The organism is Aquimarina litoralis (assembly GCF_019295435.1).
GTDB classification, from domain to species: Bacteria; Bacteroidota; Bacteroidia; order Flavobacteriales; family Flavobacteriaceae; genus Aquimarina; species Aquimarina litoralis_A.
In genome coordinates, this window is sequence record NZ_WEKL01000054.1 from 1 (window position 1) to 57671 (window position 57671).

Below are 57671 nucleotides of genomic sequence, written 5' to 3' on the forward strand. Positions count from 1 at the left end.
CCATCTGGTTTCTTACGGCTTTGGCATTTTTATAAGCACTCGGCAATTCAGAAATATCAATCTCATTGGAGAAAAAACGGACATCTAGTCCAGCTGTTTCGATTTCAAAGATTTCTTCTCTTGTTTGTCCTTCTTTACTTCTTTTATGCTGTGTTCTACTCAAATTTCTACCAGCACCATGTGGAGCAAATCCAAGATTTGTATCCGTTGTGGTTCCTTCTACAATCAATACAGGTTCTGCCATATTTAAAGGAATCAATCTTGGTCCTGTTATATCTGGCATAAACTTAGCATCTAGCGGCGTAGCACCTTTAGCATGGTAGAACAAATCTCCATCTTTAAAGACAAAGTTATGCTCGTTCCAGAATCTGTTTTCAGCTTCCATACCTAATGCGTTTAACGTAGCATCATGAATCACCTCATGATTAAGTTTTGTCCATTTTCTAATCGTTTGCAAAGCGGACCAATAGCTTTTCCCTTCTTCAGTGTCAAACGGAATCCATGCATTTTGCTTCAAAGTATCTGGAGAAATATCTCTTCTAAATTTATTCGCAACGTGCATCCCTTTTTTATACAATCGAGCACCCACACCTCTGGAACCGTGATGCGTAATCATCATCGTATTACCCGTTTTTGAAGAAGTACCAATAAATAAGAAATGATTTCCATCTCCTTGAGTTCCCAGATGTTCTCTCGCCATGCTGATGTCTTTATCTTCTTTCAAAAAGAAGTTGTTTTTAAACTCAGCTAGTAATTCATCTGTTAACTGGTATTGTTTTCCTCTCGGTCTTCCTCCAGGTCCAAAATGTGTGCTTGCATGCGCAGCATCTAATACTTTTTTAGGATCTGTTTTACCAAAATCCGTTAACATCACCGAACAACAAATATCAGCACTATGCATTCCTGGATGAATTGCATTTTTAGCAACCACCACACCACCAACCGGAATGGTTCCGCTAGGACCTGCTGGGCAAGCATCTGGCATCACCGCACCGTCAACAACAGTAGGCGTTTTCATTAATATTTTCATGGAATTTAGCACAGCAGTAACATTGTCTTCTTCTTGTTCATTCTCTGCTTTGATATTGATGTTAAAATCCACTGGATCTATATGTAATTCTTGTAATGGAGGTAGTTTGTATTGTTCTAAATAGGCAAACATCGCTTCATCTTCCAGCTGATTTGTATTGATATATTCGATGGCTTCTGGAAACCACTTTCCAGATCTAAAACCTAAATCGATTAATGTTTTTCCTGTAATGTTTACTTTTCTTTCCATTGTTTTTCTAATTAATGAAGCAAAGGTGAGATGATATTGCGCAATAGTTTTGCGTATTAAAAATTAATTTAATTTTTTAATTAAATCTTCCATATGTAGCTTGTAACCTTTTAAAAGTTTAAACAATTCTTTTCCAACAATAAACATATTATAAGAATAGTCAACTTTTTTTGCAATCGGTATTTCTGTAATTTCAGAAAGCCTTATTTTCAAAACAAAATTTTGATCATCTATAGTTTTATCACTGCTAAAATTGATATGTTCTTTTGAAAAATGTATAAAACCACTAGTATTCTCATATAACAATCTAAATCCTGGAAATAATTTGTCCAACTTATTAGATAGATAAAAGTCAGTCATCTTATTACCTTCAGCATCTTCGATGTTTTTTAAATATTCACCATTTATGATTCTATCATATAAAGAAGCACGATCCTTAACTAAACTTAGTGCATATAATCTAATACAATTATCGCATTGTAATCTTATTAAATTTGTTGCTGTTATCCAATTATTAGTTGATGTCAACGAAATAAATCCTCTGTTAAGCTCAATCGCACGATGTATTATTGAGAAAACATAATGACTAGAAGTACTTAAGACGTTTTTATTTGTTTCATTATTAAAAATCTTCAAACCTAAATCATTAAGTTCTTTACTTAATTTCACAATAGACTCATTAATTAAGTTTAAGTCTTGCTCATTTACATTTTTATTTATCTTTTCCTTATTCATAGTTTTACTTTCAAAGTTTCACAAAATTTATCTCTAATCTTTTCCTCTTTTTATCTCTAATTTCGGATTATGTTTTCTACACCAAATACTTTTTGTTTGAGGATGTGTCTTTTGTAAATCATCCACCAACAGGATGTTACATTGCATTTGGTTATGAGCTATTTTTCCTAATGATAATGGGATCGTATTTGGGAAGCTAGTTAAAGCAATTTTAGCTTCTGTTAAATTACAGTTTTTTAAACCTTTTCTTTTCATTTGATTGAATAGCTTTTTGGAAAAAAACTGGATCATGTTCTCAAACTCCTTATCAGCAGGTAAGATGGTTTTGTTGATAAGGTCAATTTCAACTTCATATTCATTTTTCTTCAACAATAAGCTATATAATTTTCCAATACCCCAATAACCTTCCACATCATTATTACGACTAATGAATGATTGTAAAACTCCATTAGCGATGTTTTTAAATTCTTTTCTTTTCACCATAATATGGTATTTTGTCTCTCTTCCCAGATTCGAACTGAGACTTTCGCCTTGGCGAACAGATTGGCTCTAAATGCGCTTCCCTATTTTACATCCTGTGTATTTCGGTGCTTCTGCAAAACCTATTCATTAGCGGGCACGCCACTAACAACATCATCCAATCACTCCACGGTTACGTAAAAGGTCTTTTTCCGCAGCACTTCCTTTTATGCTAAAGAGAGTTTTGATTTATAACAAGGCAAAGATGAAGTTGTATTACGCAGTGATTTTGCGTAATGAAATTTTATTGTGATTTTAAATAAAAACTACATAAAGTTTTCAATCGAAGGATCAATTCCTGATGTATAAATTCGCCTTTTTTATTTTGCTGCTGTAGATAATTTCTGAACCCTTCCTTTTGAATTTGTTCGTTGGCATCTATAAAATCATCACTATTCTTTAGTAATACTCGAATACAACTATGTAAATCATTTGTGACTAGCAATCCAACACGATCCGCAGATATTTCCATAATTCTAGAGGTTGCCAACAGTTCACTTTCTTTAGATGATGAGGTAAACTTATCTGTGATTTTTTCACCATATGAAACTGCTGTCTGTCCTTTTTCGACCACATTGGTTATTTTATCTACGCCTGTTAGTAGATTCGTGTATTTAGAAATATTAATAAATTTTCCAGCAATATTCCCTACAGAACTAAGAATTGGTAATGCAACTAATAAAACGCCTGCCAGATCCATACTTTTACTTTTTGCACCTCTCCATACATCTTTAGATGTAATACGTGTATGTTCAAAAAGAATATGTGTTAACTCTAATGCCAAGTTAAATTTTAATTCTTGTGGAGTAAAATAGTGGGCAGTATTAGCTTGCAGATGATCTTTTCCTAAAATAATAAAGCTAGGGGTTCCTTCTACACCAATAATACCTTTTGCATAGTCTCCGTTTCCGATATAACATTCTAAGGATGGAATCTGCAATTGTTTCATCAGATCTTTCAATATCGTGTGGGCTACAGGAAAGTTATTGGCGTCTAATTTCTCTGAAAACTGAATGACTTGCCCATAATCTGGAGGATTTACCTGCGCAATAAGGTTATTAAAAGAATCCATAAAACTCTGTGCATTCTTAAAACAATCAGGAACTACTTTCTTAAATAAAGTTTCTTTGTCATATATGGTACTTGGAGCATTTTGTTCCACGCTGTTTTCTGCTGTCATACATCCTTCTTCTATAAAAAGGGATAGGATGGTATTGGCTTTTTCAGTACAAATCCCAGCTGCAACCAACTGTGTTAATCGATCTAATACTAAAGGCTGTAATTGTGCTAGTGCTAATAACTCTTTCGCATTTGATACATTTTCTCTGGTTTTGATAAATGATAAATCATCTAATAACTGAATCCGAAGTGGGTTACAATCTTCGCCATCTAGAATATTTGTATTGGTATCGGAGATTAGTTCCAAAATACTGTCATCAGGAAGATGTTCTAATACAAATTCATAAAAAGGGATGGCTTTTTGGTATTGCTTGGTTTCCTTTAGGAAATTCAAATGTTTTATACGATACTCCAAAATTTCTTTAGGAGGTTTTTTCTGGTTAGCAATTCCAGCCAAGGCAGCATCATAAAAAACGGCTAAGTGTTTCAGTTTGTAATGCTCCTTATCGGCCACTAACAATTCTAAAAACAAGTATTGTTCTTTTGCTTCGATTTTCCATTCGGATAGAATTTGATACAACCATAAGCCAAAATCCTCTTGCTCATATAACTGCTCCATAAAATCTTCTGAAACTAAAAGACTTTTGGCGCATTGTTTTTTAGAAAACTGAAATAGAAGTTGTGATTTTACATTGCTTTTGGGTTGATCCGTCTGATTACCTACTGATTCATATAACTTTTTGATGTAGTTAAGATGCGTTTCTTTGGTATTATATTTTGAGAAAACAATATCTGCATACTTTTCGATCTGATCAGAATGATTAGAATCCTTATAGAGAGGATATAGCATTGCGAAAAGCATGTCATTAAATAATTCGGTATCAAAGGAAATACGTTCATTAGATATGGTGTCTTTTCCTGTTTTTTCTTTTAATTGCAGTGGTTGTGAAGAAATATCTTGTATACTGATTTCTTGTCCTCGGATTCCGATGATTAATTTTCTTTGAGATGTAATGGCAAAATGATAATTCATCTTTTCAGAAACCTCAAACAGTTCGCTTTTTAAATTTGTAATGCCCAAATAAGCGAGATATTTTTCATTCTCTTTTAGCTGTGCTAATACGTAATTTTTTTCTTCAGAAGATGTATCTGCAATAAATTCCATTTTATTGGTACGATGCGCCAAGAAAAAACCATCGTCTAGTGTAGTATTACAATAGTCACGCAACGTATCTACCAATTTATCTCTTTTTTGATAGAGATTGATATCGGTAATGGTTTGTTCATTGGTATCTGTATGTACTATGATTTGTTGTGCTTGAATACGTAATGAAGTGTGTTCTTTCCAGATCTCATAATAGTCGTACTGCTTTTTCTTGTTTTTAGAGCTTTCAGTAATATTAGTTTGGATGCTGATTCGATCCTTCTCGAAATTTATTAAAGTTTCTTTTCTATTTTTCTCAAAAAAGGAATCAATCAGTTCTTTCAGTTCTTGTGCATCCTGATCTTCATTACACCAGATTCGGTAAGGTTCTATAACTACTGGTTTTTCTTCTTTTTTTCCCTTAAAAAAATTACGCATTACAATCTATTTTCCTTATTTGTGTCTAAAATAGGAAGTTTTGTAAGTAAAGTAGTTATAAAGATTCGAATATTTTTTATGTGAATTATTCCCTTAGTTCTGTGTTTGGAATATTGATCTTTTTGATAGGGTTTAGAAGCGTTAGTTTTTAGAAGTTTGTCTTGTCATCCAGATGTTTTGTTTTGGACCAATGGTTGTGGTGCGTTTAGCAACATCTTTAATTTCCTGATAACGTATCCAGAAGGTGAGGATGACTCCAATTCCGATGCAGCCAATACCTAATAAAATAATACGATAAGGATCTCCTACAAGCGATGGATTTAGCATGATACCCATGATCATTACTGTTGATAAAGGAAATGATATAGCCAATACATTGATGGCTAATCCATTGCGAAATGTTTTTTTGCCGTCAAGCTCTTCTTTTTCCTTTTCACTAATACTGGCGATATGTGCATATGGCCAAAAACTACATGCGCTTAATGTAAAGGATACCAACCATAAGATTTCTTCTCGTATAGTAATTCCCATTACACCAACGATTCCAGCAGAAATTAATAAAACGATTCCAGCGCGTAGTATCAAAACAGATACTATCTTAATGAATTGATCTTTACGAATTTTTACAGATAATCCAATGAAAATCATCACAAGAGGAGTCATTAGCAAACTTAATTTCTGTAATACATCTTGAGCTATATTTGGTAAATTCTGAAAAGAAAAACCAAATGATAACAATCCGATAGCTACTAATATTAATACAGTTACCGGTTCAGAAAGTAAGGTAGTGATCAGAGATTTTAGTTTTCCACTTTGTTTTTCACCAGTGTTACTTGATATTTTCATAAACCAATGTACAGCTACACAATATAGAATGATGAGTACAAATATTTTGTTACCTAGATCTGCCATAGCTGCTTTGGCGAGATACGTTGGTCCTAATATTTCTGCAATAAAAGGAAAACATGATAATCCTGGAGCCAACGAAGGTAGTAGTAACCGTAACGTTCTATATTCTGGAGTATTTTTTTTGAAACCTACCATGGGTAATACAAAAGGGAAAATCCAAAATAGGAGACCATTTATTACTAAAGCTAGGAAGGGAAGCGTTAACAAACTTGGATCAACGTCTACTCCCATTAGTGCTATGAAGATAGTAGCAGGAAGCGCAAGGTTTAGAATTATTTTTTTCAATCCTTGCGTTTCTGCTTTGGATGTGAATTTACGTTTTAACAAAAATCCAATTAGTATAAAAACCCCAAATACAATGGTTTTCTGAATGGTGGTTTCCATATGATTATGCTAAGATTTGGGAGATTGTTTTTGTGAAAATTTTCATTTCTTCCATAGTGCCGATACTTACTCTACACCAATTTTGATCCCAAAATCGAAATGCTCTAGCAACTACTTTTTCAGCATATATTTTTTCCAAAAATTCATTCCCATCTAGTTGGATAGGAAACATTAAAAAATTTGTTTGAGAAGGCATGCATTCAATCCCCATATTTTTGAGGAAATTGGTCGTGTAGGTTCTTCCTTCTGCTATTTTTTGTTTGCAGGAATCTAGGAACTCAATATCATCCATACTTGCACTTGCTGCAGCAATGGTTGGTCCCGAAATACCCATTCCACCTCTGGTAATTTTCTGTATTTGCTCTAACAAAGGTTCTGACGCCATCATATATCCGATTCGTAATCCAGCCATTCCATGAATTTTAGAAAATGTTCTGGCAACCATAACATTTTTACCTTCAGCAACAAGCGATACCATACTGTTTTCATGACCCGCATCACTAAGTTCAATATAGGCTTCATCCACAAAAACAGGTATTCTTTCTGATACTCTTGAGCAGAAATCTTTTAGTTTTTTAGCATCAGTAATGGTAGCGGTTGGATTGTTGGGATTTGTGATGTATACTAGTTTTGTTTGCTCATCGATTGCCGCTTCCATTGCATCCAGATCATGCTGATAATCTTTAGTTAGTTTAATTGATTTCCAGTTTCCACCACATGCTTTTGCGACATGTACTAAAGACATATAGCTTGGATCTGCACTAACTACATTTCCGCCTTCTTCTTTAAATAATACTAAAGCAGTTTTTTCTAGAAGATCAGATGATCCTGGTCCCATCATAATTTGGCTGGGCTTTACCTGTTCTCTAGTAGCAATTTTTTCCACAAGCTGATATAAAGCTTTCCAAGAATAGTGATTTCCGTCAAAAACACGTTCTTGAAAAGCTTTTGCAGCTTTTTTCGAAGGCCCATAAGGGTTTTCGTTCCAAATTAAGCGCGCTTTTACCGTGCTTAAATCTGGGAGTTCTGGAGGCGTAAACTCATCAAAGACGGAATTTTGGTATAAAAACTTTTGGTTATGTCCTTGTGCTTTTATTACCGTTTCTGCCCAAATATCAGAAGGAACAAGAGCTAAAGACCCTAAAGTTAATATTCCTTTTTTTAACCATTCACGTCTGTTGATTTGTGTGTTTGTCATCACGCCTTTTTTATAAAGTTTCGGATTTCAAATTACTAATAACTATGGATAAAACAGGTTTTAAACAACTAAAAATCAGATCATTATTTTTAAGGTTTTATAAAAATTAACTTAAATTTTGATGGAGAAATGAATGGGGAATTAGTGCTTAAAAAATTAACCGTAAAAATGACTTTACTTCAAAAAAATGAAGCTTATTTTACGATATATTCAATTTGTCTAAAAGTCTAAATATTACTTTAATGCTATTGTCTTACATAGATTTTTAAGTCATCACTTTTTTTCATTGCATACGACAATGATTTATTACTAAAAGATTTTTCGGGTTTATAATTAGAAAGGGAAAGCACATTTGGTAACTTCATATCCCAAGATCCAGATTTTTTAGTATCACCAGGAACAATCATTACTACATGACCATATGTTTCTGCAGTATCAATGATTAAAGATAAACCTCCTCTGTTTGTATGTGCTAATGCCTGATCGATACTTTCTTGGTTAATAGTACCTAATTGCAACCAATTTTTAGAACGCTCGGCAATAGGTCGGATACTATCGTATATGACGTATCCAAGTTTTGGATCACTAAACTCAGTAAGATCAAAAGCTTTGGTAATTGTTTTAGTAATGCTATTTCTACAATCATTTCTTTTGGTAGCAGTTTTTTTGCAGATAATAAAGTTATCTACTTCCATTGCTAAGTCCAAGCTGGATAGGCTTGTTGTTGTATTTGCAGTATTACTTTCATTTTTTATTTCCTGATCAGGAGTGGAAGAATTTTTTTCGTCATCGTATTCTTTCTTTTCATTGTTTTTACAAGATAGGATACAAATAATAAATACGAATAGGGGTAAAGTCTTTTTCATGTTGATTTGGTTAGTGTTAGGTAAATAGGTTTTCCTATAAATTCCCTCAAAAGATAGTGCCTTTTGTCGAGTAAAACCAGCACTTAGAAGATAAAGATAACTTTTTTTATTTTTTTTTTAGGGTTTCTGGAGGTAAGCCTGTTTATGTTAGTAAAAGCTATAAAAAGATAATACCTCAATTCATAATCGACCAGTCAGTCGTCAGTGGATGTTTTTTTAATCGAGAAAACCAGGCTCAAACCTGGTTTTCTTTTTTATAATAATATTACAGAATGGCGACATCTTTGTAATCCATCTAAATCGATGGGATTCGAACCCATATAAACCTATCCAAAAAGCGAAGTAAGATTACATTACGGCACATTCTGATATTCTTTCATAAAAAAAGAGGTAACTAATTGAAAAGTGAAAATTGTTCAAACTATCTGGTGCGAAGTAACACTTTTCTACGACACTCTTTACTTTTTGATTTTTAATTTTAAAAACAAGGCAAAAAACGACAAAAGACAAATACGTGCTCTACCAATTGAGCTACTCTCCCTACTTAATGTTCTCTCGATAATCGAGAGTATATCCTCCTAGATTTACCTAGTAGTTTATTTGTGGAAGAGACGGGACTCGAACCCGCAACACCGGCATTAAAAGTGCGAAGTAACTTTTGTCTACGGCACTTGTTCTATTTTTTTATTTTTTAAAAAGAGGTAATGATCAAAAAACGACTATACGGCGTCCTACTATTAGACGACCTCTTGCGAGGGTAGGAGTTGCACCTACATTACCGGAACCTGAATCGAAGTAACGTTTTTCTACGACACTCTTTATAGTAATATGGTATTCTCTTTTTGATAAAGGTAAAAAGCGATTAGTGAATCTTGCTCACCAAAATTGAGCGCAATTCCCCCATGATATTTGTTGTGTTTATGGTTTTTTTGTGGAGGAATTCGGAATCGAACCTACGAAGTAACACTAGTCTACGACACTTTATTTTCTAGAGAATATATTTTAAAAAGTAAGGTAAAAAGCAAAAAGTCTGTTATGTATTGTGCTCTAACCTTTCTGAGCTACCTGCCTAAGCAGAATGGGACTCGAACCCATGACCCCAATAGTTCGACAACGAAGTAAAACTTTTTTACGACACTTACTTTACGTATTCTTTATTGTAGTAAGGTGAAAAACAATAAGAGACTGTTGCGCGCTCTATCCAACTGAGCTACCTGCCTAAGACAGAGTGGGACTCGAACCCACGACCACGGCGTTATCAATGCGAAGTAACTCTTATTTACGACACTTACTTTTAATATTTTTATGTTAAACAAGGCAAAAAGCAAAAAGAGAGATGCTCTTTGAAGAGCGCCGTTCTTATCCGCCGTAGGCGGACAGTGAACCGGTGATTCGAAATCTCAGAGAGACGTACACATATACATGCATTTCACCTTGCTGGTTTTTAACCCAGCTTCGCTCACACAATCGCTTGTGCTACGCTACCTTAGGACCGTTATAGTTACGAAGTAACTCTTTTTTACGGCACTTGTTTTTCAATTTTTTCTATGTTTCAATGAACTTATACCATTTCATATAAGAACTGGTATTATTTGAGAAGCTCACACCATCCATGGATGTGAGCTTACTTCTGTTATAAGGATTGCTCCTTAATATATTGGATTACTGAGTTTCCATTTTCTAAAGCATCTAGCACTTCAAAAACTTTATCACTCCACCCACCAATTAGGTATACATCATTTTTTTCTACTTGTAATGGAGCACTATTGTATCCCATTAAGTCGAAGATGTACAATTTAGCATTTGGAACTAATATTTTGTATGCTTTCCACTCAGTTTCAATATGTGTATCCGAATTGTAATGACCACTATTCCAAAGTTGACAATCCGTAAAGATCATCACCTTATCTACTTTGGTTCTGTTGTTATTCAAACTTTGAATTACTTTGTAACCATTTGTAGAATATCCAACTTCACCTTCAATTCTTTTTAGCTTCATCACATTGGATAATACATTACCCTTTGGTAATACATATTGTTTCCAACGATCTCCGAAAAGACCGGTAATCACATTTTTACACTTGTTTTGCAATAACATACCTAGTACCAATCCGATATCGTAAGCTTGTATCTTACTCTTTCTGGAAATAGGTTGCATCATCGATCCAGATACATCGCATGCTACTACCACTTTTGTATCTAGTTCAAATCCTTTCATATTGATTACACTAATTTGGATCGCTTTTTCCAAAGCATCTAAAATGTATGATGTGTAAGAGGATTTTACAACACTTAATTCTTGGTACGCTGCCATGAATCTAAATGGTAATTGCTTTGATCGTTTTACATTACTTTCATTGGTAAGTGTAGTCACAATCTTGGCGATATGTGCATGACTCACATCTGCTTCAAGGATATTCCTTAAATTACGCATTAGTGCCATGTATCCAAGTTTGTTGCTATCGATTAGTTCTTCCCACTTTGCAGTGAAAGCTTTTTGCTTTTCGATATCGTTTGTAAACTTTTGCTGACCTAAAGTTGATAATTCAACCTCCCAAGTGTAAGGAACTTCTAAACTATCACTGATCACCTTATCAAAGATGGATTGTTGTATATCATCCTTTGGTTTAGGGTGTGTTAAAAAGATAGCATCTTTAAAAGTTACCTCAGTTTTTCTATTATATTTTGCAAATTGGTATGCATCAAATTTATTTAAAGCCATCACGATACCTTTTTGAATTTGCTTAGAAAGCTTGTTCAATTTTTTGGTTCCAGCTCTTTGATTGGATACTTGGTAGTATGCCAAAAGCTCTGTGATTTCATCTGCTCTTTGGATCACTCCATTTACAGTTTTGCGCACCAAATTATCACCACTATGAATCTTAGATAACTCTACTGCTAATACAATAGGGATAGATCTTAGATACATTTTTTGTCTTGCATACACTGCTAGTTGTGCCACAAAGTAAGGATCGTTTTTTTGAACAAGTTCAATAATCCTTTTCAATCGATCATTCGTAGCTTCATAATTGGTTTTTTCTAAAGTGGAATTAACAACAGCTGTGTACAATTCCATTTCAGGAGATAATCTAAATGCTTTTGCACCTTGATAATTTCTCACCTCATTTTTTGATTTTGTAAATACATTAAATTTCATACGTTTAAATTTTAATAATTATTTCGTAAATAGTTAATTATAAAATTGAGAACGTATGTTACCACTTCGTTCTCTCATTAAGAATTTTAAACAAGTACTTTAAAAAGTAATTTTTAAATTTCTTAATGTTCGTTTCATCTTATTCACATTTTGTTATTAATTACAATGCAAATGTTTTATGTTACTACGCATTGTTTTTGCGTAGTAAAAAATAAAATGATTTTTTTTATTTTTTTTGGTAAAAAAGATGCGTTTTGAATGTAATTGGAACCTCAATTGAGGATTAAAATATTTATTTGATCAGATAAATTTTAACCGTTCAAAATTTCTCGAAACTAATTGCTAAAGCCAGATCACTCTGAGTGATCTGGCTTTGGTGTTATAGTTATCTATAATTGTTATTCTTGGTAAAAATTGAAGTTTACGCAGGAATTCTAAGTTCTTGAAACATGGGATCTTGTTCGATCATTGTCAACAACTCTTTTTTTACATCAAACTTCTTTTTTCTGGTATATCCTGGAGTGTATCCTGTGATTTTAGAAATTTCCTTTACCGATTTTCCTTCAAAATAAAGTAGCATTAAGCTTCTGTTACTTGTGCTTAGTTTTTGGAAATGTTTTCGGTATAAATGCTCACGCTCATCATTTTCGATCGAATTCATAAGAGAGTCTGTTGTTTCTCTTTTTATATCGATCATAGTTTCATCAAAAATGATTTGATGTTTTTTACGTAGTCGCGTTCTCCAGGTATTTTTGCAGATACCATAGAAATAAGTACTTAACGGCACATGAATTTCGAAAGTTCCAGATTTTATTTTTTGATAGAGTACAACCATTGCGTCTTGAAAGATATCTTCTACATCTTGTATGGTGCCACTATGTCGAAGAATATACCCTTGAATATAGTTAATGTTATCTCTGTAAAAAACATTTAGTATTTTTTGATCCCCATCTAAAATACCTTTGATAACCTTTTGATCTGTATTCCTTTTTCCCATTACTTTTTTGTTTAGACGCTTCGTTTTTTGATATGAATACTGTACAGTATGTATTTCCTTTTTTTGACAATACAAACTTAAATCTACTCGAGCTTAAGTCCTTACGGATTTCCGTAATCGCAGGGAATTTTTTGTTAAAAGTTGCATTTTAGCATGTAAGCGTAAGGAAAATCAGGATAATAGAAATGCTTGATAAGAATATTTTGTCTATTTTGATTTGATACAACTTCTTTTCGTTTTTTCATTGCCAACACTTCGACAAGCTCAGTGTGACAAAACAAAAAAGCCTAGGCTTACTAAAAACTTGTTTAAATTTTTTGTTCTATTCCTAAATTTTAGAAACTCGCTATGCTCAAACAGTCTAAAATTTCACGGAATCTTCACTTCAAATTTCACAACAATTTTTCGATATGCCGGTTGCCATTACTGATTTATATTTTAGTATCAGTACTTGAATTGATGGTCTTATTTTTTTGGTTGAAAAACATCTCCCTAAATCCCTCTTCGAAGAGGGACTTTTTTACAATAAAATTTAGATAGTAAAGATTAGTAGATGAGTTGATAAAATTATTGTTCCTATAGCAATCCCAGATCTTTTACAATCGCGACTAAATGTGTAGTGTTTTTAGCCTTAAAGTCATCAAAAAGTTTGCTTAACTTTTTATCAATCGTACTTTCGCTATTTGGTGTGATTTTTAGCTTTTTTAGTTTTTGTACGATCTCCTTTTTCGTAAGTCCTTGCGACAGTTCTTCTAATAACATGATATCGAAATCGTCTAGGTTGACGATGTTATCAGTACTGGCTTCGGTAACTTCTGGAGGCAAAACAGTATCTCCACGAAATACACCTTGTACACAGTTTACTAATTCTTTTACTGCGTGTTGCCCTTTGCATACATAGCCGTTGATATCTAGTTTTTGGAATAACATATTTATTTTATCTGGTCTGCTTTCTTGCGAGTATACGATTACCTTAATATTGGGCTGTATTTTTCGAATGTCTTGAACGAGTTCGATTCCAGAAGTTCTGATTTGTACTTTGTGATCTTCTTTAAATGATAGATCGGTAATCAGTAATTCAAAGGGTTCGTTATCCTGAAATGCCTTTCTAAATTTGAGATATGCATCGTCGCAATACTTAGATTCGTGAATATTTTGAATCCCTAATCCTTCTTCAATTACTTTTATAATACCTTGATTGGCGATTTCATAATCTTCTGCTACCAATACTTTCGTAAACATCGTATACGCTTTAATTCTATTTATGGATCAAAGATACTTGTTCCAAGAATAGGTTGATTACGCTTTTCCGTATTCTTTTGATTTTATTGAGAGAAAGGTCTTTTTATAGCCGTTTTTAATTTTATACTTACAGGATCTATGTTTTTTATTTTCTTTTTTTCATTGCCAAAAAAAGAAACAAAAAAGTCTAGGCTTACGAAAAATTGTTTAAATTTTTTGTTCTGTTCCTAAATTTTAGAAACTCGCTACGCTCAAACAGTCTAAAATTTTACGGAATCTTCACTTCAAATTTTACAACAATTTTTCGATAGGCCGTTTATTATTTGGTAGATGTGTTTTTATTATAGTATGCGAATTGACGGTTTTGTTTTTTTGGTTGAAAAACATCTCCCTAAATCCCTCTTCAAAGAGGGACTTTTAATCAAAACCTATTCTTGATTGTTCTGTTGAGCTTGTCGAAGTACTCAAATAGATGATGTTGATATTACACAGGAATTTTGATCTCAGCTTTGAAACCTTTGTCTTTTGCAGAATCAAACGTAATGTTTCCTTGGATGGCTTGAACACGTTTTTCAGTGTTGCGCAGTCCATTTTTAGATTTGATATCTTCTTGTTCGATACCCACACCATTATCAGAATATTTGATCAAGAGTTTTTTCTTTTCATTTTTGAAAACAATAGCTACCAAATCTGCTTGACTGTGCTTTTGCATATTGGTCATCAATTCTTGTAATACTCTATAGATGGTGATTTTTAGGTTTTTATCTACATCATTCCAACTAATCTTATCAATACCTCTCAAAATCAGTTTGCTATGATTTTCGGTATAGTTGGTGAGCATATCCGTAAGTTCTTCGGTATAGGTTTCATCGACTTCGAACTCACTATTTTCTCTGGAAATATCTCTAGCTTTATTATAGGCAGTATTTAGTTTTTTGGTGATCTGCGGATCGTGAGGATCGTTTTGATATTGCATCATTACCTGAAAAATATCATTCCCTAACTCATCGTGTAAGCGTTTAGAAATACGGGTTTCGGTTTCATAGGCTGCCTGAAACTCTACAATTTTATTTTGCTGTGCGAGATATCGGGTACGCTGACGCGAAAAGTAGATAATAAACGCAATAAAGGTAACGAGTAGGAGCATCCCAAGTAGGTAGATGGTATTTTGATTTTGTACTTCCTCGATTTCTTTATTTTTCTGTTCATTTTCTTTTTGAAGGTTATCACTTTCGAATCGAATACGGGCGAATTTATCTCTAAACAGATTATCTCGTTTCGTTAAACTATCACTTAGTTTGATATATTTCATGGCATACTGTCTGCCTTCTTCTGGAGGAGATACCTGAGCTAAAAGATCATAAGCTTGGAGGAGTTCTGTGTTGTCCTTAATACTAGTAGCCCATTGTATTGCTTTTTTAGCAAACTCTTTTGATAATTCCAGATTACCTTTAAATCTGTAATATTCCGCTAAATGGAAAGAATTGGTAGAGAGACCATCTACATCATTAATACTATCTCTTATTTGATATGCTTTATTCAATAAATAGAAAACACTGTCATTACCTTTATTACTAAGAAATTTTGTATACCCCAGATTATCAATATAACGAGCATATCTTTTAGGTTTAGTAGATAAGAACCGTTTGTAAGATAGTGCTTTGTCGAAATATTCAATAGCCTTATCATATTTTTTTTTCGATTTATAAACTGTTCCGATGTTATGATGAGATATAGCCCTATATAAGGTGTCTTTCGAAGTGTTATTAGCATATTTCATTGCCTTTAGATAGTAATTAATGGCATCATTATATCTTCCTGATGCCTTAGAAATAAGGCCTAAGTTGTTATAGGATAAAGGTATATAGGTTACATCCTTAGATAATTCAAATTTTTTAATAGCATTAATTGTTTGAGCTTCACTTTCACTGTAGTCTTGTACCTTTCTAGATAACTTAGCAAGATCTAATAATGTGCGCCCATGATCAAATGCATAACTGGAAGGATCAATATTGTTATTTTTATCAAGTTTATTGTAAATCTTGGATGCCTTGTAAAAATATTTGTAAGCACTGTCTAATTTTTTATTTCTATATGGAATAGCTTTATAGCCATATGATCGAGCCATTCCAATGGAATCTTTTAAAAAGACCGATAGTTTTAAAGCTCTTTCGTTTACATGTTTTAATTGTTCATAATTGTTAAGATAATAATATGATTTAGCTATTTCTAATAGCATATTTACCTTAATAGAAGAATCATCAATTTTATCAACATTATTTAAGGCATTTGATAAATTTAAAGCTCTTTCTCCTTTAGATAATTCTTTTTTATTAGAGTTTTCAATTAGATTATATATCAGTTGAGAACTAGTTTCCTCATTCTGTAATTTATTGTTACTGGTATTACAACTTATGAAAATAAATAAAAGACATATTCTTAAAATCTTTCGATTTAAAAGTTTCATACTTAAAATTAATTAAGTATCTAAATTAAAAATTATCTTTTAGAAGAGTAAAAAAAGGAGAACCTATTTAAAAAAGATTCTCCTGTTGGTAATTTTATTGTTTTATCTCGCACCTACTTCTTCTTCATCTTCTTCCTCAGGCGCAAGACTAGTAGTCTCTACTTCTTCGACTCCGATTTCATCCTGAATGGTTGGAGGCTCGCAAGAGACAAGGTTAACACCTAATAATATAGCTAATAGTAAAAATCTTAAAGTTTTCATGTTGTTAGTTGTATAATGATTGATATTCCAATTGTTTGGGGTACGCCCATAAGTGATAGCCCCAGCTAGTATGCGGATACATACATTTCACCTATGGGAAATGATCCTTTGGTTTGGGAAAGTGATCCTCGTGCTGTCGCATTACCCTACTTTCCCCTTTTGGGTAGTAGCGAGCTGCACTTGGATGGTACTTTGACAGACTTTGTGTGATGCTTTCGCATTAACACTTCGAAAGTCTAAGTATGATCATTGGTTTTGTAGCGTTGTGTAACGGCTCAATGTTACATTTTTAATGACCAATGCTTTTTATGCAATTGTTAGAAATTTGTTACTGGATATACTCGATATCTTGGTATTCTCATCTTAGGATAAGCAACTGATTACGTTTGTTTTGTGTTTCGTTAGCGAATCTTTGGGTGACAAAAATCTATTTGGCTTTTAGCACGTATCGATAGTTCGATAGGTCTCCGGTTGTTACCGGAAGTATGCTATTCCTTTTTAGATTTTCGACCTTTTGGATCGATTTTACACTTTTCGTGAATCAGTACTTATAAAAAGCTTATGAAATTCCAACTATATGCGAAGTATAGCTGTCTGTTATGAACACTTTGCGAAAGCTGATGCTCATTAGATCTAGTGCTTTTTCCAGTGTTTTGTTACTGTCTGCACTTGGCATTTTTTGTGGAGTAGTATTTACAACTGAAGCGTGTAATCCTATCCCAACGAAGCCAGTGAATGCATCGGCTAACAGATAATTTCTGATCTCCTGCTCCTTTTTTGATAATTGATTAAACTTCATTGTACTATATATTAATTGTTACTTGATTGAAACACTATTAATGTATTAGTTGTGCTTCTTGTTTCATTATTTATAGTACAAATATCTGGTGGCAGTACGCATTCTTTTTGCGTAGTAAAAAGATAATTCATATTTTTCTTAAAATTTTTAACATGGCGTCGAATAAAAATGCTCTGATTCGTTATAAAACCATTGATCAGTGTCTGCGTAATACCTTTAGAACCTGGACGTTGGATGATCTGATCGAAGCCTGTTCTGATGCTTTGTACGAATACGAAGGAAAAGATGTATACGTAAGTAAAAGAACCGTTCAGTTGGATATACAGATGATGCGTAGTGATAAATTGGGATATAATGCACCGATTGAAGTGTATCAGCGCAAATATTATCGATATGCAGAAGAGGACTATAGTATTATGAATATTCCGGTTACCGATCATGATATTAAGATTATGAATGAGTCCATACAGATATTACGACAGTTTAAAGATTTCTCACTTTTTAAAGAGATGAACGGTGTGTTAGAACGATTAGAAGATTCTGTATATGCTACGCAAAAGAATAACAAGCCAATTATTCATCTCGAAAAAAATGAGCAACTCAAAGGGTTACACCATATTGATATTTTATACCATGCTATTTTAGATAAGAAAGTCCTGAAAATAACCTATCGTTCTTTTAAAGCCAGACAACCTAGTGAGATTGAAATCCATCCGCAATTATTAAAAGAGTTTAATAATCGATGGTTCCTATTGGCAGTTGGTCATAATAGACGGTCACTAACGACCTTTGCTTTGGATCGAATTATCGGCATTGCTACCTCAGATAAAGACATAGCTTATGTAGACCATCATATTGATGGCGATCATTATTACAAAGATGTGATAGGCGTGACGGTCTCAGAAAATGTTCGACCAGAACGGATTAGTTTTCGTGTTGATCATCGCAATGCTCCATATGTGACGACAAAACCTTTTCATAGTTCTCAAAAAACAGTTCTAGAAGATGATCGTGGGGTAACCTTTAGCATCGAAGTACAAATGAATTTTGAGCTGGAACGATTAATTCTCGGTTTTGGTGATAGTATAGAGGTGTTGCAACCAGAAAAACTACGTAATAGGATTCAGGAAAAATTAAAAAGAGCAGTTAAAAAATATACTTAGGGTATCCTTATATATTGCAATTCTATTTATTTCCTAACATTAATAATTCGTGACATACGACTTCGGTGATGTATCTTTTATTACCATCATTATCATCATAACTGCGAGAAGTTAATTTACCTTCGATGGCTATTTCTTGTCCTTTACTTACATACTTTTCGATAATATCTGCAGTTTTTCCCCAAGCAACAATATTGTGCCATTGCGTGTCTGTAATCTTGTCTCCAGCTTTGTTATAATAATAGTCATTAGTGGCAATAGAAAATTTAGCCAATTTTCGACCAGAATCTAAAGAAATGATTTCTGGTTCTTGTCCTAAATTTCCGATTAATTGTACTTTGTTTTTTAATGTATTCATGACATTGTTTTTTTATTACCTGCATAGCGCAGATAGATTAGATAAAGATTATCGAGTTCTTATGTTTCGACAGGGCAAACATAGGATAGGAAGCAAGTTACACGCGGTTAGGAAGTGTTTATTTTCGGTTGTAAACGTTTGTAGTCGTTTGTATCAAGTGTAATAACCTATGTATATTAGTTCTAAGCGTAATTTTAGGAAATATGGAAAATCATTATTTTTTACAATTATTTTTCCGAACAATCATTTATGTATTTATCGGTATAGTTTTTTGACCAATTTTCCGATACTTAATCCTTGTATAAGAATGGAAAAGAAAACTACTACATAGGTGATATATAAGATGACTTCTGCAGATGGATTATCGGCTAAACTTAATGCTAACGCTAGTGAAATTCCACCACGTAAACCACCCCAAGTTAATATGGTAACTGTTTTAATCGGGCTTGTTTCTGTGTGCTTTAATAAAGAATAGGGAAGTAGTACCGAAATAAATCTTGAAAATAATACGATGAATATGGCTATGATTCCTAAAGTTAGATGTCCGGCATCAAATTTTAATAAATGAATTGCCAATCCTATAAGGACAAATAAAATACCATTAAAGATATCATCTAGAACCTCCCAGATGTCATTCATTAGTTTTCTGGTTGGTCCTTTATTGGTGGCTACGTTTAATTTGTTACCAATGATCATTCCCGCAACTACCATCGCCAATGGTCCAGAAACGTGAATCAGCGATGCTAGCGAATATCCACCCATCACAATTGCTAAACTGATCATTACGGATAATTGTGGGTTTTCTTCTACAGATTTTATGCTGTGGTATCCTATAAACCCTAAAATGATTCCATATACAATTCCGCCGATTGCTTCTTCTAGAAATAGCTTTCCAATTTCGGCACCCACAGATCCTTCTAGATTCCCTTCCATACCGATAAGAATTAATATTCCAGAAAATACAACAACTCCAATACCATCATTAAACAAAGATTCTCCTTCGATTTTAATTCCTAAGCTTTTGGCAATATTGGCTTTTTTCAGAATTGCCATTACCGCAATCGGATCTGTTGGAGAAATAAGCGCTCCAAACAATAGCGCATGTAACAAAGGTAATTCTAGCTGAAGTAATTTTGCTGCTCCAAAGGTTAATCCACCGACTAAAAAAGTGGAAATGAGAACTCCCAATGTGGCAAACAAGATAACTGACCATTTTTCTTTGGAGAGTTCTTCGATATTTACGTGTAATGCACCTGCAAAAAGAAGAAAACTTAAAATACCATCTAGTAATAAGGTTTTAAAATCAGAATTGGCGACCATGTTACAAAAGAATTCATAAAAATCCGGAACAATACTTTTGCTAAGTGTAATGATGATTACGGTACATAAACTCATAATCATCAGACCAATGGTAGCTGGCATTTTAAGCCATTTATAGTTGATGAAACTAAAAAAAGCTGCTATTGAAAAAATAATACTGAAGGATTGTAGCATCTTCTTACACTTTTACAATTAAATAAGATTTACATCTGTAATGATTTCTAATAAAGCTGGACCTTGATGATCTCTTAATTTTTCCATAGCTGGAATAAGATCTTCTAGTTTTTCAACTTTAATTCCTAAAGCTCCACAGTTGTTGGCAAATGCAGCAAAACTTGGATTCTTTAGTGAAGTTTGCCAAACATCCAATTCTGCAGCCCTTTGTTCCTTAGATATTTTACCTAATTCAGAATTGTTTAATACCACATGTTTAATATGCATATTGTATTTTACTAAGGTGGTAATTTCAGCCAGATATTGTCCTAAACCACCATCTCCAGATACCGACCAAATAGGTCTTTCATGTCCTTGTGCTGCCCAAGCTCCCATTGCTGCTGGTAATGAAAAACCAATAGAGCCTAAATATCCAGACATTAATATGGATTGATGCTGAGGTTCAAAATACCTTCCAAAAGAATAGGTGTTGTTTCCAACATCAACAGCAATTACCGCATTATCGGGAGTTACTTTATTCATAGCATCAAAAACGGCAATAGAACTGATTCCTTTAGCGCTGGAATCTTCTAACCTACTTTGTTTTTCTTCTCTCCAGATTTTCCAACGAGTTGCAATTTCATCTCTATGATCTATACTTTGCGTAGCACCTTCTGTTTCTTTTCGAATTACTTTTAGAGTTTCTGAAATCTCTCCCCACAATGCACAATCGATTTTATGAAACTTACTCAACGCCATTGGATCGAAATCAACTTGTATGATCGGTTTTTTTGGAGTGATACCTGTATGATTCGAAAATGAAGCTCCAAAAACTAATAATAAATCACTTTCGTTCATAAACCAAGAAGCAATTGGAGTTCCACTTCTTCCTAAAACACCACAACCTAACTCATGTGTATCGGGTATTAATCCTTTCCCTTTAAAAGTGGTAATAACCGGACAGTTTAATGTCTTGGCATACTCGATAATGCTATTCATTTCGAAACGAGCTCCATGACCTACTACGATAGCGGGTCTTTCTGCTTTTTTGATCATCTCAATTGCCTTATCTAACATTTCTTTTGGAGGAGAAATATTAAAAGGAGTAATTCTATTTTCAGGAGTCTGAGCTTTTTCTTTTGCAGGTTTAGCGGTAAAAGCGACTTCATCAGGGAAGGTAAGATGTGAAACATCTCTTTTTATCAAAGCGTGTTTTAACGCCAATGCCATAAGTTCGCTATGATTGGAATTCAAATGAACTGCATGATTAAATTCGGCAACTGTATTAAAAGCTTTTACCAAATCTACTTCTTGAAAAGCTCCTGTTCCTACTACTTGAGTATGTACTTGACCAGAAAGTGCTAATAAGGGTACTCGATCGACTTTTGCATCCCACATTCCGGTAAACATATTCGTAGCTCCTGGTCCTGCAATTCCAAAACAAGTTGCTGGTTTTCCTGTGAGTTTGGCATATCCAGAAGCGGCAAAAGCTGCGGCTCCTTCGTGTCTGATTCCAAAAAATCGAAGCTTCCCTAGTTTTTCCTGTCTTCTCATAGCATCTGCAACACCTAAGTTACTATGACCCACCATTCCAAAAACAGTATCCACACCCCAGTTTACCATAGTTTCTATCATTACATCAGAAATTGTTTCCTGATGTTCTTCTTCTTTAGGAATGCCTACATAAATTGCATTATCTTCTTCTTTGACGTCAAAAGTTTGTATCCCATCATCATAACCTCCAGGAGGTAATCCTGTACAAGGATGAAAATCCCAACCATGCCAAGGACAGCGAAGCATTCCGTTTTCAATAGATCCTTCTCCCAATGGACCTCCTTGATGTGGACAACGATTATCCAATGCAGAATACTTACCTTCGAAATGTGTTAAACAGATTCCTTGATGTCCAGCAGTTACTGTTTGTACTCTACCTTCCGGAAGTCTGTCTTTATTGTCTAATACTTTATACCAGACGGTTTCTTTTTTTTGAGTCATGATTGTGTTTTTAAGCGGTTAGCATTTGTTATGAAATTGATCTTGTCTGATTTTTACAGCCTTGAAAGAATATACGATGAGTGCAAAAAGCCCTAATAATGCGCTAATAATTCCTGTAATAGTAATGTAAATTGCAGAGTCGAAATTACTTTCAACACTTTTATAAATTCCAGAGACTAATGCTGCGATCACAAAACATGCTACTGCTATGTATAAAAATACCATAGCACTGTTTAATAATTTAAGCTGTTTTAGCTTTCGCTGAATCAGTATTGGACTAATTCCCTCCTGATCTATCATCCCTTTGATCTCTGATGAGAGATTTACCAAAAGATTGGAAGTAGATAAGATTAAAAGTCCTATACCTGGAATAATGGTTGCAGGAATATACCAATGTTCCATAGTTATTAACTTTTGTAGGCAGCAAGTGCTTCGTTAAAGAAATAGACACCTTGTTTTTCGTCAATTCCAGTAATTGGTAATACAGCTCCTTTAAACCCATCATTTTTCCAAGTACCTATTGATAACTCTTTAAAAGAAGAAGTATTCATACCATCATGTCCGTGATATCCACTGATATAGAAATAATAATCGTCTATCATCGTATCTGGAATTGCCATTCCCAGACCAATTGATATTCCTGATGAATCCTCAATAGGAGCGAAAGCACCTGTATCAAAATGATGTGGCCAAATCCTAATTTCTGAATCCAGATGATTAGTTTTCAGAAACTCTTCTAAAACAGTATTTGCTAAGATTCTTTGCTCTTTTAGTTTTTGTAATGTTGAAGTATCTTCTAAGTTGAAGATATACTCATCTGTTATTTGATAAGGTAATTCATAATGAAGATCATATGTATAGGGTTTGGATAAGTTACTTTTTGAAGCCAAGTTATTGACCCATTCCAAAACTTCCTTATGAGTTTTGCCATTTAATAGAAGTGTTGTGATGGAGTTATTATCATTCCATTCTAGTCCAAAGGTTTTATAATTAAGGGAAAGGACAATAGGTTTTTGATCTAAATTTCTTGTAAATAAGCTTTCCTTTTCGATAGAAAAACCAAGATTTGTATGACTGTCATCTTCTTTTTTATCTACAAAGGAGATTCCAGCAGCAGCAAGATATTGAGCAGCTAAGTGCAATTGAGTTGTCATAGTTTTGTTTTATGAGTTTGTAAAGTGTAGGTTTTATAAAACACCTGCATAATTGATTCCTGTTAATTGATGCATGTCTCGATCAAAAGTTGATAAATCATTATGATTGAATTTTGAAATATCATCATATCCACAGGCTCTTGCTACTACTTTAATAAGGTCATTAGTAGCTTCAAAATAGTTGCACAATTGTTTCGCTGAAGATTCAATGATTAATCTACTTCTTAAGGATTCTTTTTGAGTGGCAATACCTACCGGACAATTATTACTTCCGCAAGCTCTCATTCCTAAACATCCAATTGCTTGCAGTGCCGAGTTAGAAACAGCAATAGCATCAGCTCCTAACATCATGGCTTTGGCAAAATCTTCAGCGATTCTCAATCCACCAGTAATGATAAGGGTCACATCGGTTGCACCTACTTTATCCAAATATTTTCTGGCTCTTGCCAAAGCTGGAATTGTAGGAACATTAATATTATCTCTTAAAATGGTAGGCGCAGAACCAGTTCCACCACCGCGACCATCTAAAATAATATAGTCTACACCTACATCTAGGGCGAATTGAATGTCTTTTTCTATATGACTTGCAGCGATCTTAAAACCAACAGGAATGCCTCCTGTTTTTTCTCTAACTTGCTCTGCAAAATCTTTAAAATCCTGTACTCCATGAAAATCAGGAAATGTAGCTGGAGAAATTGCAGTTTGCCCTTCTTGTAATCCTCGAACTTCGGCAATTTCCTTACTCACCTTAGTTCCTGGAAGATGTCCACCAGTTCCTGTTTTTGCACCTTGTCCTCCTTTAAAATGAAAGGCTTGTACTTTTTCTAATTTATCCCAAGAAAACCCAAATTGCGCAGAAGCCAGTTCATAAAAATATTTGGTATTACTTTCCTGTTCTTGTGGTAGCATACCACCTTCTCCTGAACAAATACCAGTTCCTGCCATTTCTGCACCTCTTGATAATGAGATTTTAGCTTCTCTGGATAATGCGCCAAAGCTCATGTCACTAACAAATAAAGGAATGTCTATGCTTAACGGTTTTTTAGCCTTTGGGCCTATAATTACTTTAGTTGCTACATTTTCATGATCTAGTAATGGTCTGCTGGCTAATTGTGCTGGTAAAAATTGTATATCACTCCATTTGGGAAGCGTATTTCGATCTACTCCCATTGATGAAGAAAAACCATGATGGCCTAGATTTTTTAACCCATTTTTTGCAAGTTCTTTGATATATCCTGTATACGGTTCTGTATCTTCAGGATGTGTATCTGCATACGCACCTAGGTATTCATCTCGATTAAAAGGTTGTGGATGTTCTTCCAGGTAGGTATTGATTTCTATTTCATCTACGTATAAAGTTCCTCCTTCAATGTTAGTGCTAAATTTATGTAGTACTTCGTTATTATTATATTCAGAAACACCAGTGTCATATCTATAATCCCAGCCGTGTACGCCACAGATGAGATTATGACCATCGATATGGCCATCGGCCATGAGTGCTCCTCTATGCAAGCATCTTCCGTATAATACAGATATTTCTTCATCAAACTTGATAATTACGAGATCAAGTCCGTTGACTAATGCATGTAAGGGTTTTTTGTTTTCTAAATCATTAATTTGAGCAATTGCTACTGGTTTTTTCATGTTTAAAGTTAATTATGTATGAATTGTGTGTTGTTTCTTATGAATTAAAGTGATCGTTTGAGTATCATAATCGATAATACCTTCTTTTCTTAACTTACTTAATGTGTTGCTTACCGTTTGCCTGGAAGTATTTGTTAGATTGGCAATATCCTTATGGGTTAGTAGGTTTTTGGCGACTAAACTTTCATTCTTCCGCTCTCCAAATTCGTTTATGTAGTCAATAATGAATTCTTTAATTCGGGTAGTACTATCCTTATATAACAGATCTTGTAATCGTCTTTCTAACTTTTTAATGCGAAGACCATAAACTTTTAGAACTCCATTTTTTAGAGATGTATGTTTCTCCATAATAGTTTTCATTCTCGCTGATTCTATATAACATACAATGCAATCTTCTATCGCAATTGCCTCTTCTTCAGAAGCTTTTTCTTGATCATATAGCGATAATTCTCCAAAGATGTTTCCTTTTTTTACGATGTACTTTACCGTTTTACTATTACTGTCAATAATCTTAACAGTACCTTTTTTTAAGAAAAAGATGCTTTTACGATCGTCTTTGAGAAGTTCTATAACAGATCCTTTATTAATGTTTTCCATCTCTAGAATCTCGCACATGCGCATCATGGTAATTCTTCCTAGTTTGTTGAATAAATTAAAACCTTCGAGAAACCAATATTTGGTGTAAGTGTTCAATATGTGCACGGGTTATGTTAGTACTGTTAAATTTAAGGAATTTTAGCTGTACTTGATTTTACTAAATTATCAGAAGTTACTTTAGACGACAATTTGCAATATTTTAATATGTCTACACTGTTCTCATTTTTTAATTAAAGTCAACTTTTATTCATTTAACAAAGCCGTTTTAGTCTTTATTTAGAATTTCATATTAGTAAAGCAAGCAACATTTTTTCGGTTTGTATTTTTAATATATTTGAGCAATAGTTTTTTATATGACTTTCGATAATCCTATTTTATTTCTTTTATCCTCATTAGGTGTTTTTAATGGTTTTCTGATTAGTCTTTACTTTCTTTTTTTTAGTAGGCAAAAGAGAGTTCAAAATTTCTTTTTAGGATTATTACTATTAATGTTGAGTATCCGCATCGGTAAATCGGTTTATGTTCTTTTTGGAGGTGAAAGGGATCGATTAATACTACAGGTCGGACTATCTGCCTGTTTTCTGATAGGAGTATCCTTATATCACTATATAAAGGCCTGTATCGAGAATCGTAAGACAATTCCGCGTTCTTGGATCATTCATATAGGGTTACTTTTTGTAATTGTTACAGTAATAGGAATTATTCGGCCATATACGAAGTATATAGATTTCTGGAATTCGTATTTCGTAAAGTTTATATATGGTACTTGGGGTATTTATTTGTTACTATCAGGCTTTTTGTTGAAAGATGTTATCAAAAAGATTTTTCATAAAAATGTAACCACTTTAACTTCTGAGTTATGGCTTTTTGCAGTATTCATGGCAAATGTTCTGATTTTTGCAGCCTATATGATTGGTTACTTCTATTTTTATTTGATAGGAACCATCACTTTTTCTGCAGTATTTTATGGATTGATTATATTTTTATTATTTAAGAAAAACAGAGATAATATTTTTCAGGATATTCCCGAAAAATATGCCGCTAAAAAGATTGAAGATAAAGAAGCTTCCGATTTAATTGCACAATTAACGAGTTTGGCTAGAGATAAACAATTGTATAAAAATCCAAACGTAAAGCTCAAAGATTTTTCTTCAGAAATCCATATTTCTTCTCATAAACTATCACAATTGCTCAATGATAATTTAGGTAAAAGCTTTGCTTTTTTTATCAATGAGTATCGTATCGAAGAATCACAACGATTATTACGAGAAAATAATAATTACACATTAGAAGCCATTGGTTTTGAGGCAGGATTCTCTTCTAAGTCCAGTTTTTATGCAACTTTCAAAAAAATGGTAGGCGTAACTCCAGCACAATATAAAAAGCAATTTTCGGAATAAATTCCTCCAAGTTTATAATTCTGTACAATTGAATTATAACTGAAGAATGGATTTTTAGAGGAACATATGATGTTTACAAAAATTTAAACGTCATATTATGAAAACACCCATTTTTATTTGCATTGCATTTTTTTCTTTGCAATGCATCTTTTCACAAACTGATAAAGAACTTGTAGAAAAAACCATCCAGAATTATATAGATGGTAGTTCTTATAATCGGCTTGATACATTAAAAGATGCATTTGCGGATAATGCTACTTTATATCTTACGGCCAGAGATACTTTTAAGATTTTTACTCCATCTGAATATGTCGGTTTTTTTAAAAATAGAAAAGTAGGAGAGTTTAATGGAAGGATAGGGAAAATCCTTTCGTGCGAAGTCTATAAAGATATTGCTACTGCCAAAGCAGAAATTTCTAATCCAGAACAAAAATGGGTTTATATAGATCTTTTTCTTTTAAAGAAGCTAAATGGAGCCTGGAAAATTATTAGTAAAACTGCAACTCGATTACAATGAAAATGATGCGATTATTCTTTTGTGTAATTATTGTTTTTGTGATTTTTAAAGGTTGGTCTCAAGAGCGTAAAATTGTATTTAAGGAAACTAAGATTACTATTGATGGAATTTTCGATGAACCCATATGGAATGAACTGCAGGAGCATACTAATTTTTATAATTATCTGCCTACTGATGAGGGAATAGCAGACAATCAAACAGTAGTTAAACTATTTCATGATCAAACCAACTTATACATGAGTATTGTTTACAAAGATACTGTAGAAAGAACTCAGGTAAGTACCTTAAAAAGAGATGTTCCACTTGGGTTGAGTGATGGTTTTGTAGTGGTTGTCGATGCTCAAAACAAAAAACAAAATGCATTTTTCTTTGCCATTAATTCATTAGGAAATCAAGGAGATGGTCTTATTGGTCGAACTAATGATGGATATGGTATGAATTTTAATTGGAATGCTGTTTGGCAGTCAAAAACAATCTTAAATGGAACCGATAAGCAATATGAATTGGCTATTCCCTTAAAGTCCTTAAATTTTGATCCTAATAACCCTGTTTTTGGAATGCAATTTTATACCAGAGATATTAAGAATAATTCCTGGACGATTCTTAAAAATGTAAAACGAAATTATCTGAATTTTGATCTGCGATTTACAGAGGAGTTTTTGGTAGAAGCGTTACCGAATACTTCAAATTCACGTTTTGCTATCACTCCTTCAATAGCATTAAATTATGTAGAAAATGTTGTTTCAGAAGAAGATGAGGTTGTTTTTAAACCTAGTTTAGATTTGCAATATAATTTAACGTCTTCTTTAAAAGTTGATGCTACTATCAATCCTGATTTTTCACAGATTGATGTGGATCAGCAAGTAACCAATTTAACTCGTTTTGCGATTAATTTTCCGGAACGAAGAAATTTCTTTTTAGAAAATGGTGATTTGTTTTCGAATTTAGGAGTGCCTGGCGTGAATCCTTTTTATTCCAGAATTGTAGGGTTGGAATCTGATATACAATTTGGGTTAAAATTATCTGGAAATGTAACGCCTTCCACCAGAATTGGTGTCTTGGATGCACAAACAGAAAATGATGGAGAAATTAGATCACAGAATTATGGTGTTCTGGCAGCCGAACAACAGCTCTCTAAGAACTTTACAGCTACTGGTTTTTGGATTAATAGGCAAGAAACAGATCGATTAGAGTTTACAGATGATTACAATCGCGTTGTAGGATTGAATCTGAATTATAAATCGGATAATAATAAATGGATAGGACTGGCCAATTATGGAAAAAGTTTTACATCAGACATATCAGGAAAAAATAACTTTTATAATGTAGGACTATGGTTTAACAAAAGAGGGTTTGCTTGGAATGCAGGAGTTCGAAATTTGGGAAGAAATTATATTACCGAAGTAGGCTTTACGCCTAGATTATTCAATTTTGATGCTATTAATAATGTTACCATTAGAGAAGGGTATACCCAAACCACTGCAGGAGTGGAATATCAGAAGTTTTATGAGAACTCGAAAGTATTAAATAACATACGATACTTGAATTTTAGAAATAACACTTATTTCGATGAGAATGGAGATATCAATCAATCTTCCTTCTTTCTGAATTCAGCGGTGTTTTTCAAAGATCTATCTGCGGTTTACTACGTAATTAATTATGATAGTGTTGACCTAAAATATGGATTTGATCCTTTGGGTAATGGAAATTCTGTAGTTCCTGGATTGTATAAATTCGGAATATTAAAAATAGGATATAACTCTGCCAATAATCAGAAATTCAGATATCGATTTAATGTGCAAAAAGGTACTTTTTATGGAGGAGATAGAGAAGTAGCGGGTGCGTATGTAAATTATCAATTATTGCCTTTTGCTAACATAGAAGCTTCTTATGATGTAAACAGAATAGATCTAGATGAATTAGGAGAAGAGACATTTCATTTAGCTCGATTTACCGGAGAGATTTTCTTTAATAATAGATTAAACTGGACAACTTATGTGCAATACAATACTCAAGGGGAAAATCTAAATATTAATAGTCGATTACAATGGGAATATCAACCACTATCTTACATATATCTGGTAGTAACTGATAATTATAATGAACAGATTTCCAGAAAAGATTGGGGAGTTTCTTTTAAAATAAATTATCGATTGGATATTTAGAATTCCATTATGTTTTCTAAAGTGAACTTTTAACAAGGTTCTATGATTTTTATCTGTCATTTTTTTAGCAAAAAAACTATTTTTAGCTATCATTAATTTTGTTTTATATCGTGATGAGAACAAAGCAGATTGCAAATCGATTTAGAGAAGTAGTATTGAATGGTCGTTGGATTGCGAATACCAATTATAAAGATCAATTATCTAAAATTAGTTGGGAACAAGCGAATCAGAAAGTAAGTGATTTAAATACCATTGGGTTACTTACATTCCATATCAATTATTATATAGAAGGTGTTCTGAATGTATTGAAAGGAGGAGCTTTGGAAATTCGGGATAAGTACAGTTTTGATGCTCCGCCAATTACTTCCGATACGGATTGGCAGGCTTTACAACAGAGACTATATGATAATTCTGAAAGTTTTGCTGACTTAATAGAGCAAATGTCAGACGCACAATTAGATGAAGTTTTTGTAGATGAGAAGTATGGGACCTATCAAAGAAATATTGATGCAATGATTGAGCATGCCTATTATCATTTAGGACAAATAACATTAATAAATAAAATGATATCCAATGAATGATTCTATTATCGACATATTAAAAACAATCTTCGATCGCGATCTAACTAAGTTAAAAGCAGAAATTAACGCCTATTCTAAAGAAGAAAATTTGTGGATAGAAACGAAAGAAATTAGTAATTCTGCAGGAAACCTTTGTTTACATTTGATCGGAAACCTGAATACGTATATTGGAGCAGAATTCGGAAATACCGGATACATAAGACAAAGGGATCTCGAATTTTCTTTAAAAGATGTACCCAGATCAGAAATGATTGCTAGTATTGATGAAGTAAAAGAAATCGTAGACACCGCATTGGATGAGATTACACCCGAAGATCTTCAAAAAGAATACCCTAGAATACTCATGGATAAAAATCCGAGTACGCAACGATTTTTGGTACACCTTACTACGCATTTAACGTATCATTTAGGGCAAATCAATTATCATAGAAGGATATTAGACGTTTAAAGACTGAACTGTTAAATAAAATAAATATAGTATCTTCATAATAAATCCCCGTTTGTTATGAAGTCTTTTTATGTCTTGATAATTCTTGTGTTTTGTGTTGCTTGTTCAACAAACCAATCCATCAAACGAAATTGCCATTTCTACTACTACATTTTCAGAAGGTCAAAATGCATTACGTTTATTAGCACTGAAATCTGATGATGTATTGTCTAAAATGGACATAGAAAAAGAAGGGTTTAAGGCTTTTGCCGGCGATCTAGTGGTTCTTGAAGCAGATTTTTATCTTAATTCAATAGAGAATATTGAAAACTTACTTTTAATAGATCTGGAGTGTTGTTCGTGTTGGGATCCAACAGTGAATGATAATCAATGTCCAGGAGTTCGTTTGATGATGTCCGGAGGAAACGATTTTCTGGCGATTGAAAGAGGTAAAATCTCAGCAACTAATTTACAACAAACATCTGTGCAATTTCCCAGAAATGAATGGGTAACCGTTCGATGGGAATTAACCCTTGCAAATACTGATACAGGTGTCAATAAATTGTCGATCAATGGGAATGAGGTTATAAACGACAATGGTATGAATATGCCAAACGCAACTATTTTTAGAGATGTATTTGCGCAAAACGGAATTGATTTTACGTTGCAAGAACCAGTGTTTTATGAAAGAATCCAAGTAGGCGCCACTGCAAATCCTACAATGGAGGACATAGAATTGTTTGTGGACAATTTTTCCATTAAAATAAACTAAAATGTTTTGTTATCAGGAAAGTAACTTAGTATGATACGGCCTTATACTCCCAATGATACAAAAGAATTAGTTGAGGTTCTTACACTAAACATACCCACTTATTTCGATCCTAAAGAAATCTATGATTTCAAAAACTATCTAACAACATATGGAAGCACATATTTTACGATTGAATCCGATCAAATAATAATTGGAGGTGTAGGTTATAATATTCTTGAGGAAAAGAATGTTGGTCAGATTACGTGGATTTTTTTTCATCCGGATTATGCTGGTAAAGGTTTTGGAAAAAGAGCTGTAACACATTGTTTGTCTATTTTAAAATCAAATAGTGAGATAAAAAAAGTAACGGTTAGAACCTCCCAACTTGCCTACAGTTTTTTTGAAAAATTTGGATTTACTCTCAAAAGAATTGAAAAAGATTATTGGGGTTTAGGATTAGATTTATACGAGATGGAATTAAAAATTTAATCTGATATATTATATAGTTTTTTTCGTAAAATTAATTGTGTTTTCTTTTGATCATAACTACCAGTAATACTGTATATTTAACCTGTGATATTCTAAGAGGTTTTTGTTATGATCGATAAATTATTAGAGGTTGAGTTTTCTTTGAATCAACCACAGGTCAAGAGAATAAATGGCTATGATAATATCAATTATATTGTCAAAACAAATGTCAATACATCTATTTTTAAAACGTATGCTTATGACAAAGAATTATTAGCAATTCTCGAAGCAGAAAATGAAATCCTTTTGGATCTACAAGAACAAGGTAACAATGCTTTTCCAATTCCTATTTGCTTTGCAGATAACAGTTATATTAAAGTGATAGAAATAGGAGGAAATCTATCTATTTGTAGAATGTTATCTTTTCTGGAAGGCAAATTCGTAGGAGATATTGAGCCTACCAAAGAGCTGTCTTATGGTATAGGAGCTTTTATGGCTAGCATGAATAATAAGCTTCGAGGAATTGAAAGTTATGTTTTAAAATCCAGAACATGGGAGTGGGATCTTCAATATTTTCCACTAAATAAAAAGTATCTACAATATATTTCAGATCCACATAATAGAAATATCGTACGCTATTTTTTCATGCAATATGAAGAAAATGTAGTTCCATTACTATCCGAATTAAGGAAGCAAATTATTCATAATGATGCGAATGAATGGAATATTTTAACTGATAATAATAAAGTTTCCGGAATCATTGATTTTGGAGATATTGCATATTCTCATTTGATTAATGAGTTGGCAATCGCTATCACTTATGGATGTTATGATAAAGAAGATCCGTTGGATTGGGCTTTAACTATCATCAAAGGATATCATGATATCCTTCCTCTAGAGGAAAAAGAAGTTAGCGTATTGTACTATTTAGTAGCAGCCAGACTTTGTACGAGTGTTTGCAATTCAGCTTATGCTAAAAAAATGGATCCCGATAATACTTATGCTACTGTAAGTGAAAAGTATGCTTGGAACATGTTGCACAAATGGTTACGCATCAATCCAATTCATGCAGAAAATGTTTTTAGAGAAGCAATAGGGTTGCCTATTTTTAAAGTACAAGAAGTAACAGAAGAAATAAACAGAAGACATCAATATATAAGTCCTGTGCTATCCTTAAGCTATGAAGATCCGATTTTCATGGAGCGTTCTGCTTTTCAATATATGTATGATAAGGAAGGAAATACTTTTTTAGATGCGTATAATAATATACCGCATGTGGGTCATTCGCATCCCAAAGTAGTAGAGGCAGGGCAACAACAAATGGCGAAATTAAATACAAACACAAGATATTTGTTTGATGTGTTACCGACCTATGCTGAAAAGCTATTGTCTAAATTTCCAGAATCCTTAGACAGAGTGTTTTTTGTAAACTCAGGAAGTGCAGCAAGTGATTTGGCTATTCGAATGGCACATGCACATACCAAACATAAAAAGATAATGGTAATGGAGCACGGATATCATGGAAATACCCAAGTTTCTATAGATATTAGTGATTATAAATTCAATAATCCCAAAGGAGATGGACAAAAAGGACATATTCTTAAAACCTCGATTCCAGATACCTATAGAGGAAAACATAAAGATGATAATGCAGGAAAATTATATGCTGAAGAAGCAGTAGCACAAATTAAAAACTCTGATCATCCTATAGCAGCTTTTATCGCAGAACCTATTGTGGGTTGTGGTGGACAAGTTCCTTTGGCTGCCGGATATTTGGAAAAAGTATATCCCGAGATTCGACAACAAGGTGGCGTTTGCATCAGTGACGAAGTGCAAACTGGATTTGGTAGATTAGGGAATCATTTTTGGGGATTTGAAATGCAAGAAGTAATTCCAGATATTGTAATTATAGGGAAACCTATTGCTAATGGACATCCTATGGGAGCTGTTATTACGACATCAGCAATTGCGGAGTCCTTTGGTAAAGGAGTTGAGTTTTTTAGCTCGTTCGGAGGGAATCCAGTTTCTTGTGCTGTAGCATTGTCTGTTCTAGAAACAATAGAAGAAGAAAAACTTCAGGAAAATGCAAAAGAAGTTGGAGTATATTATAAATCGTTGTTACAAGGGCTTCAAGACAAATACAATTGTATTGGAGATGTAAGAGGGTCAGGTCTTTTTCTTGGAGTTGAAATAATAAAAGAAGGAAGTCAGGAAACGAATCGTGAATTAGCACATTATATTAAAAATGAATTGCGAAATAAGTTTATATTGATTAGTACAGATGGTCCTGATGATAGTGTGCTAAAAACAAAACCGCCTTTGTGTTTTACTAAAAATAATGCAAAAGAAGTAGTGGATACCATGGATGAAATATTACAAAACTATTACAATAAATCCAGGAATTAGTGAGGTATAGGGTACTATCGTTTTTAAAATTGAAGTTTCTTTTTTCTCTGATCTTGTTAGTTTCTGTAGCAGGATGCGAAGAAGAAAAAAAGAATCATATTACCATAGCAGCAGCGGCTAATATGCAGTTTGCTATCAAAGAAATTTCAGATGCATTTACCAAGCAAACTGGCATTTCTTGTGATGTGGTTATTAGTTCATCTGGAAAACTAACTGCGCAGATCAAAGAAGGAGCTCCTTATGACGTTTTTGTTTCTGCAAATATGAAATATCCAAGAGAAATATTTAAAGCCGGATTTGCGGTAGAAAAACCTAAGGTTTATGCATATGGTCAGTTGGTATTATGGTCTTTATATGAGGAGATTGATCCCTCAATAGAAGGGCTTTCTCATGAGAATATACAAAGTATTGCTTTGCCAAACCCTAAAACAGCTCCTTACGGACATGCAGCTATTGAAATTCTAAAAGCAAATGAGGTTTATGAGCTCGTAGCGGATAAATTAGTATATGGAGAAAGTATTGCTCAAACCAATCAGTTTATCACATCTAAATCTTCAGAGATCGGTTTTACGGCTAAATCTGTAGTGATGTATCCAAATATGGGGAATCAAGGACATTGGCAAGCATTGGATACTACCCAATATAAGCCGATAGAGCAGGGAGTTATTTTAATAAAGAAAGAAGACAGTGATATAATTAATAGTACAAAATTTTATGATTTTCTTTTTTCTGAAGAAGCTCAGAAAATATTAGAAGATTTCGGATATTTACTCGATAATCGAGATTTAAATTCGCTGAGGTAGTTTACTACTAAACTAATGAATGTTTTTTCCGGACATATTTCTAATATACAGGTAAGCAAAAGTTTATCTATGATTTCTGTTGCAATAGATAATGCTCATATACTTAAGGCTATTCTAGTTGAAACTCCGGAAACGGCTTCTTACTTAAAAGAAGGAAAGCAAATCAGTGTTTTGTTTAAAGAAACGGAAGTGATTATTACTCCTGAAGAAGAACCTTTAATAAGTGTTGAAAACAAAATTAGAGCTACCATTGCTATTATTGAAAAAGGAGAATTACTAAGCAAAGTAACCTTGGCAAGTAGTATTGGAGATATAGTAGCGTTAGTTACATCTGAAATTCTTGAAGGACTTTCACTAAAAGAAGGTCAAAATGTAGTTGCTATGGTAAAGGTTAACGAAATTATGCTTTCTAAATGATCGATTGGGGACCATTAATATTAACTGCTAAACTTGCATTGGTAACTACCATAATTTTGTTAGCGATTTCTATTCCTTTAGCGTATTGGTTGGCATTTTCTAAATCAAGAATGAAACCTATTGTAGAAACTTTAGTAAGTATGCCATTAGTATTACCTCCAACAGTTTTGGGGTTTTATTTATTAATGGCTTTTAGTCCTGGAAATAGTTTTGGTGCTTGGTTACAAGATTGGTTTGGAATACGATTGATTTTTTCTTTTTCTGGATTAGTAATAGGGTCGATGATGTATAGTTTACCATTTATGGTTAATCCAATTCAGTCCGGATTAGCCGGTTTACCTAATTCTTTAGCAGAAGCTTCTTATGTTTTGGGTAAATCAAAAATGAAAACATTGTTTAGTGTACTGCTACCCAATATTAAACCCTCGCTATTAACAGGAGTTGTATTAGCTTTCGCGCATACCATTGGAGAATTTGGTGTTGTTTTGATGATCGGAGGCAATATACCTGAAAAAACGAAAGTAGTGTCTATTGCTATTTATGATGAGGTAGAAGCATTAAACTATACACAAGCAAATACCTATTCTATAATTCTATTCATCATTGCATTTATGGTGTTGCTATCCGTATATATGATAAATGGAGGATATCTAAAAAAGTTCTGGAAATGATCAAAGCCCATATTTATAAGACTTTACGTTCGGCTGCTGGAAAAATGGAACTTGATATTGAATTGAATATTCAGAAAGGACAGTTTGTAACATTATATGGACCTTCGGGAGCAGGCAAAACATCTACGCTGAGGATCATTGCAGGATTATTAACACCAGATAAAGGGCAAATTTCTGTAGGAGATACTACCTGGTTTGATAAAGAACAAAAAATTAATTCTCCAACTCAACAACGTAAAATAGGATATGTATTTCAAGATTATGCATTGTTTCCAAATATGAGCGTACGAAAAAATTTAGAATATGCACTTGAAAAGAAACAAGATAAAAACATTATCGATGAATTAATTAGTATTGTAGAATTAGAAGAGTTGCAAAATAGAAAACCCGAAACCTTATCTGGAGGACAGCAACAACGTGTAGCTTTAGCTCGAGCACTAGTGAGACAACCTGAAGTGTTATTGTTAGACGAACCACTATCCGCATTAGATATCAACATGCGATCTAAACTACAAGATTATATTTTAAAGGTTCATAAGGCATATCATCTAACGACTATTTTGGTAAGTCATGATATTGGAGAAATTATCAAGATGTCAGATATGATCTATGATCTAAAAGATGGTCGTATCCAAAAGGTTGGGGAACCCATGTCTATATTTACAAATAATCAGCTTAGTGGCAAGTTCCAATTTGTAGGCGATGTGATTGCTATTAGTAAACAAGATGTGTTCTATATAGTAACCGTTCTTATTGGCCAAAGTGTGGTAAAAGTTGTGGCTCAAGAAAAAGAAATTGTCAATCTGAAAATAGGGGACAAGGTTATTGTAGCTTCTAAAGCATTTAATCCTGTTTTACAAAAAATTGAAAAATGAGGATCAAAGTTGTAAAAGTAGATTTACCAAAAATATCTTCCTTAGTAAAAGAAACATATGAGTATTCTGATAGCTTTAAAAGTGAATTTATAGATGAAGAAAAAGAAATAGATATCTTAACGGTTACAAGAGCTTTTTTCTCTTTTTCGCCAGGATGGATAGGAAAGTTATTTGTTTTACGAAATAAAATAGTAACCCTTTTTGGGCTTAAAACGGGAGGTGATTTACAACAAAAGGAAGAGGTGCTACAAAATTTCAAAGGAGAAATTGGAGATAAGGTTGGAATTTTTAAAGTGTATAATAAAACGGAGAATGAAATGATTTTAGGAGAAAATGATGCTCATCTTAATTTTAGAGTTTCTTTGTTGATAATTCAAAAAGAAGGCACTAAAAAGGAACTTATAATTTCAACGATCGTTCATTTTAATAATTGGTTTGGGAAGCTCTATTTCCTTCCAGTAAAACCATTTCACAAATTGATCGTACCAGCTATGCTGAAAAGCACACTTAAAAACCTAGAGAAGTAATAACGTACTATTTAATAACTATTTTAAATGTTTTTTTGATATTCTTGGATGTTAGAATTCTTGCCATATATAAACCAGCGCCTTGTGGTTTAATAGTTATTAATTGGTTGTTGGAGATCTTATTCGAATAGATTTTTCTTCCTGTTAAGTCGTAGATTTCTAACACTTCTTCGGTATTGTTCTGTTTTTTTACCCTAAGATTACCAGAAGTAGGGTTAGGATACACTGTTGTAGATGAGGTTTCAAAATCATCCACACTTAAGACGGTATTTAAACTTTGAGAGAATAACCAATCCCAAACATCTGTATTGTTGTAGGTTTTAGTCCAAGCATCATGCCCTCCATTTCGATATAATGTAAAAGATAGTTTGTCAGTTGGGTTAAGAACTCCTATTTCTGAGGTCCATTCTTGACTTTGCGTATCGAATTGCATGGTGTAATCGTCATCTGCAACGGTATTTCCGGTTCCATAGGGATATACGTCCATCACAGAATTTCCAGTATTAGCAATTCGGTTCATATTATTGATTGTTTGTCCTCTTCCTACAGTGCCATCATTAAAGTTATGATGCGCCCAGATAGGGGTTTGTTGTAAAAACTCTGATGGGTTAGCTACACTTCCAGCTCCACAAATTGGTATAGCTGCTGCCACTTTAGTATGATCAGCTTTTAGAGCATTCCAAGTACTACCACCACCTGCGCTAAGACCTGTGACATAGAACCTGTTAGTGTCTACGGGATAATTAGTTGTCAAATAGTCGTAAAGACTCAAAAAATTATTAGGACTAAACCAACCAGAACCACTTTGCGGAGAGATAACAATAGCTTCGAAATTGGTTCCGTTTTCTATCATTTTTGGTGGCCCATGCCTTAATACTTTTGATAATTCGGAGGAACCATTTCCTTTTTCGCCTAAACCGTGATAAAATAATATCAATGGGTAAGTTTCTCCAGAATTAGGATCAAAATCAGTAGGTAGATATTCGTAATATCCAAAGTTAGCATCGGTAGTTTCTATGGAGACAGCAGTATGCTCTCCAGCATTTCCATAGGGAGGTTGGGCAAAAATATTTTGAACGGGAATCCATATAAAAAATAAAAATAGTATCCTTAAATTACTGTAATTCATTTTCATCGATATTATTTACTACTAATAACTCGTACTAAAATAAGGTAAAACTTTTACAACACCTTTATGTAACCTATTGTGTTTGTTCGCTTTTAGAGTATCAATTGTTCAGAATCAGTAACTGTATTTCCTTTGTAAACTAATTTCCATCCCAAATTATTAGTTAGGATATAGATTTTTTGTAATTCACTTATAAGTCTGTTTTCTGCGTTAGACTTTAGTGTAGAAGCTTCTACTTTTTCATTTAATTGATGAGTTACTTCTTTTTGTATTTTATTGTGGTCTTCTGGGGTAAATTGGTTAAAAAAATCTTCCTCTAGATCATGATACTTTATGGTAGGATTGATAGTAATTTCGGCTTCGGGAATGTGAGTAATCGTTACTGTTTTATTAACTTGATCAATAGTGTGCTTAATTTTACTCAAATCATATGAAACGGTCACGCCAGCATTTACTACTACAATGGCTTTTTTTTCCGCGGTTAGAATATCCAAATAATATTTTTTAGCATCTTTATATGTGATAACTTCCGAAAAGTGCCCTTCGGTAACTACAAGTTTGCCAACATTTCTGATTTGATCCAATATGAGATCAGAAGCCTGTATTTCCGTTTTTTGGGTTTTAGCTTGAATAATAAAATAGCTAATCCCCAAAGCTATGAATGCAGCAATACAAGCACCAAGTAAAAAATTACGCATACTTTTATATGTCTGGTTTTGTATAAATGTACATAAAAAAATAGCCTTTCTTTATTAGAAAGGCTATAATATCTATAAATACAGAATAAATGATTATTTCAACTCTGGAGGATATTTTTCTAATATCGCTGATACAATCTGATTCATTTTTTCCTGTTTTCTTTCAACTTTTGTGGTGAGTGCAGCGGTACCCATACCTTGCCATATTAATTCTCTTTTTGAAGCATCAATAAGATCTATATAAAGGGTTCCTTCTGTAGTTCTGGAAACTGTATTAAAGCCATTATTCCAAAACCAAGGATTCCAACCCCATCCATATCCCCAGCCCCAACCAAAGCCAAAGTTATTTTGATAAACATTTACATTTTCTTTAGTTTTTGTAAAAATGCTTACCAATACATCTGGGTTTTCAGATTTGGTAAATCCTTTAGCAGCCATATCAGCTTCAATTGCTCTTAGAATACGTTTTTTATCTAAGTCGCTAATTTCTGCTTTATCTATTCCAGGTTTAAAAAAGGCGTAACTTTTGTAACCATTAAAATTTGTTTGCCTATCATAATCTGAAGCTACTCGGACCGTAGAGCAAGAACTGAGTGTTATGATTAGGATCAGCGATAAAAGAGAGAAAGATTTCATAATCCTGTGTTTTAAAGTTCAACAATTTTTTTAAAAAATAAGCACAACAATCATACCATGAGTTGCTTAGAATTCATTTTTTGGTATACTTGTTGGTTTTTTTGTCATAGCCGTATGGACAATGTCTACAGCCACTCTCACAACAATAACCTCTTTTAAGATGGTATTGTTCAGTAAAACATCTATACCCTTCAGGAGTAAGGTAGTAATCTCCTTCTTCAGGTTTTAGTATTTTTTTTGGGTTGTTCATCAATACAAAAATACTATCTTGCAACTAGATGCCAATTGTAGTTAACAAATATTTGATAGGACGCCATTTTGTGGGAATCGCTCTTTGGCCTTTTATCGTGGTTAAAGACCCTCGTTTAAAAGAGGATGAAGTTTTTATAAACCACGAAAAAATTCATCTCAAGCAACAGCTAGAGCTGTTAGTACTTCCGTTTTATGTTGTTTATCTAATTGAGTATATAGTTAGATTAATCCAGTATGGAAATACAAAAGAAGCTTATCGAAATATTTCTTTTGAGCGAGAAGCCTATGAAATGGAAACTGAACTTTCCTATTTAGAACATCGAAAAATCTGGAGTTTTATTAAGTACCTCTGATTGTTATATGGATTTTTTTTCTTCAGTATCACCTATATCCATTAATCAAAACGTAGTACATCCAATATTAGAAGAAGTAGGTATAATGCTGGATATAAAACGAGAAGATCAAATTCATGAATATGTTTCTGGAAACAAATTCAGGAAACTGAAATATAATCTTGTAGAAGCAAAAAATAAAGGATTTGATACTGTTCTTACTTTTGGAGGAGCCTATAGTAATCATATAGCAGCTACTGCTGTTGCAGGTACCATAACCGGTTTAAAAACAATAGGAATTATTAGAGGAGAAGAACTAGCAAATGATCTACCAAGAGTTTTATCTGAAAATGATACACTACGATTAGCGAGTGATCATAAAATGCAATTAAAATTTATTAGTAGAGCTAGCTACAAGGAAAAAACATCTCTTTTATTTTTAGAAGAACTAATAAATGAGTTTGGCTCATTTTATGTAATACCAGAAGGAGGAACAAATGAGTTGGCAGTTAAAGGTTGTGAAGAAATTCTTACTCCCAATGATGAGATATACGATTATGTTTGCTGTGCGGTAGGAACCGGAGGTACTATAGCTGGAATTATCAATGCAAGTTCAAATCATCAAAAAGTAATTGGTTTTCCTGCATTAAAAGGGGATTTTCTTAGTGATGAGATAAAGAAATATACCAATAAAACAAATTGGCATTTAGAAACGAACTATCATTTTGGAGGTTATGGTAAAATAAATATCGAATTAATTGAGTTTATAAATAGGTTTGTTTTAGAACAAAATATAGCTTTAGATCCTGTGTATACTGCTAAGATGATATATGGTATTTTTGATAAGATAAAGAAGGGGGATTTTACAAAAAATACTCGTATTTTAGCCATTCATACAGGAGGTTTGCAAGGTGTTTCTGGAATGAATAAAAAGCTAAGTAAAAAGAAATTCCCTCTTATTAGAATATAACATGAATGTGAGGAAAATTATAATGTTGTTCTGTGTGACCGCAATGTTGATTTCATGTGGTGGAAGCAAAAAGGCAACAACTGCTAGTAGAACTAAAACTGTATCGCCAAGAAAAACAGGCGTTAGCAGAGAAGTAAAGACCGTAAAAAAACCAAAAGAGACTGCAAAAAAGCCTCTTGCCAATGTTTCTTACAAAGAAAAAGTCCAGAATTATATATTTGAATATGCCAGTATTGCTAAACATGAGATGGTAGAATATGGCATTCCTGCAAGTATAACACTAGCACAAGGTATTTTAGAATCAGGAGCGGGTTATGGTGAGTTAACGGGAAAAGCAAATAATCATTTTGGAATCAAATGTCATGATTGGACAGGAGATAGAGTGTATCATGATGATGACCGATCACAAGAATGCTTTAGGAAATACGAAAAAGCGAGTCACTCTTTTAGAGATCACTCATTGTTTTTAAAAAACAGAAAACGGTATGCAAAACTTTTTACTTATAAACAAGATGATTATAAGTCTTGGGCATATGGATTGAGAGCTGCTGGGTATGCAACCGATAAGAAATATCCTGTAAAGCTTATAAGTATTATCGAGAGATATCAGTTGGATGCATATGATGCTGAAGTTTTAGGGAAGTCATATGTTGCTGAGAAGCCTAAAAAACCACAAAAAAAGGAAATTCCTCCTTCAAGAAATGGAGAGTATGTTGTTCAAAAAGGAGATACACTTTACTCGATATCCAGAAGATATAATTTGAAGGTTGCAGAATTAAAAGCTTACAATAATTTAAAAGATAATGCAATTGCAATTGGGCAAGTACTTAAGTTAGAAAAGCCCGAAGACGATACTGACGAATTTTAATTTACTATGATTTATAAAAGAAGCAGCGCTCTATTTGTAGAGGCTCAGAAGGTAATTCCAGGAGGAGTGAATTCTCCCGTACGTGCATTTAAAGCTGTAGGTGGTGATCCGATTTTTGTAAAAGAAGCCAAAGGAGCTTATTTATATGATGAAGATGGGAATCGTTTAATCGATTATATCAATTCATGGGGTCCGATGATTTTAGGACATGCGCACCCTCCTGTGGTAAATGCAGTGGTAGAAAAAGCTAAAAAAGGGACTAGTTTTGGAATGCCAACAGAAATAGAGACTAAAATTGCCGAATTAGCGGTTTCTATGGTGCCTAATATAGATAAAATACGTTTTGTAAACTCTGGTACCGAAGCATGTATGAGTGCAGTGCGATTGGCAAGAGGATTTACAAAAAAGGATAAGATCATCAAGTTTGCAGGCTGCTATCACGGTCATAGTGATTCTTTTCTAATTCAAGCAGGTAGTGGAGCGGTAACTTTTGGAAGTCCTAATAGTCCTGGAGTAACTGAGGGAACAGCAAAAGATACTTTGTTGGCCAGATATAATGATTTAGAAAATGTAGAAGAGATTATCAATTCTAATAAAAATGAGATTGCCTGTATAATTATTGAGCCTGTAGCTGGGAATATGGGATGTATTCCACCAGTAGAAGGTTTTTTAGAAGGTTTAAGATCACTATGTGATGCTCATAATATTCTTCTGATATTTGATGAGGTAATGACAGGATTTAGATTGGCAAAAGGAGGAGTACAGGAGTTATTAGGAGTAGATGCTGATATTGTTACTTTTGGAAAAGTAATTGGAGGAGGACTACCTGTAGGAGCTTTTGCTGCCAGAGAAGAAATCATGAATCACTTAGCTCCGTTAGGTCCTGTGTACCAAGCAGGTACTTTAAGTGGAAATCCTTTGGCGATGGCTGCTGGATTGGCCATGTTAACAGAATTAAATGATCATTCGGAAATATTTGATAGTCTTGCTAAAAAGACAGCTTACTTACATGAAGGAATTGCTAAAGTACTAGAAGAGAAAAATGTAGTGCATACCATAAATAGAATAGGTTCTATGATCTCGGTGCATTTTTCTGAAAAATCAGTTATTGATTTTGAAAGTGCTGCAGAAGGAAATAATGATACTTTTAAAAAGTTTTTTCATGGAATGTTAGATCAAGGTATTTATATTGCTCCTAGTGCATTTGAAACTTGGTTTATAACTGAAGCCCTCACTTATGAAGATTTGGATGAAACTATAAAAGCAGTTAGCATAGTTGCTGAAAAGCTATAAAACAAGAAAGCCGATCTTAGGAAGATCGGCTTTTTTATTCTAGTTGCGGTTATTTATGTATTACCTTGTCTGGTCTCGCTATAATAAATTTTAAATTGTTTTGGTCTTAGAATCTTCCTCATTTCATCATCTAATGTAGTTTTTTTACTAATCGATCTTGAATTTCCAGACTTAGACCTTGCGTCATTTTTCCTTTTCTCAAAGAGCTGATACACTGCTGCGGCCTGTTGTTTTGATAATCCCAGCGTTTTTGTAAACTCATCTGTAATTTCCTGAGTTGTACCAGAAAAATCATGATGACTTTTTGGAAGTACTTTTTTCTGAGCTATAGCTGATACCGATGTCAGTAATAACATTCCAATCAGCAGGGTTAAAAAATTCTTATTCATGTTTGGAGCTTTTTAAATAATTCTTTTTTAAAAGAAAATAATAATTTATAAAAATACTACTTTTTTTTAAGATTTAAAAAAACTCAATTTTTATAATAGCTCTAAACGAATCTTCTACATTCTGTATTTTCTATTTTACAGGATCTAGTATTAAGGAAATCCTTTCTGCTGCATCTTGTAAATGATAACGAGTCATTCTATCAGATGTTCGTCCAATAGCATTTCTAATATCACGTTGCAAGTTTCTCAATTCTGCTCTTACGATAGGCCTTATGTCACTCTGAGAAACATCTACATTTGTACGTCTTACAAAACGTCTAAAGCCCATTGGTATTGGAGTTTGTTCTTTTGTCATTAATAATTCCAAACGCTCTATATAGGCTCTTTGAAGATTACGGCGGTATACATCTATTTTTGATCCTCTTCTTAATTCACTCCATAAACCAGTTCTCAATTCTGTCATAAGATCAATGAGTGTATAGGCGTTGCTTTTGTTTAAAGCTTCATTTTCAATTAGTCTAGCCATTCTTCCATAATCCAAAAGATTATTTAAAGTTCTTGTTTGGAAGTTTCTCAGGCGCTCAACACTTCCTGCAGATTCAATTTTATTAAAAATATTAGGATCTAACAACCAATTTGGAGTGCTAAACAATTGTTCTTGTAAAAACTTCATTGCACGTTTTTGGTTGTCTTTGGTTACATGAGTATATACAGCACCTTCTTGATCATAGGTTTTGAAGTATTCATATACGCCTCCAATATTAGAAGCAACATGACCCATGTATCTATTGAATTGGCCTAATACTTGTCTGTACATGGTTTCTAAATCATTATAATTTTTACCATCTTCAGCGGTCCATTCAATTAAATTAGGAACAATTCTTTTTAGATTGGCAATTCCGTAAGTACTGGCTTTTACGGCATCATCCCCAAGATCTTCTGTTTGAGAACTAGGATCTATAACTCCAAATTGTTGTCTTCCAAAACGGTATTTAGGATCATTTTGATGTTCTAAGATCCAGCTATCTAAAGTTTTCTTTTCTTCTTCTTCAGTAGTATCTAGAATAGGTCGATATCCCCATCGAATAGAGTGTTTATCATAAATTCCAATTTCAGGCATAAGAGCAACATCTCCATCTCCAGGTTGTGCGATATAATTAAAACGAGCGTAATCCATTATAGAAGGAGCTGTTCCGTACTTTTTTGTGAATGCTGGATCTCGAAGTGATTCTACAGGATATGCAACACTACTTCCCATATTATGTGGTAGTCCCAGGGTATGTCCAACTTCGTGTGCAGATACAAATCGAATTAATCTACCCATGATTTCATCTTTAAAAGCAACTCCTCTGGCATCAGGGTTGATTGCTGCTGTTTGAACGAAAAACCAATTACGTAATAAAGTCATTACGTTATGATACCAATTGATATCACTTTCTAATATTTCTCCTGATCTTGGATCACTTACATGCGGTCCATTTGCATTTGGAATAGGAGAAGCTAAATATCTTACCACAGAGTATCTAACATCTTCAGGGCTCCAATCTGGATCTTCTTCTTTAGATGGAGGATCTTTGGCAATAATAGCATCTTTAAAACCTGCTTCTTCAAAAGCAACTTGCCAGTCTTCGATACCTTGTTTTATATATTTTCTCCATTTTTTTGGAGTAGCACGATCTATGTAATATACGATCTGCTTTTTTGGTACAACAAGTTCCCCTCTTTTAAATTTCTCAATATCTTCATCTTTTACTTCTAATCTCCATCTATCTAGATATCTAATAGTTTTACTCTCTTGAGCTTCTAGTCCATAATCAGTTTGTCCTCTAGCAAACCACCCTACTCGTTGATCGAATATTCTTCTTTTCATTGGAGTTTCTGGCAGTAAGATCATGGAATTACTCATTTCCATAGAAATGGTTCCTGTACTTGCATTTGAAGGAGGAGCACCTGCAATATATGTTTTTACGTGTCGGGTTTCTATATTAAGAGGGTAACTTCTGATAGAATCTATATACGAAAGGTTCTGATCTAGTCGCGTAACTTTGTATTGTTTTCTTCTTGAAGCAGGGAAACCGATAGCTTTTACATCTTTTTTGAAAAGGTCAGTAACGTCAATTACTGTAGCATTATTCACAGAATCTTTATGAAAAGCCTTGATAGGAAATGAAAACAAAACAGGCTCAAAATTAGAGTTTTCTACGGCTTCATGAATAGGTAAAGAATCTGCAGCATATATTTGATGCGACACCACACGTAGTAGTACTTTTTTGTTTTTTCTCTGCCATCTAAGTACTTGAGTGTTTTGTTTTCCTCCTCCAAATCCGATACCTGTAGCAGTTTTAGCGATTCGAGTTACCATCAACATTTCTCTATTAAAAAGAGAATCCGGTATTTCATAAAAATATTTGTCTTCGATGTTATGAACAGTAAAGAGACCAGGATCACTTTTAGCCTTTTTTGTAATAACTTCATTATAAGGCTTAATGGCATTTTTATTTTTACTCGGTTTTTTAGCTGAAGCGGCAGCTGTCGGTTTTTTAGATTTTTTACTTTTTACAGAAGAACAACCTGATAGTGTAATGGTACATATCAGTAATAAATAGAACGTATTTTTGAGCATGTGTTATTTTTTTATCGGCCGAAGATAAAGAAATAACTAGGCGTTGTGAGTGAAAAGAAAGTTAAAACCTTATTTTAAAGATATTTTAACCATATTACTGATCTCTATAGCTTAAGACGCTTTTGGAAGTGTTATACAGAATGTACTTCCTTCTCCAAGAATGCTTTTTACTTTGATTTCACCTTGATTCAGTTCTACTAATTCTTTACATATTTTTAAACCTAAACCTGTACCAGCTTCTTGCTGAGTTCCTTTAGTCGTAAAGGTGTCTTCAGAAAATAATTTTTTGATGTTTTCCTTTGGAATTCCAACACCTGTATCTTGAAAATAAATTTCAAAGTGTTTTTCTTTTTCTTCAGATAGTAATGTAATGGAGTCTCCTGGTTTACAGAATTTAATAGCATTTGCTAAAAGATTTTGTGATACTATTGAAAACATATCTTTATCGGCGTATACCAAAGTAGCATCCAATTGATTGTTTAATTGAATATTTTTTCGAGCTGCTTTAGGTTCAAAAAAGCTAAATTTATTTTGTATTACGTCTTTTATATTAAACGTAGTAGGTTTGGCATTTAATTCATTCATCTGAGATTTAGACCAATTCAATAAATTATTCAACATAATTGAAGTTTGATGCGTCCGATTGGAAAGTAAAGGCACAATTTCTTCAAATTCTTCTTTAGATATTGCATTTTCCTTTAATAGATTTAAAGTTCCATCAAGGCCGTGTATTTCATTTTTTAGATCATGAGAAATGATAGAAAATAGTTTGTTTTTGACTTGATTCGATTCATTTAATTCTGCTATATATCGTTTTCTTTCTTTTCTAGTTTTTATGATAAAGAATAAGAATATGGCACCCATGATCAACATTCCTACACTGATAAATGTGAATATTCGATATTTAAATAATTCTCCTTGTGTTTTTAATTCCTGTTTTTCTTTTTCTTCGAGAAGTTTGAGCTGTTCTAATTCGGATTTGAATCGAACTTCTGCTTTAGAAATTTTTTCGGTAGTTTCGTTGATAGAAGTTTGATCGGCTATCTGTTGGTATTTTTTTTGCCAGATAAATGCGGATGCAAAGTTGTTTCTAGCAGAATCCAAGGTGGCAGAGTTTCTATAATTGGTTAAAAGAAGGGGTGGAATATCTAATCTTAATAATTCTTTTCGAGCTTCAGCTAAAAGATTTTCTGCTTCATCGTAGTTTTTAAGCTTGATTGCGATCTCCCCTAACTGTTGTTTTATATTTGCAGCCACTCTAAAGTTTTGTGCCTGTACAGCATTGCAATAGGAAGAATCGTAATATTTTTTAGATTTTTCGTATTCTTTGTTTGCTTTATAAAGATTAGCTAATCTGGTATACGCCATAGCTTTGTCTAAAGTTCGGTTATTTTTCTTGCTAACTTCTAAAGCTTCATTAATTAGTTTTTTAGCTTCATCGATTTTACCGATATCTATATAGATCAATGCTAAATTGTTTAATGCTGATCCTATTTTATTTGGTCTAAATTTTTTCTTTAAAACTATGGACTTCTTATAGTATTCTTCAGCAAGTTCATAATTATCGATATCAGAATAAATATTGGCTAGATTATTATATAAACTCGATAAAACTAAGCTATCCTTTATACGTTCGAAATATAGGTTTGCTTCTAAGATATGGTCTATTGCTTTTTCTGAATTCCCTCTTCCTTGTTCTATGGTGGATTTATTATTATGAATAATAGCTAAGCCTCTTTGATAGTTTGCCTTTTCAAAATAAGTAGCGGCCTTATCGTAATTATAAAAAGCTTTGATATGTTGCTGAGTAAGATTATGTATATTTCCTATATGTTGGTATGTATTTCCTATACCTTTATCATATTGTATGTTACTAGATACTGCCAGAAGCTTTTGCTCATAAGACAATGCTACTTCATATTCTTCTTGTCTCCACATTCTTTCAAAGAATTTCATGGCTTTGTCAAATGTAACAGAATCTTTTTGGGTTGTAATCAATGGAAGAATACTATCTAAAGATTTTTGTTGAGAAAAACAGTCACTACTCCCAATGATGACGAGACATAAGATAACGATGGTTTTTTTCATAAGTATTATTTTGGGCAAGTAGATGAAAAACTATCTACATCTACAAAATACACAAAAATGAATTTAAAAAACAAATATAGTAATCTAATTCTTACAAAATTGATTCATTTTTTGATATTTTGTAACAATTCGTACTTTATTTTAGTATTTATTGCTTTTTATCTGATAATATCGTTGGTTGTTCAAGTTGGAATATATGTATGGATATTTAGAAGGTATATTTTATTTCTTCATAAGTAAATGTCATTATTAGTTTTCGGTTACTATAAATTCACTTCTCCGGTTTTGTTGATGTTTTTCTTTACTACAACGAACCCCATTGCTACAGCTATTCTTCAATAATGTTTCTCCATATCCTCGACTTTTTATTCGGCTTGGATCGATACCTTTACTAATGATATAGTTTGCAGTTGCTGTGGCTCTTTTTGAAGATAATTTGAGGTTATAGGCATCACTACCCTTGCTATCGGTATGTGATCCGATTTCTATTTTTAATGTAGGATATTCCTTGAGATAGGTAACAACTTTGTCTAATTCCAGTGCTGTTTTTCCTAGTATCAAAGCTTTGTTAGAGGCAAAATAAATCGGTTGGAGCTGTAGTAATTTTGCAAGATCTATTCCTGTTTCTGGAGCATCTATTTCTAATAAAAAATCTTTACTTACTATAGGACTATCTTTGTTAGTGTTTACAGTTATAGCGATAGGATTATACTTTTCTCTTTTTATTTGAAAGTTATAGTTTTTGTTATTGCAGTCTACAGGAATGGAAAAAGATCCGTCAACATTTGTTTTTCCTTCAAATATTATTTCTTGATCTTGATTGATTACTTTTATTTCTGTGTCAGCTAAAATTTCTTTGGATTTTTGATCTTTCACGACTCCATTAATAGTTCCAATACAGTCTACCACCAGTTCTTTAGTTTGGGTGATATTGTATATGTCGTCATCTCCTCTTCCTCCTCCACGATTCGAAGCAAAATATCCTTTTTTGGTGTCATCATTAATTATGAAAGTAACATCGTCATAATTACTATTTATAGGCTTTCCTATATTATAGACCTTCTTTTCTGGAGAAGTTGTATTTACGACAAAAATATCTAATCCGCCAAGTCCTAGATGGCCATCAGAAGCAAAATATAACATTCCTGACTTGCTAATAAAGGGAAAAGTATCTCTTCCTTCTGTATTTATTTCTGGTCCTAAATTTTTTGGTTCAGAATAACTTCCGTCTTCATTAATCTCAACTACATAAAGATCGGATTCACCATAACCTCCTGGCATGTCAGAGGCAAAATAGAGTTTTTTTTCATCGAAACTTAGTGTCGGATGCGCTACTGAATATTGGTCGTTATTAAAAGAAAGCTCTTCAGGTTGAGACCATTTTTGTTGATCAGTTTTAAAGGCTTTAAAAATTTTCAGTCGATTGATTCCTAATGAATCCTTTTTAGAAGTTCCTTTATGAATATTATTACGAGTAAAATATATGATAGAGCCATCCTTTGAAAATGATGAGGTAGATTCATGAAGGCGAGAACTCAGTTTTTTTGCAAATTCTTTAGAAAATGAGATGTCCAAAGAATCGTCGTTTATACTTTGGAACAATCCTAAATATGATTGTTCTGTCCACGCATTTTGTCTTGAAAGACTTTTTCTTTTGCCTCTTGAAGAGGAAAAAACAAGTTCATTAAGATAGAAAGAAGGAGCAAAATCTGTAAATGCGGAGTTGTTTTTAAAATTACTGATTTCGTATCTACCAGATTGTTTTTCACTATCCTCTAAATACTTAGGGTTTACTTCTAATCTTTTGCTTCGGGAGTCTTGTACGTTTAATTCTTTAGCGAGCGCTATTAATCTGTTTGCTTCATCGTATTCCTTTAAATGTTTGTAGCATTGTGCGGTTCTATAATAGTATTCTGGCTGCAGTTCTTCAACAATAACACTATCATTTATCTGCTCGATTCGGTATGCTAACATTCTTTTATACCATTTTCCAGCGTTTTCAAGATCAGAATTGTAATAATAGGCATCTGCTAGTTTTTGATAAACTTCTAACGAACCTTTTCCCTGATTTATAACACTCTTGTATGAATCGATAGCCTCTATGTATGCAAAGTCATCAAAACGTTTGTTAGCTTTTTTTAAAGTAGTGTTTTGAGAAAACAAAAATGTAGGAATAAGTAAGAGGATACTTATGGTATAAAGAATTCTATGAATCATCATTTTTATTCGTTTTTGTTTTGTTAGAAAAATCTAGGATATAAGACACGTTCTTTTTTCTTGAAAATTTCATAGCGTAAGAAAAATTCATAAGATCCTGAATTGAATTCGGTATTTCCTAAAGCTGTAGTTTCCCAATCATAAGCAAAACCAAGCATCAGTTTATTGGTGATTTGAAACCCTGCTAAACCACTAAGCGCTGCACTCCATCTATATGCCACTCCTAATGTAAGCTTATCATAAAATAAGAAATTTGCCGAAGCATCTACTTGAAGTGGCGATCCACCAACGACTTTTCCTAATATGGCGGGTTTCAGTTTTAAATAATCATTGATATCGAATACAAATCCTAACATCATATAATAGTTAATTCTTTCGGCAGCCAAAAAAGAAGAAGCGGTATTGTCATTTGAAGATTCGTTAAAATGTTTTGTACGAAGTAGGTTAGGTGCTGAAATTCCTGCATAAAATTTTGGAGTATAATAGTACATACCTATTCCGATATTGGGAGAGAATTTGTTGTCAATATTAGTGTCTAGAAGGATGTCTGAGGTTGAGTATTGATTTAATCGATCAAAATTAACATCAAGCAAATGTCCTCCTGCTTTTACTCCAAAAGCTAATTTTCCTTGATCAGAGGTGTTTATCGTATAAGAAAAGTCAATATCTATATAAGTTTCCTGTGTAGGACCAATTTTATCATTTACTATCGATAATCCAAGTCCTACTTTTTCAGAAGGACCAATAGGAGAATGAATATTTAAAGTTTGAGTAACTGGAGCTCCATTAATACCTACCCATTGATCTCTGTATAGGCCGGCAATACTGATCGCATTTCTGGATCCTGCATATGCCGGATTGATGCTGATGGTATTATACATATATTGGGTATACTGAGCATCCTGCTGCGCTTGTATATCAAGTATAAAAACAGAATACAATAGAATGCTTAATAAATATATTTTTTTCATAAAATGCTTATTGCTAAAAAGAATCATAAGAATATTCATCAGTTAGAGATATTACTATCGATTGATATATAAATATCCAGTTCTTGTTTTTGATACTCCCGACGTATTTTTGTAAACGAGTACATAGAAATAGGTGCCAACAGGAAGCTGACGTTCTTGACTTACCGTTACTCTACCATTAGATTCTCCTGTGAAATACTGTTGATTTTGACCATAACCAATTGCATCATAAACTAATACACCCCATCTATTGAATATTTTAAGTTCATTATCTGGGAAGTTTTCGATATTTCTTATGATGAATACATCATTATTTCCATCTCCATTTGGAGTAACTGCATTAAATACTTCTAAATCATCTTCTGCACTCGGATCAGAATTATTTGGTTCTAAATAATCAGGAGTCCCATCACCATCAGAATCAAAAGCGTCATCTGACACCATATCACCATTAGGGTCTGGATTTTCATCTTCAGTGAGTATTCCGTCATTGTCGTCATCGATGTCTTGGAAATCATCCATTCCATCGCCGTCAGTATCTTGTGGATTATAATTTACGATTCCATTATCTGGATCGTCTTGTACTTGATCTGGTATTCCATCATCACCAAATGGACCGTCGATAGCTCCATCCCCGTCGCTATCTATTCCATCATGTCCTGCTTCGATATAATCGTAAATACCATCACCATCAGCATCTAGATCCAGACTATCGATAATTCCATCATTATCTGTATCCAAGAAAGGATCTCCGTTTTGTTCTTCGATATCTGTGATTCCATCATTATCATCATCCAGATCGAAAATATTAGGCAGGCCATCTCCATCGGTATCTAAGTAACTTATTGTTGGGTCATCCGGATCTCCGTCATTATCTACATCAATATCAGAACTATCATTTGGATCATCTGAGTCTTCAATAATAGTGATCGTGGAATTTGGAATGGAAGCATTTGCAAAAGCTATGTTTTCTACAAAGCCATTGATCATATCTTGTTCTGCAATGATATGTGTTGCAGTTACAATAAATGTTTCTCCAGGACTTAGTGTTGGTACAGAAGTAGGATCATTTAATACTGCATTTGGATCAATTACATTTACATTTAAAAGGGTTACATTTCCTGTATTAGTAATCGTGATTGTATAGTTAAGAATATCACCAATTTCAGTATAAGTATCACTATCCACTGTTTTTAGAATATCGATTGTGCCTAATTGCGGAGTTGATGTAACCGTAGGATCATCAGGATCTCCATCGCCGTTGGTGTCGTTATCCGTTGGATTATTAGGATCATCAGAGTCATCTGTGATGATACCTCCATTTGTATCCTCTGCCGTCGCTGTAGCTATATTGGTAACAGATCCTGTATCTAAATCTTGTTGTGTTATCGTATGAGCGGCTATTACCGTTACCGTTTCACCAGGAAGTAGTGTAGCTATGTTATCAGGTATTATACTTCCGACGTCTGCGTTGGTATCAGAAATATTGATGTTATTTAATGTTACGTTACCTGCATTAGTAACTTGTAGTGTATATGTAATCACTTCACCCACAGTATCCCACAGCCCATCTGGAGCATTATCTGCTGCTTTAGTCAAACTTAGAGATGGTGTTTGATTTAGGTCTGTATTTGTGATATCATCAGGGTCTCCATCTCCATCGGTATCTATATTCATGGGGTTGTTTGGATCATCAGAGATATCGATTACCAGATTTCCTGACGGACCAACTGCTTCAACAATAGCCGTATTAGATACAGTACCATTATCAAGATCAGCTTGGGTAATAGTGTGTATGGCAGAAGCTGTGATTGTTTCTCCAGGAAGCAGGATAGTAATGTTTTGTGGGGTAATGCTACCAGCATCGGCATTATTATCCGTGATATTAATATTAGTAAGGGTTGTGTTTCCCGTATTTGTTATTACAATTGAATAATTAATTTGCTCTCCAACAGAATCATAAGTCCCGTCCACTGCTGGAAGGGATTCTTTACTAATTGTGATCCCACTTTGTACTGTAAATGTTGTTACTGTATCATCATCTGGATTTCCGTCGTTATTATCGTCTTGATCAGTTGTGTTTGTAGGATCATCAGAGTTATCAGTAATTGTATTTCCATTAGGGTCCTGACCAGAAACAACTGCTGAGTTTGTGATACTTCCAGAATCTACATCAAACTGAGTAATTATATAAGTAGCGGAGAATGTGGTGGTGTCACTTTGTCCAGGAATTAGATCTATTGGACCACCTGTTACATTTACTAAGGGATCATTAATTACGATATCAGTAATTGTAGTGTTTCCTGAGTTGATTACCTCAAAAGTATAGGTGATGGTTTCTCCAACTTGAGCAAACCCATCATTATTTGTATCATTAAACGTTCCTATCTTTAATAAAGTCAACTCTGGGTTTCTGACAAGATCGGTTACTGTTGGGTCATCTGGATCTCCGTCTCCATCTAAATCCTCATTGTTAGGGTTATCAGGATCATCCGAAAAATCGCTAACATCTGTTATGATTCCGCCATCGTCATCTTCACCAGTAACTAAAGCGCTATTGGTAAGATTTCCTGAGTCTATATCAGATTGTTGAATCGTATATAAAGCAGTAAAACTAGTATTGTCTACTTGAGCTGGGTTTAAAGTAATAGGACCTCCCATTACTGGAACAATTGGGTCTGTAATGGTAATATTTGTAATCGTTACATTTCCTGTATTTCTTACATCAAATGTGTATGAAATGGTTTCACCAGCTTGTGGAATTCCATCTCCATTTTCATCATTAAAGTTTGCTGTTTTAAATAACGTAAGTTCTGGATCTCTTGCTAAAGTGGTAACTGTTGGGTCGTTATCATCTGCAGTAGTTGGGTCATCAGAGGTATCACTCACGGATCCTCCACTAGGATCAGAACCAGAACCTGTAGCAGTATTTATAACTTCTCCTGCATTTACATCAGATTGTAATAAGATATAAGTTCCTGTAAAGGTAGTGTTATCTGTCTGTCCTGGAGCTAGATCGATAGGTCCTCCCATAACGGGAATTAAAGGATCCGTAATTGAGATACCTGTTATCGTCACATTTCCAGAATTGGTGACATCAAAAATATACTGAATGGTTTCTCCTGCTTGGGCTAATCCATCATTATTAGTATCAATAAAAACTCCAGTTTTGAATATTGTGAGTTCTGGATTGCTCATCAAAGTTGTTACAGTAGTGTCATCAGGTTCACCATCACCGTTTGTGTCATTATCAGTTGGGTCATTTGGATCATCAGATGTGTCTGAAATTGGATTTCCGTTAGTATCATTCGCAGTAACAATAGCAGAATTAGTAATACTTCCGTTATCAATATCCGTTTGAGTAATTGTATAATTCGCAAAGAATGTAGTTGTGTCATTTTCGGTGGGTGCTAATGAAATTGGGCCACCATTCACTGTTACCAAAGGATCGGAAATACTAATATTACTAAGTGTTACATTTCCGGTATTTATAATATTAAAATTATACGTGATCGTTTCTCCTTCTTGTGGAATTCCATCTCCATTTTCGTCATTAAAGCTTGCTGTTTTTTCAAAAGAAATTGAAGGGTTTTGTGTTATTGTTGTTTCTGTAATATCATCTGGATCTCCGTCTCCATCAATATCAGTATCACTATTGTTATTAGGATCATCGGAAATATCAGATATAGTGTTTCCTGAAGGATCACTTCCTTCTACTGAAGCAGAATTATTTACAATACCAGTATCAATTTCATCTTGTGTAATTGTATGAGTTGCATTTACTGTTATAGATTGACCAGGAGATAAACTGCTAATAATAGCTGGTGAGATACTTCCGATATCTGCATTTGCATCAGAAATAGAAATATTGGTTAACGTAACATTTCCTGTATTCGTCACGGTTAACTCATAGATAATTTGCTCACCAACAGTATCATAACTACCATCAGGGGCTGGCAATTCGGTTTTGATCAGACTAAGTTCTCCTTGTGTAGGGATTGTTGTGTTTGTAATATCATCAGGTTCTCCATCACCATTTGTATCAATATTATCCGAATTATTAGTATCATCAGAAGTGTCAGATATTGTGTTGCCACTAGGATCTAGACCGCTTGCTATTGCACTATTTTGAATTACTCCAGCATCAATATCATCTTGATTGATACTATATATCGCAGTGAATGTGGTATTGTCGCTTTGTCCAGGATCCAGATTAATAGGGTTTCCCGTAACTGTGACTAATGGGTCGCTAACACTTATATTGGTAATTGTAACATTTCCAATATTTGATATATTAAATGTATATAATATTGTTTCCCCTACTTGTGCTAAGCCATCTCCATTTCCATCTTGGAATATGCCCGTTTTTGATATGCTTATTTGGGGGTTAGAATCCAATGAAATAATTGTACTATCATCGGGATCACCATCTCCGTTCATATCAATGTTGTCAGGATTATTAGGATCATCACTAATATCAGTAACAGTTCCTCCATCAGGGTCTTGACCATTTATAGTGGCAGAATTCGTTATGCTTCCGCTATTCAAATCTGCTAAGGTAATTGTATACACAGCACTAAAAGAGGTATTGTCGGATTCATTAGGGTTAAGGTCTATTGGTCCTCCCGTTACAGTAACTAATGGGTCAGAAATAGTAATATTAGATATGGTTACATTTCCTGTATTTCTAATATCAAAAATATAATTTATGGTTTCACCAACTTGAGGAAAACCATCCCCATTTTCATCATTAAAATTTGCTGTTTTCAATAAAGTTAACTTTGGATCTCTAGATAAGGTTGTAATGGTTTCATCATTATCATCAGTAGTAGTTGGATCATCTGAAACGTCTTCAACTAAATTTCCATTTGGATCTGTTCCAGAGCCGATAGCCGAATTGGTTACGTTTCCAGTATTAATATCATCTTGCGTTATGGTGTAAATAGCCGTAAATGTTGTGCTATCAGTTTGTCCTGGAGATAGGTTAATAGGATCTCCATTAATCGTTACTAAAGGATCAAAAATGGTAATCCCAAAAATTGAGACGTTTCCGGTATTAGAAACATCAAAACTATATGCAATCGTTTCTCCCACCTGTGCCAGACCGTCACCATTATCATCTATAAAAACACCAGTTTTACTGATTGTTAATTCAGGATTGGAAAGTAAAGTTGTAATGGTATCATCATCAGGATCTCCATCACCATTCGTATCATTGTCTGTTGGATTATTAGGATCATCAGAGGTATCAGAAATGATACTTCCATCAGGCGCTTCTGATGACGCGGTTGCTGAATTG

The 57671-nt window shown here is 33.6% G+C and carries 48 protein-coding genes (1 of these 48 running past the window's edge); 18 read left to right on the forward strand and 30 right to left on the reverse strand.

All coding sequences use genetic code 11. From position 1 onward, the window contains the following. The 13 genes from GBO31_RS20365 to GBO31_RS20425 all read right to left on the reverse strand — a co-directional run. Window positions 1–1279 (reverse strand): RtcB family protein (locus tag GBO31_RS20365; RefSeq protein ID WP_219010317.1); only part of this gene is annotated, 1279 nt, incomplete at its 3' end. 63 nt (window positions 1280–1342) lie between these two features. After that, complete coding sequence (locus GBO31_RS20370; protein WP_219010318.1) at window positions 1343–2014, reverse strand: hypothetical protein; 672 nt, start codon at window positions 2012–2014, stop codon at window positions 1343–1345. A 33-nt stretch (window positions 2015–2047) separates the two neighbouring features. Beyond that, a complete protein-coding gene (locus GBO31_RS20375; RefSeq protein ID WP_219010319.1) occupies window positions 2048–2497 on the reverse strand; it encodes a hypothetical protein in 450 nt (149 codons plus the stop codon). Between the two features lie 280 nt (window positions 2498–2777). Continuing rightward, on the reverse strand, window positions 2778–5234 hold the full coding sequence (locus tag GBO31_RS20380) for a hypothetical protein (RefSeq protein WP_219010320.1): 2457 nt from the start codon (window positions 5232–5234) through the stop codon (window positions 2778–2780). A 141-nt stretch (window positions 5235–5375) separates the two neighbouring features. Next, on the reverse strand, window positions 5376–6527 hold the full coding sequence (locus tag GBO31_RS20385; protein ID WP_219010321.1) for an AEC family transporter: 1152 nt from the start codon (window positions 6525–6527) through the stop codon (window positions 5376–5378). Between the two features lie 4 nt (window positions 6528–6531). Further along, complete coding sequence (locus GBO31_RS20390) at window positions 6532–7725, reverse strand: pyridoxal phosphate-dependent aminotransferase (protein ID WP_219010322.1); 1194 nt, start codon at window positions 7723–7725, stop codon at window positions 6532–6534. Window positions 7726–7970: 245 nt separating this feature from the next. Further along, a complete protein-coding gene (locus GBO31_RS20395; protein WP_219010323.1) occupies window positions 7971–8591 on the reverse strand; it encodes a hypothetical protein in 621 nt (206 codons plus the stop codon). 1633 nt (window positions 8592–10224) lie between these two features. Continuing rightward, window positions 10225–11748, reverse strand: coding sequence for a TROVE domain-containing protein (locus GBO31_RS20400; protein WP_219010324.1), 1524 nt, complete (start codon window positions 11746–11748; stop codon window positions 10225–10227). 421 nt (window positions 11749–12169) lie between these two features. Then, window positions 12170–12745, reverse strand: coding sequence for an RNA polymerase sigma factor (locus tag GBO31_RS20405; protein WP_219010325.1), 576 nt, complete (start codon window positions 12743–12745; stop codon window positions 12170–12172). A 576-nt stretch (window positions 12746–13321) separates the two neighbouring features. Then, window positions 13322–13987 (reverse strand): response regulator, encoded by a 666-nt coding sequence (locus tag GBO31_RS20410; protein ID WP_219010326.1) that lies wholly within the window; start codon window positions 13985–13987, stop codon window positions 13322–13324. A 484-nt stretch (window positions 13988–14471) separates the two neighbouring features. Continuing rightward, complete coding sequence (locus GBO31_RS20415; RefSeq protein WP_219010327.1) at window positions 14472–16454, reverse strand: tetratricopeptide repeat-containing sensor histidine kinase; 1983 nt, start codon at window positions 16452–16454, stop codon at window positions 14472–14474. Window positions 16455–16556: 102 nt separating this feature from the next. Next, the gene (locus GBO31_RS20420; protein WP_219010328.1) at window positions 16557–16715 is read right to left on the reverse strand and encodes a hypothetical protein; all 159 of its coding nucleotides are present in this window, start codon (window positions 16713–16715) and stop codon (window positions 16557–16559) included. A gap of 559 nt (window positions 16716–17274) precedes the next feature. Further along, window positions 17275–17514, reverse strand: a complete 240-nt coding sequence (locus tag GBO31_RS20425) for a hypothetical protein (RefSeq protein ID WP_219010329.1) — start codon at window positions 17512–17514, stop codon at window positions 17275–17277. A gap of 152 nt (window positions 17515–17666) precedes the next feature. On the opposite strand from GBO31_RS20425, the gene GBO31_RS20430 reads away from it, so the two are divergent. Further along, the gene (locus GBO31_RS20430) at window positions 17667–18677 is read left to right on the forward strand and encodes a helix-turn-helix transcriptional regulator (protein ID WP_219010330.1); all 1011 of its coding nucleotides are present in this window, start codon (window positions 17667–17669) and stop codon (window positions 18675–18677) included. A gap of 22 nt (window positions 18678–18699) precedes the next feature. Here GBO31_RS20430 and GBO31_RS20435 read toward each other — a convergent pair whose 3' ends face one another. The 7 genes from GBO31_RS20435 to GBO31_RS20465 all read right to left on the reverse strand — a co-directional run bounded on the left by GBO31_RS20435 (window position 18700) and on the right by GBO31_RS20465 (window position 25994). Beyond that, on the reverse strand, window positions 18700–19035 hold the full coding sequence (locus GBO31_RS20435) for a single-stranded DNA-binding protein (protein ID WP_219010331.1): 336 nt from the start codon (window positions 19033–19035) through the stop codon (window positions 18700–18702). Window positions 19036–19290: 255 nt separating this feature from the next. Next, window positions 19291–20529 carry a cation:proton antiporter gene (locus GBO31_RS20440; protein ID WP_219010332.1) on the reverse strand — a complete coding sequence of 413 codons (1239 nt, stop codon included), beginning with the start codon at window positions 20527–20529 and terminating at the stop codon, window positions 19291–19293. 18 nt (window positions 20530–20547) lie between these two features. Next, window positions 20548–22503 (reverse strand): thiamine pyrophosphate-binding protein, encoded by a 1956-nt coding sequence (locus tag GBO31_RS20445; RefSeq protein ID WP_219010333.1) that lies wholly within the window; start codon window positions 22501–22503, stop codon window positions 20548–20550. Window positions 22504–22521: 18 nt separating this feature from the next. Next, the gene (locus GBO31_RS20450) at window positions 22522–22905 is read right to left on the reverse strand and encodes a DUF2721 domain-containing protein (protein ID WP_219010334.1); all 384 of its coding nucleotides are present in this window, start codon (window positions 22903–22905) and stop codon (window positions 22522–22524) included. A 5-nt stretch (window positions 22906–22910) separates the two neighbouring features. Then, on the reverse strand, window positions 22911–23657 hold the full coding sequence (locus GBO31_RS20455) for a hypothetical protein (RefSeq protein ID WP_219010335.1): 747 nt from the start codon (window positions 23655–23657) through the stop codon (window positions 22911–22913). A gap of 33 nt (window positions 23658–23690) precedes the next feature. Further along, on the reverse strand, window positions 23691–25301 hold the full coding sequence (locus tag GBO31_RS20460; RefSeq protein ID WP_219010336.1) for a glutamate synthase-related protein: 1611 nt from the start codon (window positions 25299–25301) through the stop codon (window positions 23691–23693). A gap of 12 nt (window positions 25302–25313) precedes the next feature. Continuing rightward, window positions 25314–25994 carry a Crp/Fnr family transcriptional regulator gene (locus GBO31_RS20465; protein ID WP_219010337.1) on the reverse strand — a complete coding sequence of 227 codons (681 nt, stop codon included), beginning with the start codon at window positions 25992–25994 and terminating at the stop codon, window positions 25314–25316. Window positions 25995–26251: 257 nt separating this feature from the next. Here GBO31_RS20465 and GBO31_RS20470 point away from each other — a divergent pair, with 257 nt between their 5' ends. The 13 genes from GBO31_RS20470 to GBO31_RS20530 all read left to right on the forward strand — a co-directional run bounded on the left by GBO31_RS20470 (window position 26252) and on the right by GBO31_RS20530 (window position 37906). Further along, window positions 26252–27298, forward strand: a complete 1047-nt coding sequence (locus GBO31_RS20470; RefSeq protein ID WP_219010338.1) for a helix-turn-helix domain-containing protein — start codon at window positions 26252–26254, stop codon at window positions 27296–27298. 97 nt (window positions 27299–27395) lie between these two features. Next, on the forward strand, window positions 27396–27815 hold the full coding sequence (locus tag GBO31_RS20475; RefSeq protein ID WP_219010339.1) for a nuclear transport factor 2 family protein: 420 nt from the start codon (window positions 27396–27398) through the stop codon (window positions 27813–27815). Next, window positions 27812–29980, forward strand: a complete 2169-nt coding sequence (locus GBO31_RS20480; protein WP_219010340.1) for a DUF5916 domain-containing protein — start codon at window positions 27812–27814, stop codon at window positions 29978–29980. The genes GBO31_RS20475 and GBO31_RS20480 overlap by 4 nt, the downstream gene beginning before the upstream one ends. 113 nt (window positions 29981–30093) lie before the next feature. After that, window positions 30094–30561: a DinB family protein gene (locus tag GBO31_RS20485; RefSeq protein WP_219010341.1), complete on the forward strand. Its 468-nt coding sequence runs from the start codon at window positions 30094–30096 to the stop codon at window positions 30559–30561. Continuing rightward, window positions 30554–31009, forward strand: a complete 456-nt coding sequence (locus GBO31_RS20490; protein WP_219010342.1) for a DinB family protein — start codon at window positions 30554–30556, stop codon at window positions 31007–31009. The genes GBO31_RS20485 and GBO31_RS20490 overlap by 8 nt, the downstream gene beginning before the upstream one ends. Window positions 31010–31103: 94 nt before the next feature. Then, window positions 31104–31760 carry a hypothetical protein gene (locus GBO31_RS20495; protein WP_219010343.1) on the forward strand — a complete coding sequence of 219 codons (657 nt, stop codon included), beginning with the start codon at window positions 31104–31106 and terminating at the stop codon, window positions 31758–31760. A 30-nt stretch (window positions 31761–31790) separates the two neighbouring features. Further along, complete coding sequence (locus GBO31_RS20500) at window positions 31791–32228, forward strand: GNAT family N-acetyltransferase (RefSeq protein WP_219010344.1); 438 nt, start codon at window positions 31791–31793, stop codon at window positions 32226–32228. Between the two features lie 108 nt (window positions 32229–32336). After that, entirely contained in the window at window positions 32337–34613 is a 2277-nt protein-coding gene (locus GBO31_RS20505; protein WP_219010345.1) for an aminotransferase class III-fold pyridoxal phosphate-dependent enzyme, read from the forward strand. Between the two features lie 29 nt (window positions 34614–34642). After that, complete coding sequence (modA, locus tag GBO31_RS20510) at window positions 34643–35416, forward strand: molybdate ABC transporter substrate-binding protein (RefSeq protein ID WP_246615934.1); 774 nt, start codon at window positions 34643–34645, stop codon at window positions 35414–35416. A 15-nt stretch (window positions 35417–35431) separates the two neighbouring features. Next, window positions 35432–35833, forward strand: a complete 402-nt coding sequence (locus tag GBO31_RS20515; RefSeq protein WP_219010346.1) for a TOBE domain-containing protein — start codon at window positions 35432–35434, stop codon at window positions 35831–35833. Continuing rightward, window positions 35833–36504: a molybdate ABC transporter permease subunit gene (modB, locus tag GBO31_RS20520; RefSeq protein WP_429725821.1), complete on the forward strand. Its 672-nt coding sequence runs from the start codon at window positions 35833–35835 to the stop codon at window positions 36502–36504. The genes GBO31_RS20515 and modB overlap by 1 nt, the downstream gene beginning before the upstream one ends. Beyond that, window positions 36501–37379: a sulfate/molybdate ABC transporter ATP-binding protein gene (locus tag GBO31_RS20525; protein WP_219010348.1), complete on the forward strand. Its 879-nt coding sequence runs from the start codon at window positions 36501–36503 to the stop codon at window positions 37377–37379. Before modB ends, GBO31_RS20525 begins: the two co-directional genes overlap by 4 nt. Further along, window positions 37376–37906, forward strand: a complete 531-nt coding sequence (locus GBO31_RS20530; RefSeq protein WP_219010349.1) for a DUF2867 domain-containing protein — start codon at window positions 37376–37378, stop codon at window positions 37904–37906. The genes GBO31_RS20525 and GBO31_RS20530 overlap by 4 nt, the downstream gene beginning before the upstream one ends. Before the next feature lie 7 nt (window positions 37907–37913). Here GBO31_RS20530 and GBO31_RS20535 read toward each other — a convergent pair whose 3' ends face one another. From GBO31_RS20535 to GBO31_RS20550, 4 genes are all read right to left on the reverse strand, one after another. Then, window positions 37914–39035: a T9SS type A sorting domain-containing protein gene (locus tag GBO31_RS20535; RefSeq protein WP_219010350.1), complete on the reverse strand. Its 1122-nt coding sequence runs from the start codon at window positions 39033–39035 to the stop codon at window positions 37914–37916. A gap of 92 nt (window positions 39036–39127) precedes the next feature. Continuing rightward, window positions 39128–39733, reverse strand: coding sequence for a DUF4230 domain-containing protein (locus tag GBO31_RS20540; RefSeq protein ID WP_219010351.1), 606 nt, complete (start codon window positions 39731–39733; stop codon window positions 39128–39130). 93 nt (window positions 39734–39826) lie between these two features. Further along, entirely contained in the window at window positions 39827–40369 is a 543-nt protein-coding gene (locus GBO31_RS20545; protein WP_219010352.1) for a DUF4136 domain-containing protein, read from the reverse strand. A 73-nt stretch (window positions 40370–40442) separates the two neighbouring features. Beyond that, complete coding sequence (locus tag GBO31_RS20550) at window positions 40443–40619, reverse strand: DUF5522 domain-containing protein (protein WP_219010353.1); 177 nt, start codon at window positions 40617–40619, stop codon at window positions 40443–40445. A gap of 28 nt (window positions 40620–40647) precedes the next feature. On the opposite strand from GBO31_RS20550, the gene GBO31_RS20555 reads away from it, so the two are divergent. Genes GBO31_RS20555 through hemL form a run of 4 tightly spaced genes read left to right on the forward strand, consistent with a single transcriptional unit; the run spans window position 40648 to window position 44084 of the window. Further along, on the forward strand, window positions 40648–40974 hold the full coding sequence (locus GBO31_RS20555) for a hypothetical protein (RefSeq protein ID WP_219010354.1): 327 nt from the start codon (window positions 40648–40650) through the stop codon (window positions 40972–40974). A gap of 7 nt (window positions 40975–40981) precedes the next feature. Next, on the forward strand, window positions 40982–41923 hold the full coding sequence (locus GBO31_RS20560; protein ID WP_219010355.1) for a 1-aminocyclopropane-1-carboxylate deaminase/D-cysteine desulfhydrase: 942 nt from the start codon (window positions 40982–40984) through the stop codon (window positions 41921–41923). Between the two features lies 1 nt (window position 41924). Continuing rightward, window positions 41925–42791, forward strand: a complete 867-nt coding sequence (locus tag GBO31_RS20565) for a glucosaminidase domain-containing protein (RefSeq protein ID WP_219010356.1) — start codon at window positions 41925–41927, stop codon at window positions 42789–42791. A gap of 6 nt (window positions 42792–42797) precedes the next feature. Then, window positions 42798–44084 (forward strand): glutamate-1-semialdehyde 2,1-aminomutase, encoded by a 1287-nt coding sequence (gene hemL, locus GBO31_RS20570; RefSeq protein ID WP_219010357.1) that lies wholly within the window; start codon window positions 42798–42800, stop codon window positions 44082–44084. 53 nt (window positions 44085–44137) lie between these two features. Here the strand turns inward: hemL and GBO31_RS20575 are convergent, their stop codons facing one another. The 6 genes from GBO31_RS20575 to GBO31_RS20600 form a co-directional block, all read right to left on the reverse strand. Beyond that, complete coding sequence (locus tag GBO31_RS20575; protein WP_219010358.1) at window positions 44138–44473, reverse strand: hypothetical protein; 336 nt, start codon at window positions 44471–44473, stop codon at window positions 44138–44140. 130 nt (window positions 44474–44603) lie between these two features. Then, on the reverse strand, window positions 44604–47096 hold the full coding sequence (locus GBO31_RS20580) for a zinc-dependent metalloprotease (RefSeq protein WP_219010359.1): 2493 nt from the start codon (window positions 47094–47096) through the stop codon (window positions 44604–44606). Window positions 47097–47207: 111 nt separating this feature from the next. Next, window positions 47208–49184, reverse strand: coding sequence for a tetratricopeptide repeat-containing sensor histidine kinase (locus GBO31_RS20585; RefSeq protein ID WP_219010360.1), 1977 nt, complete (start codon window positions 49182–49184; stop codon window positions 47208–47210). 249 nt (window positions 49185–49433) lie between these two features. Continuing rightward, on the reverse strand, window positions 49434–51404 hold the full coding sequence (locus GBO31_RS20590; protein ID WP_219010361.1) for an OmpA family protein: 1971 nt from the start codon (window positions 51402–51404) through the stop codon (window positions 49434–49436). A gap of 20 nt (window positions 51405–51424) precedes the next feature. After that, window positions 51425–52372 (reverse strand): PorP/SprF family type IX secretion system membrane protein, encoded by a 948-nt coding sequence (locus GBO31_RS20595; RefSeq protein WP_219010362.1) that lies wholly within the window; start codon window positions 52370–52372, stop codon window positions 51425–51427. A 54-nt stretch (window positions 52373–52426) separates the two neighbouring features. Beyond that, window positions 52427–57671, reverse strand: part of the annotated coding region (locus GBO31_RS20600) for a DUF7507 domain-containing protein (protein WP_219010363.1) (this coding region is incomplete at its 5' end). 2599 nt of the annotated region lie beyond the right edge of the window; 5245 of its 7844 annotated nt are in view.

What these genes read in the sequence shown, in the direction of transcription:
- GBO31_RS20370 (WP_219010318.1), bottom strand. Translation starts at nt 2,014, where the DNA reads ATGAATAAGGAAAAGATAAATAAAAATGTAAATGAGCAAGACTTAAAC.
- GBO31_RS20375 (WP_219010319.1), bottom strand. Translation starts at nt 2,497, where the DNA reads ATGGTGAAAAGAAAAGAATTTAAAAACATCGCTAATGGAGTTTTACAA.
- GBO31_RS20380 (WP_219010320.1), bottom strand. Translation starts at nt 5,234, where the DNA reads ATGCGTAATTTTTTTAAGGGAAAAAAAGAAGAAAAACCAGTAGTTATA.
- GBO31_RS20385 (WP_219010321.1), bottom strand. Translation starts at nt 6,527, where the DNA reads ATGGAAACCACCATTCAGAAAACCATTGTATTTGGGGTTTTTATACTA.
- GBO31_RS20390 (WP_219010322.1), bottom strand. Translation starts at nt 7,725, where the DNA reads ATGACAAACACACAAATCAACAGACGTGAATGGTTAAAAAAAGGAATA.
- GBO31_RS20395 (WP_219010323.1), bottom strand. Translation starts at nt 8,591, where the DNA reads ATGAAAAAGACTTTACCCCTATTCGTATTTATTATTTGTATCCTATCT.
- GBO31_RS20400 (WP_219010324.1), bottom strand. Translation starts at nt 11,748, where the DNA reads ATGAAATTTAATGTATTTACAAAATCAAAAAATGAGGTGAGAAATTAT.
- GBO31_RS20405 (WP_219010325.1), bottom strand. Translation starts at nt 12,745, where the DNA reads ATGGGAAAAAGGAATACAGATCAAAAGGTTATCAAAGGTATTTTAGAT.
- GBO31_RS20410 (WP_219010326.1), bottom strand. Translation starts at nt 13,987, where the DNA reads ATGTTTACGAAAGTATTGGTAGCAGAAGATTATGAAATCGCCAATCAA.
- GBO31_RS20415 (WP_219010327.1), bottom strand. Translation starts at nt 16,454, where the DNA reads ATGAAACTTTTAAATCGAAAGATTTTAAGAATATGTCTTTTATTTATT.
- GBO31_RS20420 (WP_219010328.1), bottom strand. Translation starts at nt 16,715, where the DNA reads ATGAAAACTTTAAGATTTTTACTATTAGCTATATTATTAGGTGTTAAC.
- GBO31_RS20425 (WP_219010329.1), bottom strand. Translation starts at nt 17,514, where the DNA reads ATGAAGTTTAATCAATTATCAAAAAAGGAGCAGGAGATCAGAAATTAT.
- GBO31_RS20430 (WP_219010330.1), top strand. Translation starts at nt 17,667, where the DNA reads ATGGCGTCGAATAAAAATGCTCTGATTCGTTATAAAACCATTGATCAG.
- GBO31_RS20435 (WP_219010331.1), bottom strand. Translation starts at nt 19,035, where the DNA reads ATGAATACATTAAAAAACAAAGTACAATTAATCGGAAATTTAGGACAA.
- GBO31_RS20440 (WP_219010332.1), bottom strand. Translation starts at nt 20,529, where the DNA reads ATGCTACAATCCTTCAGTATTATTTTTTCAATAGCAGCTTTTTTTAGT.
- GBO31_RS20445 (WP_219010333.1), bottom strand. Translation starts at nt 22,503, where the DNA reads ATGACTCAAAAAAAAGAAACCGTCTGGTATAAAGTATTAGACAATAAA.
- GBO31_RS20450 (WP_219010334.1), bottom strand. Translation starts at nt 22,905, where the DNA reads ATGGAACATTGGTATATTCCTGCAACCATTATTCCAGGTATAGGACTT.
- GBO31_RS20455 (WP_219010335.1), bottom strand. Translation starts at nt 23,657, where the DNA reads ATGACAACTCAATTGCACTTAGCTGCTCAATATCTTGCTGCTGCTGGA.
- GBO31_RS20460 (WP_219010336.1), bottom strand. Translation starts at nt 25,301, where the DNA reads ATGAAAAAACCAGTAGCAATTGCTCAAATTAATGATTTAGAAAACAAA.
- GBO31_RS20470 (WP_219010338.1), top strand. Translation starts at nt 26,252, where the DNA reads ATGACTTTCGATAATCCTATTTTATTTCTTTTATCCTCATTAGGTGTT.
- GBO31_RS20475 (WP_219010339.1), top strand. Translation starts at nt 27,396, where the DNA reads ATGAAAACACCCATTTTTATTTGCATTGCATTTTTTTCTTTGCAATGC.
- GBO31_RS20480 (WP_219010340.1), top strand. Translation starts at nt 27,812, where the DNA reads ATGAAAATGATGCGATTATTCTTTTGTGTAATTATTGTTTTTGTGATT.
- GBO31_RS20485 (WP_219010341.1), top strand. Translation starts at nt 30,094, where the DNA reads ATGAGAACAAAGCAGATTGCAAATCGATTTAGAGAAGTAGTATTGAAT.
- GBO31_RS20490 (WP_219010342.1), top strand. Translation starts at nt 30,554, where the DNA reads ATGAATGATTCTATTATCGACATATTAAAAACAATCTTCGATCGCGAT.
- GBO31_RS20500 (WP_219010344.1), top strand. Translation starts at nt 31,791, where the DNA reads ATGATACGGCCTTATACTCCCAATGATACAAAAGAATTAGTTGAGGTT.
- GBO31_RS20505 (WP_219010345.1), top strand. Translation starts at nt 32,337, where the DNA reads ATGATCGATAAATTATTAGAGGTTGAGTTTTCTTTGAATCAACCACAG.
- GBO31_RS20515 (WP_219010346.1), top strand. Translation starts at nt 35,432, where the DNA reads ATGAATGTTTTTTCCGGACATATTTCTAATATACAGGTAAGCAAAAGT.
- GBO31_RS20525 (WP_219010348.1), top strand. Translation starts at nt 36,501, where the DNA reads ATGATCAAAGCCCATATTTATAAGACTTTACGTTCGGCTGCTGGAAAA.
- GBO31_RS20530 (WP_219010349.1), top strand. Translation starts at nt 37,376, where the DNA reads ATGAGGATCAAAGTTGTAAAAGTAGATTTACCAAAAATATCTTCCTTA.
- GBO31_RS20535 (WP_219010350.1), bottom strand. Translation starts at nt 39,035, where the DNA reads ATGAATTACAGTAATTTAAGGATACTATTTTTATTTTTTATATGGATT.
- GBO31_RS20540 (WP_219010351.1), bottom strand. Translation starts at nt 39,733, where the DNA reads ATGCGTAATTTTTTACTTGGTGCTTGTATTGCTGCATTCATAGCTTTG.
- GBO31_RS20545 (WP_219010352.1), bottom strand. Translation starts at nt 40,369, where the DNA reads ATGAAATCTTTCTCTCTTTTATCGCTGATCCTAATCATAACACTCAGT.
- GBO31_RS20550 (WP_219010353.1), bottom strand. Translation starts at nt 40,619, where the DNA reads ATGAACAACCCAAAAAAAATACTAAAACCTGAAGAAGGAGATTACTAC.
- GBO31_RS20555 (WP_219010354.1), top strand. Translation starts at nt 40,648, where the DNA reads ATGCCAATTGTAGTTAACAAATATTTGATAGGACGCCATTTTGTGGGA.
- GBO31_RS20560 (WP_219010355.1), top strand. Translation starts at nt 40,982, where the DNA reads ATGGATTTTTTTTCTTCAGTATCACCTATATCCATTAATCAAAACGTA.
- GBO31_RS20565 (WP_219010356.1), top strand. Translation starts at nt 41,925, where the DNA reads ATGAATGTGAGGAAAATTATAATGTTGTTCTGTGTGACCGCAATGTTG.
- hemL (WP_219010357.1), top strand. Translation starts at nt 42,798, where the DNA reads ATGATTTATAAAAGAAGCAGCGCTCTATTTGTAGAGGCTCAGAAGGTA.
- GBO31_RS20575 (WP_219010358.1), bottom strand. Translation starts at nt 44,473, where the DNA reads ATGAATAAGAATTTTTTAACCCTGCTGATTGGAATGTTATTACTGACA.
- GBO31_RS20580 (WP_219010359.1), bottom strand. Translation starts at nt 47,096, where the DNA reads ATGCTCAAAAATACGTTCTATTTATTACTGATATGTACCATTACACTA.
- GBO31_RS20585 (WP_219010360.1), bottom strand. Translation starts at nt 49,184, where the DNA reads ATGAAAAAAACCATCGTTATCTTATGTCTCGTCATCATTGGGAGTAGT.
- GBO31_RS20590 (WP_219010361.1), bottom strand. Translation starts at nt 51,404, where the DNA reads ATGATGATTCATAGAATTCTTTATACCATAAGTATCCTCTTACTTATT.
- GBO31_RS20595 (WP_219010362.1), bottom strand. Translation starts at nt 52,372, where the DNA reads ATGAAAAAAATATATTTATTAAGCATTCTATTGTATTCTGTTTTTATA.